General features: G+C 70.5%; 47 protein-coding genes (2 of these 47 running past the window's edge). 23 read left to right on the top strand and 24 right to left on the bottom strand.

Annotated elements, in window-relative coordinates:
• From DFJ67_RS25040 to DFJ67_RS25030, 3 genes are all read right to left on the bottom strand, one after another.
• On the bottom strand, window positions 1-780 hold the 5' portion of the coding sequence (locus DFJ67_RS25040; RefSeq protein WP_116070247.1) for an ABC transporter permease. The gene continues 177 nt to the left of window position 1, outside the view; only the first 780 of its 957 coding nucleotides appear in the window; it begins with the start codon at window positions 778-780; its stop codon lies beyond the left edge, outside the window.
• 6 nt (window positions 781-786) lie between these two features.
• Window positions 787-2,427 carry an ABC transporter substrate-binding protein gene (locus DFJ67_RS25035; protein ID WP_116070246.1) on the bottom strand — a complete coding sequence of 547 codons (1,641 nt, stop codon included), beginning with the start codon at window positions 2,425-2,427 and terminating at the stop codon, window positions 787-789.
• Window positions 2,428-2,610: 183 nt separating this feature from the next.
• Window positions 2,611-3,927 (bottom strand): GTPase, encoded by a 1,317-nt coding sequence (locus tag DFJ67_RS25030; RefSeq protein ID WP_147315592.1) that lies wholly within the window; start codon window positions 3,925-3,927, stop codon window positions 2,611-2,613.
• Between the two features lie 73 nt (window positions 3,928-4,000).
• Here DFJ67_RS25030 and DFJ67_RS25025 point away from each other — a divergent pair, with 73 nt between their 5' ends.
• Entirely contained in the window at window positions 4,001-5,662 is a 1,662-nt protein-coding gene (locus DFJ67_RS25025; RefSeq protein WP_116070244.1) for a cation:proton antiporter, read from the top strand.
• Window positions 5,663-5,666: 4 nt separating this feature from the next.
• On the opposite strand, the gene DFJ67_RS42850 is transcribed toward DFJ67_RS25025, so the two are convergent.
• Window positions 5,667-5,804, bottom strand: a complete 138-nt coding sequence (locus tag DFJ67_RS42850; RefSeq protein ID WP_170215966.1) for a hypothetical protein — start codon at window positions 5,802-5,804, stop codon at window positions 5,667-5,669.
• Between the two features lie 78 nt (window positions 5,805-5,882).
• Between DFJ67_RS42850 and DFJ67_RS25020 the strand changes: the two genes are divergently transcribed.
• On the top strand, window positions 5,883-6,230 hold the full coding sequence (locus DFJ67_RS25020) for a VOC family protein (protein ID WP_170215965.1): 348 nt from the start codon (window positions 5,883-5,885) through the stop codon (window positions 6,228-6,230).
• A 3-nt stretch (window positions 6,231-6,233) separates the two neighbouring features.
• Here the strand turns inward: DFJ67_RS25020 and DFJ67_RS25015 are convergent, their stop codons facing one another.
• The 4 genes from DFJ67_RS25015 to DFJ67_RS25000 all read right to left on the bottom strand — a co-directional run bounded on the left by DFJ67_RS25015 (window position 6,234) and on the right by DFJ67_RS25000 (window position 14,066).
• Window positions 6,234-6,785, bottom strand: coding sequence for a dihydrofolate reductase family protein (locus DFJ67_RS25015; protein WP_116070242.1), 552 nt, complete (start codon window positions 6,783-6,785; stop codon window positions 6,234-6,236).
• 84 nt (window positions 6,786-6,869) lie between these two features.
• Window positions 6,870-10,427, bottom strand: coding sequence for an NACHT N-terminal Helical domain 1-containing protein (locus tag DFJ67_RS25010; RefSeq protein ID WP_116070241.1), 3,558 nt, complete (start codon window positions 10,425-10,427; stop codon window positions 6,870-6,872).
• 93 nt (window positions 10,428-10,520) lie between these two features.
• Window positions 10,521-11,321 (bottom strand): AfsR/SARP family transcriptional regulator, encoded by an 801-nt coding sequence (locus DFJ67_RS25005; RefSeq protein ID WP_116070240.1) that lies wholly within the window; start codon window positions 11,319-11,321, stop codon window positions 10,521-10,523.
• A gap of 30 nt (window positions 11,322-11,351) precedes the next feature.
• Window positions 11,352-14,066 (bottom strand): helix-turn-helix transcriptional regulator, encoded by a 2,715-nt coding sequence (locus tag DFJ67_RS25000; RefSeq protein WP_116070239.1) that lies wholly within the window; start codon window positions 14,064-14,066, stop codon window positions 11,352-11,354.
• Between the two features lie 71 nt (window positions 14,067-14,137).
• Here DFJ67_RS25000 and DFJ67_RS24995 point away from each other — a divergent pair, with 71 nt between their 5' ends.
• Window positions 14,138-14,920 (top strand): alpha/beta fold hydrolase, encoded by a 783-nt coding sequence (locus DFJ67_RS24995; RefSeq protein ID WP_116070238.1) that lies wholly within the window; start codon window positions 14,138-14,140, stop codon window positions 14,918-14,920.
• Window positions 14,921-14,930: 10 nt separating this feature from the next.
• Here the strand turns inward: DFJ67_RS24995 and DFJ67_RS24990 are convergent, their stop codons facing one another.
• From DFJ67_RS24990 to DFJ67_RS24975, 3 genes are all read right to left on the bottom strand, one after another.
• The gene (locus DFJ67_RS24990) at window positions 14,931-17,294 is read right to left on the bottom strand and encodes a transglycosylase domain-containing protein (protein WP_170215964.1); all 2,364 of its coding nucleotides are present in this window, start codon (window positions 17,292-17,294) and stop codon (window positions 14,931-14,933) included.
• Window positions 17,295-17,839: 545 nt separating this feature from the next.
• Complete coding sequence (locus DFJ67_RS24980) at window positions 17,840-18,514, bottom strand: response regulator (protein WP_203783197.1); 675 nt, start codon at window positions 18,512-18,514, stop codon at window positions 17,840-17,842.
• Complete coding sequence (locus tag DFJ67_RS24975) at window positions 18,511-19,770, bottom strand: sensor histidine kinase (protein ID WP_203783199.1); 1,260 nt, start codon at window positions 19,768-19,770, stop codon at window positions 18,511-18,513. Before DFJ67_RS24975 ends, DFJ67_RS24980 begins: the two co-directional genes overlap by 4 nt.
• A gap of 106 nt (window positions 19,771-19,876) precedes the next feature.
• On the opposite strand from DFJ67_RS24975, the gene DFJ67_RS24970 reads away from it, so the two are divergent.
• Entirely contained in the window at window positions 19,877-22,975 is a 3,099-nt protein-coding gene (locus DFJ67_RS24970) for an ATP-binding protein (protein ID WP_116070236.1), read from the top strand.
• Here the strand turns inward: DFJ67_RS24970 and DFJ67_RS24965 are convergent.
• Complete coding sequence (locus DFJ67_RS24965) at window positions 22,942-23,376, bottom strand: hypothetical protein (RefSeq protein WP_116070235.1); 435 nt, start codon at window positions 23,374-23,376, stop codon at window positions 22,942-22,944. The two genes, DFJ67_RS24970 and DFJ67_RS24965, sit on opposite strands and share 34 nt — an antisense overlap.
• 60 nt (window positions 23,377-23,436) lie before the next feature.
• Window positions 23,437-24,654 (bottom strand): alcohol dehydrogenase catalytic domain-containing protein, encoded by a 1,218-nt coding sequence (locus tag DFJ67_RS24960; RefSeq protein WP_116070234.1) that lies wholly within the window; start codon window positions 24,652-24,654, stop codon window positions 23,437-23,439.
• Between the two features lie 112 nt (window positions 24,655-24,766).
• Here DFJ67_RS24960 and DFJ67_RS24955 point away from each other — a divergent pair, with 112 nt between their 5' ends.
• Both DFJ67_RS24955 and DFJ67_RS24945 read left to right on the top strand, forming a co-directional pair.
• Entirely contained in the window at window positions 24,767-25,246 is a 480-nt protein-coding gene (locus tag DFJ67_RS24955) for a SigE family RNA polymerase sigma factor (RefSeq protein ID WP_116070233.1), read from the top strand.
• Window positions 25,243-26,508 carry a hypothetical protein gene (locus DFJ67_RS24945; protein WP_170215963.1) on the top strand — a complete coding sequence of 422 codons (1,266 nt, stop codon included), beginning with the start codon at window positions 25,243-25,245 and terminating at the stop codon, window positions 26,506-26,508. The genes DFJ67_RS24955 and DFJ67_RS24945 overlap by 4 nt, the downstream gene beginning before the upstream one ends.
• Here DFJ67_RS24945 and DFJ67_RS24940 read toward each other — a convergent pair.
• Window positions 26,505-27,377, bottom strand: a complete 873-nt coding sequence (locus tag DFJ67_RS24940; protein WP_170215962.1) for a LysR family transcriptional regulator — start codon at window positions 27,375-27,377, stop codon at window positions 26,505-26,507. The two genes, DFJ67_RS24945 and DFJ67_RS24940, sit on opposite strands and share 4 nt — an antisense overlap.
• A gap of 91 nt (window positions 27,378-27,468) precedes the next feature.
• Here DFJ67_RS24940 and DFJ67_RS24935 point away from each other — a divergent pair, with 91 nt between their 5' ends.
• The 3 genes from DFJ67_RS24935 to DFJ67_RS24925 are packed head-to-tail and all read left to right on the top strand — an operon-like array spanning window position 27,469 to window position 30,269.
• Window positions 27,469-28,668 carry an MFS transporter gene (locus DFJ67_RS24935; RefSeq protein ID WP_203783201.1) on the top strand — a complete coding sequence of 400 codons (1,200 nt, stop codon included), beginning with the start codon at window positions 27,469-27,471 and terminating at the stop codon, window positions 28,666-28,668.
• Entirely contained in the window at window positions 28,665-29,522 is an 858-nt protein-coding gene (locus tag DFJ67_RS24930) for a nuclear transport factor 2-like protein (protein ID WP_116070229.1), read from the top strand. Before DFJ67_RS24935 ends, DFJ67_RS24930 begins: the two co-directional genes overlap by 4 nt.
• Window positions 29,523-29,531: 9 nt before the next feature.
• On the top strand, window positions 29,532-30,269 hold the full coding sequence (locus tag DFJ67_RS24925; protein WP_116070228.1) for an SDR family NAD(P)-dependent oxidoreductase: 738 nt from the start codon (window positions 29,532-29,534) through the stop codon (window positions 30,267-30,269).
• A 4-nt stretch (window positions 30,270-30,273) separates the two neighbouring features.
• Here the strand turns inward: DFJ67_RS24925 and DFJ67_RS24920 are convergent, their stop codons facing one another.
• Window positions 30,274-32,136 (bottom strand): ABC transporter ATP-binding protein, encoded by a 1,863-nt coding sequence (locus tag DFJ67_RS24920; protein ID WP_116070227.1) that lies wholly within the window; start codon window positions 32,134-32,136, stop codon window positions 30,274-30,276.
• Between the two features lie 503 nt (window positions 32,137-32,639).
• Here DFJ67_RS24920 and DFJ67_RS24915 point away from each other — a divergent pair.
• Window positions 32,640-34,085, top strand: a complete 1,446-nt coding sequence (locus tag DFJ67_RS24915; protein ID WP_116070226.1) for an alkaline phosphatase PhoX — start codon at window positions 32,640-32,642, stop codon at window positions 34,083-34,085.
• Between the two features lie 30 nt (window positions 34,086-34,115).
• Here DFJ67_RS24915 and DFJ67_RS24910 read toward each other — a convergent pair whose 3' ends face one another.
• Together DFJ67_RS24910 and DFJ67_RS24905 are read right to left on the bottom strand one after the other, a co-directional pair.
• On the bottom strand, window positions 34,116-35,303 hold the full coding sequence (locus DFJ67_RS24910; RefSeq protein WP_244940465.1) for a prolyl oligopeptidase family serine peptidase: 1,188 nt from the start codon (window positions 35,301-35,303) through the stop codon (window positions 34,116-34,118).
• The gene (locus DFJ67_RS24905) at window positions 35,221-36,300 is read right to left on the bottom strand and encodes a sigma-70 family RNA polymerase sigma factor (protein ID WP_244940439.1); all 1,080 of its coding nucleotides are present in this window, start codon (window positions 36,298-36,300) and stop codon (window positions 35,221-35,223) included. The genes DFJ67_RS24910 and DFJ67_RS24905 overlap by 83 nt, the downstream gene beginning before the upstream one ends.
• 76 nt (window positions 36,301-36,376) lie before the next feature.
• On the opposite strand from DFJ67_RS24905, the gene DFJ67_RS24900 reads away from it, so the two are divergent.
• Genes DFJ67_RS24900 through katG form a run of 5 tightly spaced genes read left to right on the top strand, consistent with a single transcriptional unit; the run spans window position 36,377 to window position 43,443 of the window.
• Window positions 36,377-37,075, top strand: a complete 699-nt coding sequence (locus DFJ67_RS24900; RefSeq protein ID WP_116070224.1) for a DUF899 family protein — start codon at window positions 36,377-36,379, stop codon at window positions 37,073-37,075.
• Between the two features lie 10 nt (window positions 37,076-37,085).
• Window positions 37,086-39,530 carry an excinuclease ABC subunit UvrA gene (locus DFJ67_RS24895; RefSeq protein WP_116070223.1) on the top strand — a complete coding sequence of 815 codons (2,445 nt, stop codon included), beginning with the start codon at window positions 37,086-37,088 and terminating at the stop codon, window positions 39,528-39,530.
• 9 nt (window positions 39,531-39,539) lie between these two features.
• On the top strand, window positions 39,540-40,718 hold the full coding sequence (locus DFJ67_RS24890) for a serine hydrolase domain-containing protein (RefSeq protein ID WP_116070222.1): 1,179 nt from the start codon (window positions 39,540-39,542) through the stop codon (window positions 40,716-40,718).
• Window positions 40,719-40,750: 32 nt separating this feature from the next.
• Entirely contained in the window at window positions 40,751-41,179 is a 429-nt protein-coding gene (locus tag DFJ67_RS24885) for a Fur family transcriptional regulator (RefSeq protein ID WP_116070221.1), read from the top strand.
• Window positions 41,180-41,202: 23 nt separating this feature from the next.
• A complete protein-coding gene (gene katG / locus DFJ67_RS24880; protein ID WP_116076627.1) occupies window positions 41,203-43,443 on the top strand; it encodes a catalase/peroxidase HPI in 2,241 nt (746 codons plus the stop codon).
• Here katG and DFJ67_RS24875 read toward each other — a convergent pair.
• Window positions 43,412-44,143 (bottom strand): DUF4184 family protein, encoded by a 732-nt coding sequence (locus DFJ67_RS24875; protein WP_116070220.1) that lies wholly within the window; start codon window positions 44,141-44,143, stop codon window positions 43,412-43,414. The genes katG and DFJ67_RS24875 overlap by 32 nt on opposite strands.
• A gap of 81 nt (window positions 44,144-44,224) precedes the next feature.
• The gene (locus tag DFJ67_RS24870) at window positions 44,225-46,447 is read right to left on the bottom strand and encodes a discoidin domain-containing protein (RefSeq protein ID WP_116070219.1); all 2,223 of its coding nucleotides are present in this window, start codon (window positions 46,445-46,447) and stop codon (window positions 44,225-44,227) included.
• 313 nt (window positions 46,448-46,760) lie between these two features.
• Here DFJ67_RS24870 and DFJ67_RS24865 point away from each other — a divergent pair, with 313 nt between their 5' ends.
• Window positions 46,761-47,615, top strand: coding sequence for a DUF1996 domain-containing protein (locus tag DFJ67_RS24865; protein ID WP_116070218.1), 855 nt, complete (start codon window positions 46,761-46,763; stop codon window positions 47,613-47,615).
• 49 nt (window positions 47,616-47,664) lie between these two features.
• Here the strand turns inward: DFJ67_RS24865 and DFJ67_RS24860 are convergent, their stop codons facing one another.
• From DFJ67_RS24860 to DFJ67_RS24840, 5 genes are all read right to left on the bottom strand, one after another.
• On the bottom strand, window positions 47,665-48,057 hold the full coding sequence (locus tag DFJ67_RS24860) for a DUF427 domain-containing protein (RefSeq protein ID WP_116070217.1): 393 nt from the start codon (window positions 48,055-48,057) through the stop codon (window positions 47,665-47,667).
• A gap of 70 nt (window positions 48,058-48,127) precedes the next feature.
• The gene (locus DFJ67_RS24855) at window positions 48,128-49,708 is read right to left on the bottom strand and encodes a Na+/H+ antiporter (protein ID WP_116070216.1); all 1,581 of its coding nucleotides are present in this window, start codon (window positions 49,706-49,708) and stop codon (window positions 48,128-48,130) included.
• Window positions 49,709-49,765: 57 nt separating this feature from the next.
• Window positions 49,766-50,155, bottom strand: a complete 390-nt coding sequence (locus DFJ67_RS24850; protein WP_116076625.1) for a VOC family protein — start codon at window positions 50,153-50,155, stop codon at window positions 49,766-49,768.
• Between the two features lie 5 nt (window positions 50,156-50,160).
• Entirely contained in the window at window positions 50,161-50,436 is a 276-nt protein-coding gene (locus DFJ67_RS24845) for an ArsR/SmtB family transcription factor (protein ID WP_116070215.1), read from the bottom strand.
• A 32-nt stretch (window positions 50,437-50,468) separates the two neighbouring features.
• Window positions 50,469-51,149 carry a GntR family transcriptional regulator gene (locus DFJ67_RS24840; protein WP_116070214.1) on the bottom strand — a complete coding sequence of 227 codons (681 nt, stop codon included), beginning with the start codon at window positions 51,147-51,149 and terminating at the stop codon, window positions 50,469-50,471.
• Window positions 51,150-51,196: 47 nt separating this feature from the next.
• Here DFJ67_RS24840 and DFJ67_RS24835 point away from each other — a divergent pair, with 47 nt between their 5' ends.
• The 7 genes in view from DFJ67_RS24835 to DFJ67_RS24805 are tightly spaced (at most 16 nt apart) and all read left to right on the top strand, a layout consistent with a single transcriptional unit that may run on beyond the window.
• Window positions 51,197-51,988 (top strand): FAD binding domain-containing protein, encoded by a 792-nt coding sequence (locus DFJ67_RS24835; protein WP_116070213.1) that lies wholly within the window; start codon window positions 51,197-51,199, stop codon window positions 51,986-51,988.
• A gap of 16 nt (window positions 51,989-52,004) precedes the next feature.
• Window positions 52,005-52,505, top strand: a complete 501-nt coding sequence (locus DFJ67_RS24830; RefSeq protein WP_116070212.1) for a (2Fe-2S)-binding protein — start codon at window positions 52,005-52,007, stop codon at window positions 52,503-52,505.
• Window positions 52,505-53,881, top strand: a complete 1,377-nt coding sequence (locus tag DFJ67_RS24825; RefSeq protein WP_116070211.1) for a xanthine dehydrogenase family protein molybdopterin-binding subunit — start codon at window positions 52,505-52,507, stop codon at window positions 53,879-53,881. Before DFJ67_RS24830 ends, DFJ67_RS24825 begins: the two co-directional genes overlap by 1 nt.
• Window positions 53,878-54,876 carry a xanthine dehydrogenase family protein molybdopterin-binding subunit gene (locus DFJ67_RS24820; RefSeq protein ID WP_116070210.1) on the top strand — a complete coding sequence of 333 codons (999 nt, stop codon included), beginning with the start codon at window positions 53,878-53,880 and terminating at the stop codon, window positions 54,874-54,876. Before DFJ67_RS24825 ends, DFJ67_RS24820 begins: the two co-directional genes overlap by 4 nt.
• Entirely contained in the window at window positions 54,876-55,742 is an 867-nt protein-coding gene (locus DFJ67_RS24815) for an AAA family ATPase (protein WP_116070209.1), read from the top strand. The genes DFJ67_RS24820 and DFJ67_RS24815 overlap by 1 nt, the downstream gene beginning before the upstream one ends.
• Window positions 55,729-56,850: a vWA domain-containing protein gene (locus DFJ67_RS24810; protein WP_116070208.1), complete on the top strand. Its 1,122-nt coding sequence runs from the start codon at window positions 55,729-55,731 to the stop codon at window positions 56,848-56,850. The genes DFJ67_RS24815 and DFJ67_RS24810 overlap by 14 nt, the downstream gene beginning before the upstream one ends.
• Window positions 56,843-57,671, top strand: partial view of an amidohydrolase family protein gene (locus DFJ67_RS24805; protein ID WP_116070207.1) — the 5' portion only. 71 nt of this gene lie beyond the right edge of the window; the window shows 829 of its 900 coding nt (coding positions 1-829); the start codon lies at window positions 56,843-56,845; its stop codon lies off the right edge, out of view. Before DFJ67_RS24810 ends, DFJ67_RS24805 begins: the two co-directional genes overlap by 8 nt.

Genomic DNA, 57,671 nt, shown 5'->3' with positions numbered 1-57,671 from the left:
GATCGACTCGGTCACAACCGCGCCGGAGATGAGGCCGCCGAGCTGCAGGCCGACGATCGTGACGACCACGATGAGGCTGTTGCGCAGCGCGTGCCGGCCGATCACGGCGCGCGGCGACAGGCCCTTGGCCTTCGCCGTGCGCACGTAGTCGGCCGAGAGTGAGTCGAGCATCGCCGACCGGGTCTGCCGCATGATGATCGCCGCCAGGCCGGTGCCGAGGATCACCGCGGGCAGGATGATGTGGTGCAGGTTGCCCACCGGGTCTTCCAGCAGCGGAACGAACCCGGAAGCCGGGAACAGGCCGGTCGCCACGGAAAGATAGAGGATGGCGAGCAGGCCGAGCCAGAAATGCGGCACCGACAACCCGATCAGGGCCAGCGCGTTGGCCACCCACTCGGCCGGGCGGCCCCGGCGCACGGCCGCGACCACCCCGGCACCGATGCCCAGCAGCGCGGCGATGAGGATGGCCAGCACGGATAGCTCGACGGTGACCGGCAGGGCGGTGCGGATCATGTCGGACACCGGGATGCCCGTGCGGATCGAGCTGCCGAAGTCACCCTGGATCGCGCGTTCCACGTAGTGTCCGAACTGGACCGTGACGGGACGGTCCAGTCCGTACTCCGTGCGGATCGCCGCCAGTGCCTCGGGCGAACGGTCCTCCCCCGCCAGCGACAGCGCGGGGTCACCCGGAAGCGCACGGATTCCGAGGAAGACCACCACCGTCGCCAACACCAGGGTCAGCGCCGAGTGCCACGCGCGGGTCAGTAGGTACCGGGCCACGGGAACCTACTTGGCGAATCCGGCGAAGGCCGCGCGGATGACGCCGTCGGGATACACCTGGACGCCCTTGACCTTGTTGGAAAAGGCGGTCAGGTTGGCCTGCCGGTAGAGGTAGATGAGCGGGTTCTGGTCCTGGAGCAGGCCGACCGCCTGTCCGTAGAGCTGCTTGCGCTCGTTGAGGTCGGTCGACTGGCGGGCCTTGTCGAGCACGGCGTCCAGCTCCGGGTTGCTGCTGCCGCCGACGTTCTGGCTGCCGCCCGTACCCACGAAGTTCGTGATGTTGGCGTCGGGGTCGATGCGACCGCTCCAACCCAACTGGAGGATCTCGAAGTTGCCCCGGTCCTGCTCGTCGAGCAGCGAGGAGTATTCGACCGGGCTGATCTTGATGTCGAAGCCGCCGTCCTTGACCATCGACTGAAGCGCCTGGGCGAGCCGCAGCGTGTCGGGAGTGTTCGAGGCCAGCATGTTGATGGTGTAGGGCACCTGCACGCCGGCTTCCTGGAGCAACTGCTTGGCCTTCGCAGGATCGTGCTCGCGGCACTTCTGCGCCGCCTCCGACGAGAACGCGCTCGCCGGCGAGATCGGGCTACAGGCCGGGGTGGAGATGCCGTTGAAGACGGCGTTCACGAGCGCCTTGCGGTCGATCGCGTACTCGAATGCCTGCCGGACCTTGGCTTCCTTCGCGATCGGCCGGTCGATGGGCTTCGGCGGGGTGCCGAGCCCGTCGACGTTGCCGACGTTGATGGTGATCCCCTGATAGCCCAGCGACTGCGACTGCAACACGGTCAGCGACGACTCCTTGCGGAGACTGTCGACATCCTGGGTGGACACGCTGTCGGCGACCTCGGCGTCGCCGGAGCGCAGGTTGGCCGAGCGGATGCTCGCGTCGGTCAGGATCCGCCACGAGATGCCGTCGAGGTGCACCTTGTCGGCGGCGTAGTAGTTGGGGTCCCGCACGACGTCGATCGAGCTCTGCGGCACCCGCTTGCTGAACTTGAACGGACCCACGCAGACGGGGGCCGAGGCGAAGTTGGTGCCCAGCTTCTGGAGGGCGGCCGGGCTCATGATCATGCCAGCGCGGTCGGCCAGCGCGCCGAGGAGCGGTGCGAAGGGCGTCTTCAGGTGTACGACGACCGTCTGCGCGTCAGGCGCATCGACGGTGTCGATGGGCCCGATCTCGCTCTTGCGCGCCGACTCCGGCAGCTTCAAGTTTCGTTCGAGGGTGGTCTTGACCACCGCGGCGTTGAACTCCGTGCCGTCGGCGAACTTGACGCCCTGACGCACGGTGATCGTGACGGTCTTGCCGTCGGGGCTGACGGTCGGAAGGGCGGTGGCCAACTGCGGCACGACCTGCGCCTTCTCGTCGACGTCATACAACTTCTCGCACATCGCCTGGAAGACATAGCGCGAGTAGAGGCTGCGGGACAACGAGGGATCCAGCCGATCGGGCTCCGCGGAAAGAGCGACGGTCAGCTTGCCGCCCTCCTTGACTTCGTCCGGGTTGGCCGGGCTGCCAAAGGAATTTTGGCTCTGCGAAGGCTTATCCGCGGGTGCGGCTTCATCAGCCACCGGTGAGCAGGCCGTGAGCGCACAGACGAGCGCGACCGCTCCGATGGCGGCCCGGCTTGCGCGCGAGAGGTTCGTCATGACGGGCTCCTCGATCGACGATTGCCGAAGCGTATGTTGTATACGAGTGATCTCGCAAGGCATCCGCCCGGGTCGACACGAAGATCCATTGCGGTCGGTCCACACCGGTTCATCCGTCGTGCGGTGCGGCCACGGCCGTCGACCGGCTGGCCGCGACGCCAGCCGGTCCGGAGACACGTGGGCTCAGGTGAGGCCCTCCGGCGGCGCGCTCTTGCGCCGTTGATAGAAGGTGCGGAACAGGTCCAGCAGAGTGGGGTCGTCGACGGTGCGCATGAGCCGGGGACGCGCCAACAAGTATTCGCAGACCCGCATCCACGCATGGGCGGCCGCCGTGGTCAACCCGGCCGCGGACACGGCACCGGCCGTGCCGACGATGACGTTGGCGCCCGGGACATACCTGCCCAGCTGCATGCCGCTCTCCTTCGCCGCCTGCTTGACGGCGACCCGCTCGGCGACCTTGACACCTCCCTTGACGGCCGCACCGTGCATGCCGGTGACTCCGACCACGGCGATCGCGGTCACCTTGAGCAGTTGCTGCTTGCGGATCGGCAACGCGTAGGTGGCACTGATCTTGGCGATCATGGCCGCGAGCGTCACGCCCAGTCCGACGAGGTCTGCGGCGGGGACCGGGAGGACCGCGCCGGCGCCCGCACCGACCGCGACCTTCCGGTAGTTCCGCAGGATCCGGATGGCTTCCTTACGCTGCACCGACAGGTCTAACCGCTGCACCGCGTTGATCGCCGCGGCCGCCGACGGGACGAGTCGGATGGTCGCCTCGAGAAGTTCGTCGAGCCCTTGCGCGGGAAGGGTCGGCCCGCCGAGTTGCGGCATCGCGATCGAGTTCACCATGAACACCCGGCCGTTGGCGGCCAGCGGCAGGCCACGGCCCGCGATGTCGGCCGCCACCTCGGCGACGGCCGGCATCACCGCGTCGCCCAACTTGGCGGCGTGGGTCAGGACGAGCATCACCGGCAGCCCCATCTCGTGGATGGCCGAGATCAGCTCGCCCTGTTCCTTGGTGAATCGGTTGGTGAGCGGGTTGTGCACGAACCAGACGACGTGGATCCACGCTTCCTGCGGGCCGAGCCGCAGGTCCGTGACGATCTTGCGGATGGTGCCGGCGAGTTCCTCCGTGGAGCCGCCGCCGGTCACGAACCCGACGTTGTCGTAGATCGTCAGTGGGTCCTCGGTGGTCCGCCGGTGCCGTTCGAGCTTGACCGTTTGCGCGTCGCCGCGGCCGGTCTTCGCTGTTTCGATACCGAAGATCGCATTGATCAGCTCGCTCTTCCCGACTCCGGTGTCGCCGAAAACCGCGAGATTGAACGTGCCGATCTCCCGAAGCTGCTCTTCGTATGCGAGCCGGGCGGCAGCCATGATTCTGTCGAAGTCGCTATGGTCGCTCGATTCGGCCATGTGCGTCACTTCCCTATTTGTCGGCGTCGGCGGCGTTTGCCCATTGTGATACGGCCCACCCGCGGCGCGGGGTTCACCGATCGACAAGATCCTTTGTGGACCGACGCGGCTGACGGGGCTACGGGTCGACACGAAGATCGACTGGTGCCAGTCTGGGTTCGTGACCGAGCTGCTCGCCGTGACCGTCGCCGGGCTCGTGGTGATCGCCGCCGCTACGGTGTTCGGTCCTCGCCTGGGCGTCGCGGCACCGCTCGTGCTGGTCGCGATCGGCGTCGCCGCGAGCTTTCTGCCGGCCTTCGGCGCGGTGCACATCGAGCCCGAGCTGATCCTCGAAGGCGTGCTGCCGCCGCTGCTCTACTCGTCGGCGGTGTCGATGCCGGCGATGAACTTCCGCCGCGAGTTCGGCGCGATCAGCGGCCTGTCCGTGCTCCTGGTGGTGGGCAGCGCGCTCGCCCTCGGGCTCTTCTTCATGCTGGTCATCCCGGGGCTCGGCTTCGCCTGGGGCGTGGCCCTCGGCGCGATCGTCAGCCCCACCGACGCCGTGGCCACGTCGATCATCAAGCAGACCGCGGTGTCCAAACGCGTCGCGGCGATGCTCGACGGGGAGAGCCTGCTCAACGACGCGACCGCGCTGGTGCTGCTGCGCACCGCGGTCGTCGCGGCCGCCGCGTCGTTCTCGCTGTGGGGCTCGGTCGGGCGGTTCGCGTACTCCGTTGCCATCGCGGTCTTGATCGGTTGGCTCGTCGGCCGGCTCCACCTGATCGTGCGGCGGCGGGTGACCGACCCGACGGTCAACACGGTCATCTCGTTCGCGGTGCCGTTCATCGCGTCAGTGCCCGCCGGGCTGCTCGGCGGCTCCGGCCTGGTCGCGGCCGTCGTCGCCGGGATCGTGACGGGCATCCGCGCACCGCGCGAACTGTCGCCGCAGAACCGCCTCTCCGACTCGCAGAACTGGCGCACCGTCGAACTCGTGCTCGAGGGCGCGGTGTTCCTGACGATGGGCGTGCAGCTCACCTCGATCGTGTCAGCCGTCGACGTCGGCGTCGGGACGACCGTGCTCGTCGCCGTCGGTGCGCTCGCGCTGACGATTCTGGTGCGGGCCGCCTACATCGCGCCGCTGCTGCGCGTCCTGCACGGGCTGTCCCGGCGCACCGACCGGTTGCAGACCCGCCTCCTCGACATGCGGGAACGGATGAGCACCTCGGAGGGGAAGCAGGAGACGCTGGACGAGCTCAACGCGCGGCCGCTGTTCAAGGTCTCGGAGCGCGACCTCGAACGCTTCACCGTGCGGATCACGCGCGGGCTCGCCGACATCGAATACTTCCGGCGCGAGCCGTTGCAGTGGCGCGAAGGGCTCGTGGTCGTGTGGGCCGGCATGCGCGGAGCGGTGACCGTCGCGGCCGCGCAGACGCTCCCCGCCGACACTCCGCAACGGTCGGTGCTGGTGCTCGTCGCCTTCGCGGTCGCGGTGCTGTCACTGCTCGTGCAGGGCGGCACGATCGGGCCGCTGGTGCGATCGATCACCGCCGACGTCGACCGGGCCGCGCTCGACGAGCAGGGCAAGCAGGAGCGCGACCGGCTCTTCGACCTGCTGAAGACGAGCGCGGAGAGCGTGCCGGACGCCTACGCCGGCCGCGATCCGACGCCAGAGGGTTTCGAGGCGGCGAAGCGGACGCGGCTCGCGGTGCTGGCGGCGCAGCGGTCGGCGCTGCTCGACGCCCGCGACAACGGCACCTTCGACGCGGACGTGCTGGAAACCGCCTTGGCCAACCTCGATGCCTCCGAAATCACCATCGAGATGCGCGGCCGGCTCGCCGGCTAGGTTTTCAGCGGCCGCTGGGCGGAATCTTCGAGTTGTGGTCGGCGCGGTCACCGGCCTTGAGTTTCTTCGCGGCGCGCTTTTCCTTCAGCGACCTTTCCGCCGGTTTCTTAGCGTCGCCCTTTTGTTTCGACTTCTCAGCCATGATCGCCCCTTCACGTGCGGTCGGTAGCGCGCCCATCACTGTAGTCGGCAACGTCGGGCCGTGGGCTACTGTGCCCCGGTGGACCGTCCCCGCCTGACCCACGTGCGGGTCAATGTGCGCGACCTTGATGCGGCCATCGTCTGGTATGAGGACCTCCTGGGCGTTCCCGCCAAGGGTCATTGGCCTCCGGAGAACCCGACCTACGCGCATTTCGACGTGGGTGCCGCACAATTCGCCGTCGGCCGCTACGAACCGGTGCCGGCCGGCGCGCGGTTCAACTTCGAGGTCGACGACGTCGACGCGTGGTGGGCCCGGCTGGGCCCTTCCGCCGACGTCGTCGAGCCGCTCTTCGACACGCCTTACGGGTCGCGCAAGTTCACGATCCGCGACCCCGACGGCAACGAGCTGGGCTTCGTGCAGGCATAGGCGTCAAGGCTTCCGCACGGCGTAGCGCAGGTGGGTCACCGCGCCGGTGACGGGCGGGCCCTCCTGGATCAGCTCGGCGCGCGCGCCGGCGAACAGCGACGTGCCCTGCCCCAGCAGCAGGGGTACGAGGTGGAGGCGGACCTCGTCGAGGAGCCCCGCCCCGAGCAACGCCCCGGCGACGTGCGCACCGAGCACCAGCACGTCTTTGCCCCGCGCGGCGTCTTTCGCCCGCCGCGCCGCGGCCTCCAGTCCGTCGAAGGCGAACACCCCGCCGTTGTCGCCGACCAGGTCTTCGCGGGTGCGGTGGGTGACCACGAAGCTGGGGACGCCGGGAAAGGGTGTGCCACCCCAATGGGGCAAGCCGAGGTCGAAGGTGCGCCGGCTGATGATCGTCGCGCCCGCCGACGCGGAGACCTCACGATGCGTGTCGACGTCGACGGCCATCCATTCGTGCAACCCTTCGCCGCCGTCGCCCATGGGCTCCGCCTCCCGGACGTTGGGTCCGGCCGTGAACCCGTCCAGGGACATCGACACGTCCCACACGATCTTGCTCATCGCTCCGCTCCCCTATGTCTGCGGCGTCCCGTTCGGGCGCCCTCACCAGGAACGTCGGAGTCGACCGCGCCGATTCGACAGGACCTAGCCGGTGTCGTAATCCGACGGGTCGTAGGGGCGGTCGTAGAGGTCGGGGAACGGGTCGTGGTCGACCGACAGCGGTGCTGCCGCCGCCTGGCGCAGACGCAGGACCGCGTCGTCGGAGACGCCCTGCACGCCGCCGGTCATGCTGACGTGTTCGAGCTTCGGCAGGCCGTGGAGGCCCGAGATGTCTCTGAGGGACGTGCACCGGTCGAGGGTGACCCGCCGCAGTTCCCGCATTCCTTCCAGGAAGTCGAGGTTCCAGATGCCGGCGCCGCTCAGGTCGAGGACCTCGATCGAGCGGCATTCCCGCAGCCCGGCCGCCGTCTGCAACTTGGTGGCGCCGGTGACGCACAGCTCGACAAGACCGGGGAGGCCGCCGACGGCGGCGATCGAGTCGAGGGCCGCCGCGCCGTAGACGGCCAGGTGCCTCAGGTCGGGCAGCGACGCCAGCCGGGTGAACGCCTCCGCGGTGGTCTGGCCCGACAGGCGGACCGAGGTCAGCGACGGCGGCAGTTTCGGCAGCGCGGCGCCGTCTGCCAGCCGCAGTTCGAGGCGGCGCAACTCGCCGCACGCGCCGATCGCCTCGACGTCGCTGACGCCCTTGGCGGTGCGGGCCCGCAGCGTGCGCAACTGGGGCAGGCCGGCGCAGACGTCGAGCGAGCCGAGGTCGCAGTCGGTGACCGACAAGGTGGTCAGCGCCGACAGCCCGGCGATGACGGAGAAGTCGGTGACACCGACCGCGCCGTCGACGCAGAGGACCCGCAGGCCGCGCGGGCCGCCGATCGCGGTGAGGTCGACGATTTCCGGGCACTCGTTGAGGTAGAGGTCGCGCAGCGCGTGCAGGTCGGCGATCGCGGAGATGTCGGCGAGGTGCGGGCAACGGCTGAGGTTGAGCCGCCGGAGGCGGGTCAGCGACCCGACGCCGGCAGCGGAGCGCAGGTTGGGCAGTTGCTGTGCGTCGAGGTCGCGCAGTTCGCGCAGCGGCGCGACGAACGTGAGGTCGGGCCGGCCGAGGTCGGTCTCCACCCGCGCGGAGACCAGCGTGGGGATGGTGGCGGCCGCCGTGAGCTGGTCGGCCGTGCGCAACGGCACCAACCGCTGGCGAAGATCGACATTGCGCAGAACCTTCATCGCGTACGCCGACGCGTCGAAGAAGCCCCAACTGTCGACGAACACCTTGGCGACCTCGTGCCCCAGCGCCGACTGGCTGTGTCGCCCGATTGTGGTCAGCGCCGCCGGGCCGCCCACCCTCGCCGCCGCCGCGACGCAGGCCTCGATGACCGCCGCCGACATGCCGTCGCGGACCTCGAGCCAGGGCAGCAGCGCCTCGCCAAGGCCGGGCAGCAGGTCGGCCTCGGCCACCGAACGGGGCGGCAGCACGACCGACACCGCCGTGCGCGCCGCCTCCGCGACCTCGGGGTCGACCTGCCCGGCCGCGGTCACGCACTCGGCGGCCAGCAGCAGGATGTCGCGGTAGGAGCCGACCGCGGGCCTCGCCGTCGCCAGCAGCCGGCGCACGAGCCGCGTCGCGAAGTCGCGCTGGCCCGCGGTGCCCGCGGCGAACGCGACCACCCGCCGCCACTCCTGGGAGTCGACCTTGCGCAGCAGGCCCTCGACGTCGCCGCGGTAGCCGAACGCGCGGCCGGTCAGGAACTCCTGGATCGACCGGTGCACGAAATGGCCCTGGTTGTCGCCGATGCGCTGGAACACCACGCTGCGGTCGAGGAAGTGGTCGAGCACCTCGAGGCCCGACATCCGGACCGCGACCATGCCCTTCAGCTCCGAGTCGAGCACCTCCAGGGCGGTCGGCTCGGTGATGTTGCCGACGATCCGCGCGTCGAACTCGGCGACCGCGCCGAGCGCGACCAACCGGGACAGCGGCCGGAGCCGGATCGTCGCCTTCGACTGCACGCTCATGAACGCCGCCAGCGACTGGAGGAGCAGCAGCTTCTCCCGCGGTGCGAGCTGGAACTCGCCGAGCGGGACCTTCTTGCCCCGCTCCCGGAGATCGACCAGGGTGGTGACGACCCGGTCGTAGAGGTCGACCCGGCTGTCGGGCGCCGCGCCGGAGAGCCGGTTGGCGTAGAGGGCGCTCAGCATCGCGCACAACAGCGGGGTCTTGCTGAGGTCGATGACGTTGCGGTTGGTCCGCAGGTCGACCAGGAGCTGGTCGCGGCGCTCGACATACTTGCCCCGGTCGTCGGCCGCGCTGGCACTGATCAGCGCCTTGAACCATCGACGGACGCACTCCTGTGCCTCGGCCGGCGTCGTGTCGAGCAGGCTGAGCTGCTGGAAGCCGTGCGTCGCGAACCGCCGGTAGTCGATGTTGTCGGGCCGCGAGGTGACGACGTAGTGCGCCGCGGGGTGGGCGGCGATGACCTTCTCGATCCACTTGGTGGTCGCGGTCACGTCGTGTGGCGCCAGCTCGTCGAGGCCGTCGAAGATGACGACGGCGCGGCCGGCGTCGAGCTTCTTCTCGATCCAGCCGACCAGCTCCGGGTTGGCGCGGTGCGCCGAGGCCCGGACCATGCTGGCGTAGGACGGGATGGCGCCCCCGTTGTGCACGTGGCGCAGTTGCACGACGACCGGCACGCAATCTTGCAGGTGCGACAGCGTCGCGGGAACCCGCTGCTCGGCCAGCGTGATGGCGAGCCACTGGGTGATCGTCGTCTTGCCCGATCCGGCCGTGCCGGTGAGCAGGATGCGGACGCCGTCGCTGCCGCGTTTGGCCGCCGCTTTGACCGCGCGGCCCAACGTCGCGTCGACCTGTAGGGCATCCCGGTCGACGACCTCGCCGCCGCCGTGGGCCTGGGCCGGCACCCGCGGTGACGTCGAGCGCAGCCGCATGTAGGCGACCCGCACCGGCTGCCGGCGCAGCTCGGCCGGGAGATCGAGACCGATGAGCTCGGCGTGTTTGTATTCCGTGACGATGTCGGTGCGGTAGGCGGCCTCCAGCCGGCTCTCCGCAGGCAACGCGTCGGCGCGATATTGCGGCAGGACGACATTCCCGATCGCCGCCTCGAGCATGACGTCGAGCGTGTGCGTGGCGATGTAGGTCTCCCAGACCACCTCGCTGTCGAACCCCGGCAGGTCGCGGACCATGCCGACGACATAGGCGCAGGCCTCCCGGAGGAAGATGCCGCCGTAGCGGACCGCGGCGTCGCCGAGGTCGGCCCGCTGCCACGCCTTGCGCGCCTCGGGGCGCAACTGTTCGTAGATGGTCTCCTCGGTCACCGCGTCGCGCACGAAGCTCTCGACGGTGGGGTCGACGGCCTTCAGCGCCGCCACGACGCCCTCCACCGCCAGGTCACGTGCGTCTTCGTCGAGGTCGGGGAACTCGACGGCATCGATCCGCTCGAGCCGCAGCGCGATGTGGTCGGCCGCCTCCTCCAGCCGCCGCGGCAGGGCCCGGGCCGCCCGACTGTTCTTGTCGAGACCCGTAATGGCGGAACTGATGTCGCGGATCGAGTCGATGCGATCGGCGGAGCTGGGGAAAAGGAGCTTGAACGCGGAGAAGACAATCGTTTTCGCGAGACTCTCGTGGCGCGGTTTGCTCACTCAGCTCCCCCTCGGGAAAGGGACTTCTCCGTTCTATCCGAAGAAAGCTAAGTGGACAATCGGATGATCGTTCGCGGAATGAAATCAGTCGAACTAATCACCGCGAGGGCAGCCCCGAATGCACGCGACTCGACACGCGCCCATCACCCGGCGGTAGGCGTCCTCCAAGTGCGGTCCCGGTTCGATGTCCAGTTCCTCGACGAGCCGCTCACAGGCCGACCGGTAGGCCGCCAGCGCCCGGGCCCGGTAACCGGCGGCCGCCAGCGTCGTCACCAGGCTCGCCTGGACGATCTCGTTGAGCGGGTCCAGGTCCGCCGCGCGCCGCAGCGGCTCGACGAGCAGCGCCGGGCGGCCGACCTGGCCGGCGATGTCGGCGGCGGCGAGCACCGCGTCGAGGAACTCTCCGTCGAGGCGGGCGAACGCGGCCCGGGCCGCCGGCGTATCGGCCAGGCCCTCGCCGGCGGGGCCGCGGACGAGCCGCAACGCGCTGTCGTAGCGGTCCAGGGCCGCGCCGAGTTCGTCCTGACCCGCGTGCGCCTTCGCCTCCGCGACCAGTTGCCGGAACAGGACGAGGTCGAGGGTTTGCGGTCCGGCGGTGAAGCGGTATCCGTTGCGGTGCCGCGCCAGGAACGCACCCGGAGCCCGCGGCGCCAGGCCGGGTTCGAGGAGCCGGCGCAGCCCACCGACGTATTTCTGGATGATGTTGGCGGCGGTCGCGGGCCGTGCGTGGCCCCAGAGCACCTCGATCAGCTCGTTCATGCCGACCGCGTGCCCTTCGCGGGCCAGCAGAAACGCCAGCAGACACCGTTGCTGTGGTGGCCCGGCGTCCATTTCGGTATCCGCGCGCCACACCCGCAACGGGCCGAGAATCTGGAGCCGCACCGGGTCGGTCATGCCGTCGACGCTAGGCGGCCGGTAGCCGGCTCAGACTACGTCGGATGACGTAATCCTCCGGGCCAGTTCCGCGCGCGAGCTGACGTAGATTTTCGGATAGATCCGGTAGAGGTGGGTGCTGACCGTCCGCGGCGACAGGAACAGCCGCTCGCCGATCTCGCGGTTGCTCAGACCCTCCGCGGCCAACCGGGCGATCTGCTGCTCCTGCGGGGTGAGCGCGGCGAGGGCGTCCATCGGCTTGCGCCGCGTCTCCCCCGTCGCGCGCAACTCGGCGCGGGCCCGGTCGGCCCACGGCGTGGTGCCGAGCGCGTCGAAGGTGCCCGCGGCGGCCCGGAGCAGCGGCCGGCTCTCCGTGACGCGGTAGGACCGGCGCAGCGCGGCGCCGTAGGTGAGCTGGAGCCGGGCCCGCTCGAACGGCCAACCGGTCAGGTCGACGGCCAGCGCGCCGGCGTAGTCACCGCTGAGCGCCGCACGGGCGTAACCGAGCGCGACCCGCAGCGCGGGCGAGTGACTCCGCTCGACGACCGCCTCGAGGTCCGACACCACCGGCCGCAACTCCTCCTGGAAGCCGCCGAGGACGGCCGCTTCGGTGAGGTCCGAGAGCGCGTGCAGGTGATAGTTCGGGAAGTAGGCGCTGTCGGCCGGGTCGAAGATCCGGAACAGTTGCCGGAACGCGTCGTCGGCGTGGCCCTCGGCGAGTGCGGCGAGGCCCCGCGCCCGCTGCACCAAGGCCAACATGGGTAGCCGGTGCGCGGCGAGGAGCACCTGCTCGGCGGCGTCGGCCCGGTGCCGGGCCGCGGCGACGTCGCCGCGCAGCGCCTCCGCGCGCGCCAGGATGAGCCTGCCGCCCAGCACCCACGTCGGCTGTGCCGTCTCCTCGGCCAGTGCCACGCCCTCCGCGGCCAGCGGCAGGGCCGCCCGGACGTCGCCCAACTCCAGGGAGGCGGATGCGGCAGTGTTGAGCGTCGAGGCGAGCGTGCCGATCCGGCCCTGGGCGCGCAGGTCCGCGGCCGCGGACAGCGCCAGCGACCGACCGATGCCGAATGCGCCGACCGCGAACGTGGCGACAGCCAGGTCAAAGCGCTGGGTCGCCGGCAGGTCGACCCGGTGCACGAACTCGCTCAGCCGGCGCAGCCCGGTGGCGCCGTGCTCGACCGGGTCGAACAGCAGCAACAGGGAGGTCAGCCGCGGATCGTCGGCGGCGAGACCGCAGGCGAGCGTGACCTCCGTGAACCGCTCGCGGACCGGACCGGACGCACTGGAGTAGAAGATCCGCAGCCCGAGTTCGGTCAGCGCCGCGACGGCGTCGCCGACCTCGCCGTCGCGACGCATCGTGTCTACCGCGTTCGCGTAGGTCAGCAGCCGGTCGTCTCCCGACCACGCGCTCTGGAACACCGCTTCGCGTAGCCAGGTCAGCCGCGCCTGGTCGGCCGGTCGCAGCGCGTTCAGGTCGATCTCGTTCATCAGCCGCCGGACCGTATGCGAGTCGCCCTGGTCATAGGCCAGTTGGGCGGCGACGCCCTGTCGCCTGGCCCGAGCGGCGGGGTCCTGGCTGAGTTGGACCGCCCGGTTGATCGCGGCGAGCGCGAACGCCACCGCCTGCCGCTCCCCGCCACCGACCGCGGCTTCGGTCAGCTCCCGGGCCAGCGCCTCGTCGGGCCCCGGCACGGCCGACGCCCGGTGCCACAGCAGGCGTGCCGGGCTGTCGGCGAGCACCTCAACGAGGGCGGCGTGCACCCGGCGGCGGTTTCCCGGCGCGGCCTGCTGGCGGAGTGCCGATCGCAGCAGCGGGTGCCGGAAGCGCAGTTCGTATTGTTCGTCGACGCTGACCAGGCGCGCCGCCACCGCCGGCTGGATCGCGTCCGTCGGCACCTCGCCACCGGTCAGGATCGCCGCGGCAGCCAGGATCTCGTCGAGGTTGCCGCCGTCGTCCAACGCCGCGATCAGCAGCAGCTCACGGGTCAGCGGCGGCAGTTCCGCGACCAGGCCGCCGAAGGTCTGCTCCACCCGCGTGCTCAGCGGCAGCGACGATGGCAGCAGAGCGGAACTGCCCGAACGCGCGACCGCGCCACCGAGTTCGACCAGCCCCAGCGGATTGCCGGCCGCCTCCGCCAGCACCCGCGACCGCAGCGCCGGGGTCAGCCCCGGAGCGGTCCGGTCCAGCAACGTCCCGGCGTCGGCCGGAAGCAACGGCTCCAGCCGCAGTTCCGGAATCCCGGCCGCCGCCAGCCGCCGGTCGATGTCCTCACCCTCGCGCACCGCCATGACCACGGCGATCCGGTCGGACTCGACCCGCCGGCACAGGAACGTCAGCGTTTCCCAACTGGCGGAGTCGAGCCAGTGCGCGTCTTCGATCGCGAGCAGCACCGGAAGGTCGGCGTCGCCGAGCAGTTCCAGAACCTCGACCGCCATCCGGTACGGCGAACCGGTGCTCTCCAACGCCCTCCTAAGTGGACGGAGCAGATGGTCGAGCCCGGCGTAGGGAAACTGCACCTCGGCCTGCACCCCGGTCACACTCAGCACCCGCATGCCGCGTTCGTGGCCGGCGTCGACGGCGTGCTCGAGCAGCGCGGACTTGCCGATCCCGGCCTCACCGCGCAGCACCAGCGCCGCGCCGCGGCCGTCGACCGCGTGGTCGAGCAGGGTCTCGAGCGTGCCGATCTCGCCGCCCCGCCCGATCATCCGTGCCACCCGCCAATACTGCAACATGATCAGCCGGCCGCGGGCTCCACGGAACGGCTTCATTCAGTGCTCGTCAAGTGCCCATTCCTACGCTGACCCCGACTCGTAACAGATGCGTGAAGGGGACCAATTCCATGACGACAACCCGCCGTACGCTGCTGGCCGGCACCGCCGCCGCCGCAACCGGCGCACTGTTCGCAACGCCGGCGCAGGCACACTCGCGACCCAAGCCGACCATCGTGCTCGTGCACGGCGCGTTCGCCGACGCTTCGGGCTGGAACGACGTCGCGGCCAAGCTCATCCGCGACGGCTACCCGGTCATCGCACCGGCCAACCCGCTGCGCAGTGTGTCCACCGACTCCGCCTACCTGGCCAGCATCCTGGCCACCATCAGCGGCCCGGTCGTGCTCGCCGCACACTCCTACGGCGGGATCGTCATCACCAACGCGGCAACCGGCAACCCCAACGTGCGGGCGCTGGTCTACGTGGCGGCGTTCGCCCCCGACCAGGGCGAGACGCTGCTGGGCATGCAGACGATGTTCCCGGGCAGCAAGCTCAACGAGGCGGCGCTCGACTTCCGCCCCTACGACACCGGCCTGGTCGACGGGTATATCAAGAAGGAGTTCTTCCGCGGCGTCTTCGCGGGCGACCTCCCGCGGTCGACCACCGACCTGATGTGGGCCGGCCAGCGGCCCGCCGACGCGCGCACGCTCGGCGAACCGTCCGGCGCACCCGCCTGGAAGACCATCCCGTCGTGGTATCTCGTGGCCCGCGACGACAGCGTGCTCCCCGCCGCGGCCCAGCGCTTCATGGCGCACCGGGCCGGTGCGGAGATCCGCGAGGTCGGCGCTTCACACGTCGCGATGATCTCGCAGCCGGCAGCGGCCGCCGACCTCATCAAGCGCGCCGCCCGCTAGCGGACGGGGCTCAGCCGGGCCCGCCGGGCCCGCCGTTGCCACCGCCGCCGTTGTTGCCACCGTTGTTTCCGCCGCCGCCGTTGTTGCCGCCGCCGTTGTTGTTGCCGCCGCCGTTGTTGCCGTTGAGGAGGCACAGCAGGTTTTGCGGATCGGGGCAGGTCGGCGGCTGACCGGGCTGCACCGGCGGCGGCGGGGGCGGCGCCTCGCCGTTGCCGGAGTTGGGGTCACCGATCTGCTGCACGCCGCTCGGGAACTTCATCTCCGGCTTGCCCTTGAGCGCCGTGTTCATGAACCGCTCGAAGATCTCGCCCGGCAGGCCGGAACCGCTGATGCTCGTGCCGCCCTTCGTTCGCAACGGCTTCGCGTCAGCCTTGTTGCCCACCCAGACCGCGGTGGCGAGTTGCGGTGTGTAGCCGACCATCCACGCGTCGCCGTTCTCGGAGCTCTTCGAGTTGAGCTCCCAGGTGCCGGTCTTCTCGGCGGACGGCCGCCCGTCCGCGAGCACGTGGTGGACCGTCGCCGGGTAGTCGCGCAGCACCAGGCTGACGTTGTCGGCGACCTCCTGGCTGATGGTCTGCTTCGGGTCGAGCTTCTCGCCGCCGACGGACACCCACTGGCCCTGCTGGTTCTGGGACACCGAGGTCACGAAGTGTGCCTTGTTGTAGATGCCGCGCTGCGCCATGGTCGCCATGCCGTTGGCGTGGTCGAGCACCGTGATCGGGTATTGGCCGTAGCCGGTGATGCCGCTGAAGAAGGGCGAGGGCGTGAGGTCGGCCGCGGGTTTCGCCGCCAGGTTGACGGCTTCCTGATGGTCGGTGGCCCACATCGTGGAGATGCCGGCCCGGTGCGCCATGTCGATGACCTTGTCAGTGCCGATCTTCATGGTCATGTAATAGAACGGGACGTTGTACGACTGGAGCGTCGCGGTCTTCAACGAGACGTTGTTTCCGGGCGTACGACCGGCGTTCTGGACGTGGATCTGGGTCCCTTCGATCGTGAAGGGGTTGCCCTTCCAGTGCGAGTCCAGCGAGACCCCGGCGTTGAGGCCCGCGGCCAGCGTGTAGACCTTGAAGGTCGAGCCTGGCGGGTGGCCACCGGTGATGTTGCCGGCGGCGTCGGTGTTCTTGCCGGCATAGTCGGTGCCCGTGCCGTTGTCACCGCCGTAGTAGGCCAGCACCCGCCCGGTCGGCGGATCGATCGCCACCACCGCGGCCTGCAGGTTGGCCGGCTGCCCGTTGATCTCCGAACCCTTCTTCGAGCGCTGTGCCACCGCCTCGGCTGCCGCCTGCATCTTCGGGTCGATGGTCGTCTTGATCCGGTAGCCGCCGCTCTGCAGCGCGTCGGAGCAGCTCTGCTTCGTCGAAGCGGGATCCTTCTTCAGGTCGCAGAGCTTCATGGCCGCCATCTCCTCCTTGACGTAGTTGATGACGTTGCCCTCCGGTGTGTTCACCCCGCAGTCGATGGTGCAGGCCTTGTCGTTGGGCTTGAGGAACTTGGGGTATGCCGTCGGGCGGTCCGCCGGCTTGAGCCAGCCCTGTTCGACCATCCCGTCGAGGACGTAGTTCCAGCGGGCCTGGGCGTCGGCCGGGTTGACCGCCGGGTCGTAGCCCTTGTGACCGGTGACGGCGTCCGGGTCGGGCTGCTTGATCACACCGGCGAGCACGGCGCCCTCGGCCACGTTGAGCTTGTCGACGTCTTTGCCGAAGTAGGCCCGGGACGCCGCCTGGATCCCCCACGCGCCGCGGCCGAAGTAGATGATGTTGAGATAGCGCGACATGATCGTCGGCGCGTCGAACTGCTTGGCCAGCTTCGAGGCGAGGACCGCCTCCTTGACCTTCCGGGTGTAGCTGTCGGCGGTCAGGTTGCCGTAGGACTGCTGCCCGTCGTAGGCCTTGCGGGCGTATTGCTGGGTGATCGTCGAGGCACCCTGCTTGTCGCCGCCTTTGACGTTGTTGAGCGCCGCGCGCACGATGCCGGCGTAGTCGACGCCGCCCTTGCGGGAGAAGAACCCGCGATCCTCCGCCGAGGCCACTTCCTTCTGGAGGAAATCCGGGATCTTGTTGGCGGCGACGAGCTCCCGGTTGGCCGAGCCGAGCTTGGCGATGGTGGAGCCGTCGGCGGCGAGGATCGTGGTGGCCGACGGCGGGATGATGCTCTCCGGCGTGGGCACCTTCGTCGAATACCAGGTGAAGGTCACAACACCGGCGCCGGCGAGCATGACGACGACCGCGATCGGGATGATGATCCAGTTGATCCGCTTTCGCCGTTTCGCCCGGGCTAGTGCCTCGGGGCCGTCTTTGTCGCGGCGGCTGCGCGGACCCTTCGGGCCCGTGGGCGGCGAACCGGGACCGCCGGGCGCGCCCGGCGAGACCACCGCCCGCCCGACGGTCGCACGACCAGCGGCACCGCCGGCCGGAGCACCGGGCGCCGGAACAGTGGCCCGCCCGACCCGAGCCGAGCCAACCGAAGCCGAACCGACGGAAGCCGAACCGACGGAAGCCGAACCGACCGAGGCGGAACCAACCGGCGCGGAACCAACCGACGCCGAACCCACAGAGGCGGACCCGACCGACGCCGAACCCACAGAGGCCGACCCGACCGACGCCGAACCCACAGAGGCCGAGCCCACCGAAGCCGAGCCCACCGGCGCCGAGCCCGCCCGCGGACCGGGTGGTTGTGCGGGCACGCGGGCGCTGCCCACCGACGCGCGCCCGCTCGGCGCCGTTCCCCGAGGGCCACGCCGGTCGGAATCCTGACCAGAACGCCGATCAGGGTCGTCCGGGGCAGTCGTTCGGTCCATTATGGATAGTTCCCTTGGTCGGGGCGGAACGTGATCGGCCTCGACGCTAGGAAGCGCGGCGGCCGATCTCGTCACCCCGAGCGGGGATGAAGCCTCCCCCGCTCGGGGGACACCGCCGGTCAGTCGGTATCCGGGCGAGCCAGACCGTGACGATATGCATACAGTGCGGCATGCACGCGGTCGCGGAGGCCAAGCTTTGCCAGGATCCGGGACACGTGCGTCTTCACGGTCTCGTCGCCGACGTAGAGCCTAGCCCCGATCTCGGCATTGGTGTGACCGGCGGCAACCAGCAACAGCACCTCGCGCTCACGCACCGTCAGCCGGTCAATGCCGGGCGCTACATCGGGGTTGCGCACGGCCGGCGCGAGCGCCGCGGCGAACCGGGCCGCCAGCCGCCGGGTGACCGACGGGTCGACCACCGCGTCACCCCGCGCGGCCACCCGGATCGCGCTCACCATCTCCTCCGGCGGCAGGCTCTTGAGCAGGAAACCGCTGGCGCCGGCGGTCAGTGCGCGATAGACGTACTCGTCGCTGTCATAGGTGGTCAGCATCAGCACGCGGGTGCTGTTCGCCGGCTCGGCCAGGATCGTTTCCGCTGCACTGAGGCCGTCGAGCTTCGGCATCCGCACGTCGAGGATGGCCAGGTCGGGCTGCAACCGGGCGGTCTCGGTGACGGCGGCCCGCCCGTCGGCGACCTCGGCGACGCAGTCCAGATCCGGCTGGGTTTCCAGCACGGCCCGCAGCCCCGAACGGAACATCGCGTGGTCGTCGGCGAGCAGGATGCGCAGGGTCACGAGGCACCTTCCAAGGATCCGGTCGACACCGTGACGCTTGTCTCCCATCTTTTTCGGGACTCGTCCGGGCCGTAGTTGACGCTGCCGTCGAACATCGCCGCCCGGGTGCGGATGCCGGCCAGCCCGCGACCGTCACTGGCCAGCGCCGCGACCCGCGCGCCCCGACCGATCCCGTTGCGCGCCGCCACCGTGACCGCGTCGGTGCGGTAGCGGATCTCCAGGTCGACCGTGGTGCCGTCGCCGTGCCGCAGCGCGTTGGTCAGCATCTCCTGCGCGACACGGTAGAGCGCCACGTCGAGCGATCCGGGCAACGGGCGCGAGCCACCGTGCACGGTCAGGCGAACGGCGGGACCCGCGGGGCGTACACCGGTGACCAGTTCGTCTAGGTTTGCCAGCCCCGGCTGGTTTGCGCCGTCGGAGGTGCCGTGCAGCACGTCGAGCAGTTTGCGCAGGTCGACCATCGCGGCCCGGCTGGCCGCCTCCACCGCCGACAGCGAGCCGGTCACCCGGTCACCGGTGCCGCGGGCGGTCAACCCCAGGCGGGCCGCGCCGGCGTGCATGCCGATGGCGCTGACGTGGTGGGAGATCACGTCGTGCAGGTCGCGGGCGATCGCGCTGCGCTCCCGGGAGACGGCCGCCTCGACCGCGGCCTCGGCGTCGCGCCGTTCGTTTTCGCTGCGGTGCTGCAACTCGTCGATGTAGGCGCGGCGACCCGTGGTGTAGCGGCCGACCAGCCAGGGCAGCAGGGCGTTGGTGGCCGCCACCATGACCACCGACAGCACGCTCGCGCCGGGGTGGAAGCAGCGACTGGCGGCCATGCCGACGACCAGCGCGCCCAACGACAGCAGCGAGGGCCAGCGGCGCAACCACGCCCCGGCGCGGTATCCGGCGACCAGCGCGCCGACGTGGCTCTCCCCGACCGAGATCTGGTGGCCACCGGTGCCGTGCAGGTTGACGGTGATCCGCACGACCACGGCGGTGACGACGACGGCCGCCGCGTGCGCGGTCGCCACCCAGCCGGACAGCCGGACCGGCAGCGCGAGAGCCGCGTCGACCACGACGACGAGCACGGCGAGGGCCGCTCCGGCGGGCCAGTGCACCGGCAGGCCGGTCATCGCCGCGCCCGCGCCGTCGACCGCCATGCAGACGACCGCGATCAAGATCGATTGCCCGGCGAGGGTACGCCCGATCACGCTCCCGCCGGCCGTCGGCGATGCGCCGGCGACCCGGTCGAGGACGCTCCGCAGCCTGCCCACCCGCCCGATTATCCGGACGAACCCCGCGGCCGAATCCCCCGAGCGGGGGAGGCCAGGCCCCCCGCCCGGAGCAGCCCTGCCTGTCCCGCATGGCAGGATCTGCCGGGTGCAGATCGGGATGCTCGGACCGTTCGAGGTGCGCACGGACGACGGCGTCGTGGCCGACGTGCCGGGCGCACGGCTGCGTGGGCTGCTGATCGCCCTCGCGCTCGAGCCGGGTCGCACGGTCCCGAACGCGACGCTGGTCGACTGGATCTGGGGCGAGCGGCCGCCCGCCGACGCGGGAAACGCCCTGCAACGCCTGGTTTCCCGGCTGCGCAAGGCCCTGCCGCAGGGAGTGGTCGAGGCGCAACCCGGCGGTTACCGGCTGGCGGTCGAACCCGACGCCGTCGACGCCGTGCGGTTCGAACGCCTCATCGGCCAGGCCCGCACCGACCAGGATCCCGGGCTGCTCCGCGCCGCCCTCGCCCTGTGGCGCGGCGCGGCCATGCAGGGCGTCGACCTCGACGACAGCGGTGCGTTCGCGGCGGCGGCCACCCGGCTCGAAGGGCTGCGCCTGGCCGCCCTGGAGGATCGCTTCGACGCCGAGGTCAACGCCGGCCACGGAGCGGCGCTGGTCACCGAACTGACCGATCTCGTGGCCGCCCACCCGATGCGGGAACGGCTCGCCGCCGCGCTGATGCGGGCCCTGGCCGCCGCCGGCCGGGCCAGCGAGGCGCTCCAGGTCTACCAGCAGACGAAGGAAGCGCTGGCCGACGCGCTGGGCGTCGACCCCGCACCGGAACTGTCGGCGTTGCACGTCGCGCTGCTGCGCGGCGAGGTCGGCCCGCGCGAGGAGACCAGGAAGACCAACCTGCGGGCCGAACTGACCAGCTACGTCGGCAAGGACGCGGACATCGAGGCGGTCCGCGAACTCGTCACCGACCATCGGCTCACCACCCTGATCGGCCCCGGCGGTTCGGGAAAGACCCGGCTGGCCACCGAGACCGCCCGCACGCTGCTCGGCGGCCTGCCGGACGGCGCCTGGCTGGTCGAACTGGCCGCCATCGGCGCCGATGGTGACGTGGCGCAGGCGACGCTCGCCGGTCTGGGCCTGCGCGACACGCTGCTCGGCGACGCGACCAACGCGGAGCCGGCCGACCGCCTGATCACCGCGATCCGCGACCGCGACATGCTGCTGGTCCTCGACAACTGCGAGCACGTGATCGAGGCCGCGGCGGCGCTCGCCCATCGCCTGCTCGGGGAGTGCCGGCGGCTGCGGATCCTGGCGACCAGCCGGGAACCGCTCGGCATCACCGGTGAGGCGCTCTGGCTCGTCGAACCGCTGGCCGGCGGCCACGAGTCGGCTCCCGCCGTGCAACTGCTCCGTGACCGCGCGGTCGCGGTGCGCAAGGATCTCGTGCTCGACGCACACACGGTGGCGACGATGATGCGGGTCTGCCGGGCCCTCGACGGGATGCCGCTGGCGATCGAACTGGCCGCCGCCCGGCTGCGCACCATGTCACTCGACCAGCTCGCCAACCGGCTCGACGACCGGTTCCGGCTGCTCACCGGCGGCAGCCGCACCGCGCTGCCCCGGCACCGCACCCTGCGCGCGGTCGTCGACTGGAGCTGGGACCTGCTCACCGACCCCGAGCGGCAGGTCCTGCGCCGGCTGTCGGTGTTCTCCGCCGGTGCGAGCCTGGAAGCGGCCGAACGGGTCTGCGCCGGCGATTCGGTCGAGCCGGAAGACGTGCTCGAGCTGCTCACCTCGCTGGCCGAGAAGTCGCTGCTGGTCACCGACGGCGAGCGCTACCGGATGCTGGGCACGATCAAGGAGTACGCCGGCGACCGGCTCGCCGAGGCCGGGGAAGCCGAGCTGGCCCGCCGGGCGCACCTCGCCTACTTCACCGAACTGGCCGTGACGGCGGATCCCTACCTACGCCGCGCGGAACAACTGCACTGGCTCGCCATCCTCAACGCCGAGCACGACAACATCGGCGCGGCGATGCGCGCCGCCCTCGCGGCCGGCGACGGGCCCGGTGCGATGCGGCTCGCCGCGGGCGCCGGCTGGTATTGGTGGCTCAGCGGGCACAAGACCGAGGGTCTCGAGCTGATCGTCGCGGCCACCGAAGCGCCCGGCGAGGTGATCGACGACATCCGGGCCGTCGTCTACGGCCTCGTCGTGCACTTCGCGGCCTCGGGTCGGTCCGACGAGCACCAGGTGGCCGAGTGGATCCACCGGGCCTACCAGTCGAGCCTGCGCGTCACGGAACGGCACCCGCTGCTGGGTTTCGTCGTCCCGCTGGAACGCATGCTGGAGGCGCCGGACGCGTTCCTGCCCGCCTGGGAAGAGCTGCTGGAAGACCCCGACCCGTGGGTGCGCGCGCTGGCCCGGCTCCAGCTCGGCAAGATGCGGATCCTGCTCGGCGACGGCAGCCGGGAGGCGGACGCCGGCCTGGAGTTGGCGCTGGTCGAGTTCCGGGCCATCGGCGAACGGTTCGGGATCTCCTTCGCCCTGACCGAGCTGGCGGACCGGATGACCATGCGTGGCGAGTTCGCCGCCGCCTGCGCCCACTACGAGCAGGCGATCGAGGTGGTCGCACCGATCGGTGCCGTCGAAGACGTCATCCGGATGCTGGCCCAGCGGGCCCGGTTGTTCTGGCGACTGGGCGACCAGGAGTCGAGCGCGGCGACGATCGCGGAGGCGCAGGCCCACGCCGAACGGGTCACCTGGCCGCACGCGCTGGCCGAGTTGGCCTTCGCGAAGGCCGACCTCGCGCACTGGGCCGGCGACGCCGGCGAGGCCCGCCGGCAGATCGGCGTCGCGACGACCTTGCTGGGCGACGACGCGAACCTGTCGAACGTCCGGGCCGGAATCGACGACCTGCTCGGCTACGTCGCCGACGATCTCGACGAGGCGCGCACCCGCCGTGCGGCGGCCGTAGCGGCCGCGTCCGAGGCGGGGCACGCGCCGCTGATCGCCGGGATCCTGGTCGGTGTCGCCGACGTCGCGCTCCGCCGCGACCAGCCGGAGCAGGCCGCGCGCCTGCTGGGTGCCAGCGCCGCCGTGCGCGGACTGCCGGATCTCTCCCACCCGGACGCGGCCCGGATCGAGCAGGCAGCGCGCAGCCGCCTCGGCGACGGGGCGTTCGCGCAGGCGGCCGCGGAGGGCGCGCAGGCAGACTGGCATCAGCTCGTCGAGGTCGCGCTCACCGCCGACTGACCGATCCAGACCTGCCCACCGGCGACGTTGGCCCGCAGGGTGGCGATCCGGTCGAGACGGACCCGACCCGACGACATGTGCACCTCGCACTCGCCGTAGACACCGTCGGCGTGGACGTCGGACTGGGACAGGTAGGACACGAGGCCGGAACCGGTGGGCAGGTCGATGGTGATGACGACCGAGCCGCCGCTGTCTCCCGACGTCGTCGTCTTGACCGACAGCCGACCGGCGGCGAAATCGACCCTGGTCCGGGCAGCCACCTTCACGTGCCTGGGGTTGGTGGGATCAACGGGTTCGACGCGCACGGCGGTGTCGCTGCGGTCGCTGGCGGTGACCCGCACCCGGGCGCCCGCGACGACGACGGTGGCGAGGATCGGGCCGGGGGTGGCGAAGGTGGGCATGCCGGCAACGATCGGCGGCCGCCCTGACACCGACCTGACATGCCACTGACACGCCGGCTGTCAGGTCGTGGCGGGCTCCAACGCGACCTTGAGCCAGCCGGGGCTGCGCAGGTCGAACTCGCGGTAGGCGGCGAGTGCGTCGTCGAGCGGTTCCTGCTGTGTCAGGACCTCTTCCGGGTTCACCACGCCGGACTCCACCATGGACAGCAGCTTCGGGATGTATCTGGGGTGGTTGCCGTTCCCGGCCTTGACGGTGAGATTGCGGCCCAGCACCGTGCCGATCGGGAAGAACCGGTCGGCCATCGGGTAGACGCCGACGATGCCGAGGGTGCCCATCTTGGCCAAGCTCTCGATCGCCCACGACTGGGCCTGGCTCGGTGCGTCGCCGGGCTTCCAGTGGCCGTCCTGCTCGTTGCTCTTGCGGGCGATCTCCCGCACCTCGTCGCGGTGCATCTTGTCCTGGCCGCGGGCCTGCTTGGCGGCCGGGCCGGACTTCGCGCTCTCCGAGTCGACACCGACCGCGTCGATCGCGCAGTCGGCGCCGATCCCGAGGGTCAGATCCATGATCGCGTCGACCGGGTCGACCTCGTTGAAGTTGATCACTTCGGCGCCGGCGGCCTGGGCGTACTCCAGCCGGTCGGCGTGGCCGTCCACTGCGATCACCCGGGCGGCGCCGCGTTCGAAGGCCGAGCGGATGGCGAACTGACCCACCGGTCCGCAGCCCCAGACCGTCGCGACCTTGCCATCGGAGACGTCGGCGATGACCGCACCGAAGTAGCCCGTCGGGTAGATGTCGGCCAGCGGGATCGCCTGTGCGTCGGAAACCGAGTCCGGCAACCGGAACAGGTTGGTGTGCGCGCTCGGCACGCGGGCGTACTCCGCCTGGAGCCCGTTGAACGGCCCCTGCTGCTCCGGCGAGCCCGGCGAGCCCGTGCCCGACCGCGGGCCGTACGGGTTGATGTTGTCGCACTGGGCGAAGTGGCCCTCGCGGCAGAAGGAACAGGACCCGCAGCCGAGCACCGCCGAAATGACCACCCGGTCGCCGGGAGCGAGGTTGTGCACCTGGGAGCCGACCTCTTCGACCACGCCGACACCCTCGTGCCCCAGAATCTTGCCCGGCTTCATGCCGGGAACGGTGCCCCGGATGAAATGCAGATCGGTGCCGCAGATCGCGGCGGTGGTGATCCGGACGATGGCGTCCGCCGGCTCCTCGATCACCGGTTCGGCGACCTCGTCGAGCCCAATGTCGCCCAAACCGTGAAACACCACCGCTTTCATCGGAGCACTCCCCCTCTGGCCCGTTGATCTCGACCGCCTACCCGCGACCGGGCGCGGCAAACAATCAACCTTTGTGCCCGTCCCCGCGTCGAATCTGGTGAGAGGGGGCGGGATGACCACAGACTTCGCGGACTTCGTCAGGCTGCGCTACAGCGAGCTGTTGCGTTCGGCATATCTGCTGACCGGTTCGACGCACGCGGCGGAGGACCTGCTCCAGACCGCCCTGCTGAAGGCGATGGGCCGGTGGTCGACGATCGACGAACCGCTGCCCTACATCCGCCGGTCCATGGTCAACCTGCACGTGAGCGTGTGGCGGCGTTACGGCGCGCGGGAGATCCTGCACGCCGTGCTGCCCGAACGCGGTGTTCGCGACGGCGTCCACCAGGTCGAGCAGCGGCACGCGATCGTCGACGCGCTGCGCGCGTTGCCGCCGCGCACCCGGGCCGTCGTGGTGCTGCGCTACTGGGACGACCTGTCCGAGGCCGACACCGCCGCCGCGCTGAACTGCTCCATCGGAACCGTGAAGAGCCAGGCGTCGCGCGGGCTGGCCCGCCTTCGCGTGGTGCTGGGGGAAAGGACGATGACGCCGTGACGCTGGAACACGAGGTGCGGGAGGCGATGGCCGCGGCGGTCGAGCACGTCCGCCCGGCGCCGGATCCATTGGCCCGCCTCCTGTCACGCAAGCGGGATAGCCGGCGGTGGGGTTGGACCGCCGCCGCCGTCGTGGCCGCCATCGGCGCCGCGTTCGCCTTTGGCGGGGTCACCTCGACCGCCGATCACGTGGACCCGCCGCCGCCGGCCTCACGGGCCGACTGGATCCAGCGGCTGCTCGCGTCGCCGCCGCGCGGCAGCCTGGCAGGCGACCAGAGCTTCACCACGGAACTGCGTGCCGAGGTCGGGCAGGGCGCCCAGGTGCTGCTGGCCGACGAGGTCGGCGACCACCGGATCGTGGTCGTGTCGAAATCGGCTGAGCTGCGGCTCCTGGCCGGTCCGCGCGGCGCCACAGTCGCCGCGCTGACGGCCGCGTCAACTGTCGTGGGTGGGCCCCTCGAGAACCCCTTCGTCCATGCCTCGACATCGGGAGTCCGGGTCGGCCTGGCCCCCGCCGGATGTGAGATCGACACGGCCGCGCTGCCCGAGGCGACCACCTGGCAGCCGGCGCCGACCGGCTCCTACGTGGTCCGGATCGAGCCGCAGCCGGCCGAGTGGTGGCGGGCGACCTGCGCCGGCGTGGTGCGCTACGCGGCACCGGCGCGAGGCGTCGAGCAGGTGAAGTCGAGCGCCGAGCCGCTGGCGACGGCCCTGGAGGCGGAAACCGCGGATGCGACGCGCGGCGCGCGCGGATCGGTCGATCCGAACCTCCTCGCCATCGCCTACCGGTCGTTCACCGACCAGATGGGCGACCGCCTACTCCGGTCGCCGCGGGTGATCTGGGGTGGGCCGCTCGACGGCGCTGAAGCGGCGGTGCTGGCCGCGCCCGCGGTGGGCGGCGGATGGTGGGTGTGCCTGGCGCGCGCGGTCGACGCCGGCGTGTCCCTGAACCCCTTCCACACGATGAGCGACCCCTTCGCCGGTGCTCCGGTCACGGCCGCCCGCGACATCGACGGCGCGGTGGTCGTGGTCGCACCCGGGAACACGGCGACTGCCCGGATCACGCTCGACGGACGCACCATCGTGGACGGTCCGCTGCCCGACGGGATCGGCATCATCGCGGTCGATCTGACCAGCCTGCCGATGGAGGACGGGTTCCGGGCACGGATCGACGCGCTCGACGCCGCCGGCACGGTGGTCGCCAGCGGTCCGCTCGATGACGGCCCTCCGCCGCGCGACGTGATCGACCGTTGGGGCGCCTAGCGGCTTTCGAGCACGGCGAGGAAACGTCGGGTGGCGGGGCTCGCGGCGGGCCCCGCTGGATAGACGAAATCCAAACGGCGTTCCAGGTGTGCGTCGGCCAGCGGGATCAATCGCGGCGACGGCAGGCGGGCGAAGTTGAGTCCTTCCGGGATCAGTGCCACGCCCACGCCCGCCGCGACGAGGTCGACGACCGTCGTCCAGTCGGTGACCTCGCAGGCGATCCGCCGGCTCAGGCCGGCGGCGTCGAACGTCTCGTCGATCAGGGCCCGGATCGCCCAGCCCGGCGGTGTCTCGACGAAGCGTTCGCCGTCGAGGTCGGCCAGCCGGACCGTGCGTTTGCGGGCCAAGGGATGGCCGGGCGCGCACGCGAGGACGATCGGCTCGGAGATCAGCGGGAGGACGGTCAGGCCGGCGTCGCGGGTCGCGGGCAACAGGGCGCAGTCGAGTTCGCCGCCGGCCACCAGTTCGGCCATCCGCAACGCGGGCTGCTGCGTGACGACGATCTCCAGGCCCGGGTGCGCGAGAGCGAACTCGGCCAGCCAGGCCGAGAACGGCAGGGTGTGCCCGATGCTGTCCATCGTGCCGATCGTGAATCGGCCGGACAGCACGCCCTCGACCTGCTGCACCGCCTGGCGTGCAGCGTCGGCCGCGGCCAGTGTCCGGCGAGCCTCCGGCAGCAGCGCGTCGCCGGCCGCGGTCAGCCGGACCGGCCGGGTGCCGCGGATGAAGAGCAGTCCCCCGACGTCTTTCTCCAGCGAACGGATCGACGTCGACAGGCCGGACTGCACGATCAACTCGCGCGCGGCGGCCCGGGTGAAGCTCCGCTCCTCCGCGAGCGCGACGAAGTGCCGAAGGTTTCGCAGCTCCATGCCGCCAGTATCTCTCGCGGAGATGGAAACCATCTCGAACATGTGTGCTGGAGCTGAATAGGTTCGGCCCCGACCGTCGGTTGTCCAGGTCGTGACAACACTTTCGCGCCCCGGGCACGCGACCGGGTTCTGGTTCGTCGCCCTGGCGTTCGCCAGCCTGATGGCCTTCGGCACGCTACCGACCCCGCTCTGGCCGCTCTACCAGGCCCGCGACCACTTCGGGCCGACCCAGGTGACCATCGCGTTCGCGGTGATGGTGGCCGGCGCCGCGATCAGCTTCGGCGCGCTCGGGCACCTCTCGGACCGGTTCGGCCGGCGCCGGATCATCGCGCCCGCGCTCGTAGTCGGCATCGGCGCCGCACTCGTCCTCGCCGCCTGGCCGACGCTGCCCGGGCTGATCGTCGGCCGGGTGCTGACCGGCATCGCCGTAGGACTGATGGCTTCGACGGCGACCGCCTACCTGACCGACCTGCACCGCGCGGCCCATCCGGACCGCGCGGGCTCCGGCGTGCCGATGCTGACCTCGACGGTGGCCAACCTCGGCGGCCTGGCCCTCGGCCCGCTGCTGGCCGGCATCCTGGCCCAGTGGCTGCCGGCGCCGCTGGTCACCTCGTACGTCCTGCTCGCCGGGGTGATGGCCGGGCTGTTGGTCCTCGTCCTGTCGACCCCGGAGACCGTCGACCGGCTGGGCGGCGCCGGTGCGGCGCGACCGAGCCGGTTCGCGCTGCGGCCCGGCGCGGCCCGCCTGTTCGGCGCCGCTGCCGCCGTGGGCTTCTTCGCCTTCGCGCTGATGGGCTTCTTCTCGTCGCTCGGCGCGATCGTCGTGCGCGGCCAGCTCGGCATCACCTCGACCTTCGTCGTGGGCCTGGCACCGTTCACCGCGTTCGCCGCGTCCGCGGCCGCCCAGATCCTGCTCGGCAAGGCCCCGCAGCGACGCCTGCTGGTGGCCGGCAGCGGGCTCTTCCCGGTCGGGCTGGCGGTCACCGCCGCCGCGCTCTACCACCCGACCCTCGGCTGGTTTCTGACCGGGGCGGCGCTGGCCGGTGCGGGCGCCGGGCTGCTGTTCAAGGCGGCGGCGACGCAGACCGTGCTGGCCGCCGACCCCGCGTCGCGCGCCGGGGTGCTCGCCGTCTTCTTCATCATCGCGTACGCCGGGATGGGTCTGCCGTCGATCGCGTTCAGCATCGTCATCCGCTACGCGGCGCTGGCACCGACGATGGTCGGTTTCGGCGCCGTGCTCGCCCTCGGCACCATCGCCGCGGTCGTCACCACCATAAGGAGAATCCGATGAGTTCCACAGCAGAGATCCTCGGCCACGACGTCGACGTCAGCCGCGCCTCAGACGATCTGGTGCGCTTCTGCCGGTCCTACTTCGAGGCGAAGTCCGGCACCGACGTCGACGTGCTGATGGCGCACTTCGCGCGCGAGTCGGTCACCTACGGCGACGCCACGGTCGGCTGGGTCTTCCGCGACTGGAAGACGCTCTACGACCAGTTCGCCGAGCTGTTGGCCGCCTGGCCCGCGGAGGCCGTCGCCTACCCAACCCGGATCGTCGGCGACGGCGACAGCGGCGTGGTGTTCTTCACCGACTCGCCGGAGATGTTCGGCCGGGAGGTGCGGGCGATCGGCACGGTCAACCTCCGCGACGGCAAGGCGGTGCGCTGGGTCGACCACTGGGACGGCCGCTCCCTCACCGTGGCCGGCGTCGAGAAGCTCCGCGTACCGCTCGACCAGTTCCCGGGCGACTTCGGCGAGGAGGCGTTCGGCGAGCCATCGGTACTCCGGAAGCTCGCCGCCGCGCTGAGCGCGGGCGACGCCGACCGGGTGGCGGCGCTGCTCGGGCCCAACGTGGTCGTCGAGGACCTCGCCCTGCACACCCTCGTCACCGGGCGGATCGCCGCCCACTCGTTCCTGCGCCGAACGACGCTTCCCTACGGGGCGGGCCTCACCGTGCGGCACACCGTGGGCAACGCCCAGGGAGGCGCGTTCGAGTGGGCCAGCGCGGACGTGCCGCGCGGCGTCACCGCCGTCGAGCTCGACCGGCAGGGCCTCGCCACCCGCATCACCTCCACATGGGACAGCTCATTGTGGACCGAGCACGACCTCACCACCGCCCAGCGCGCCACTGCTCTGGGCGCGGAATAGGAGATCCTCATGTCAACTCACCCGGACCGGGTCGCGATCGTCACCGGCGCCGCCCGCGGCATCGGCCAGGCCATCGCCCGCCGCTTCGGCGAACGCGGCCTCACTGTCGTCGCGGTAGACCTCGAGAGCCCCGACGAGACCCTGGCGCTGCTCGACCAGACCAAGGCGATCGGCCTGACCGCCGACGTGTCCGACCCGGCCCAGACGGCGGAGGTCGGCGCCGAGGTCATCCGCCGGTTCGGCCGGATCGACATCCTGGTCAACAACGCCGGCATCTTCCCGTTCAGTGATATCGCCGACCTCGACTACGCGACCTGGCGGCGGGTCCTGGCCGTCAACCTCGACTCGCAGTTCCTCATGGCCAAGATGGTGTTGCCGGCGATGAAGGACGGTGGCTGGGGCCGGATCGTCAACCTGACGTCCAACTCGATCGTGACGGTGACCCCCGGCCTGTCGCACTACTTCGCGAGCAAGATGGGCATCATCGGCTTCACCCGCGGGCTGGCCAACGACCTGGCTCCCTTCGGCATCACCGTCAACGCGGTCGGCCCGACCCTCACCCGCACCCCCGGTGTGCTGGCGCACCGGGGCGGGAAGGAACTCGAGGAGGCCGCGCACGCCCAGGCCATCAAGCGCCCCGGTGAGGTCGACGACGTGGTGGGCGTCATCGCGTTCCTCGCGAGTGACGACGCCGGCTTTGTGACGGGCCAGACCATCATGGCCGACGGTGGTTTGGCCCGCCTCTGACGGGTCAGCTCGGACCGGCGTGCGCCCGGTCCTGCTCGGTCGCCGTGGCCAGGAAGCCGCCGGACTGGCGCGACCACAGGTCGGCGTAGAGACCGCCCTGGGCGAGCAGCTCGGCGTGGGTGCCCTGCTCGGCGATCCGGCCCGCGTCCAGGACCACGATCCGGTCCAGGTGGGCGATCGTGGACAGCCGGTGGGCGATCGCGATCACGGTGCGGCCGGTCATCACTTCGCCGAGTGTCTCGTGGATGGCGGCCTCCGCCTCGGAGTCGAGCGCGGAGGTCGCCTCGTCCAGGACCAGGATCGGGGCGTCGCGGTAGAACGCCCGGGCCAGCGCGATCCGCTGCCGCTGGCCGCCGGACAGCCGCACGCCGCGCTCGCCGACGTGGGCGTCCAGCCCCGTGCGGCCGTCGGTGTCGCGGAGCGTCGCGACGAACCCGTCGGCGGCGGCCCGGCGCAGCGCCGCCTCGACCGACAGGTCGTCGTCGGCGCCGCTGGGGCCGGCGACGTTCTCCCGGACCGACCGGTGCAGCAGGGTGGCCTCCTGCGCGACCATGGCGATCTGGGCGCGCAGGCTCTCCTGGGTCACGTCGGTGATGTCGGTGCCGTCGATCGTGATCGTGCCGGCCTCCGCGTCGTGGAACCGGAGCAGCAGACCCACCAATGTGGACTTTCCCGCGCCGGACCGGCCGACGATGCCGACCCGCTCACCCGCCGCGACGTCGAGGCTCAGCCGGTCCAGCCCGCCGGCGCCCCGGCCGTAGTGGTGGCTGACCTGCGCGAAGCTGATGGCTCCACCGCGTACGCGCAGATCGGTCGCACCTGGTTTGTCGGCGACGGCCAGCGGTTGCGCGACGGTCCGCAGGGCGCGGCGCAGCGCACCGACCGAGCCGAACAGGGCCGACACCGCGTCGAGCAGCCATTCGCCCATCGAGGTGATCCGGAAGCTGAGTGCCAGCGCGGCGGCGACCAGGCCCAACGGCGCGGCATCCAGGCGCCAGAGCGCGATCCCGTAACCGACGAGGCCGACCAACAGGGCGCCGCCGAGCGCCATCATGCTGCTGTTCATGGTGACTTCGACCCGTTGCAGATCCAGGTGCGCGCGCCGGGCCCGGGCGAACACCAGGCGGTCGTGCTCGGTGCGGGCGCCGGGCCCGCCGAGCAACGCGAGCGTGTCGACGTTGGCGTAGGAGTCGACCAGCAGGCCGGTCAGCTCCGACTCGGCGTCCTGCAGCCGCTCGGACGCCCGCCGGTAGCGCGGGACCGCCCAGCGCATCAGCAGCGCGTAGGCGAGAATCCAGGTGCCCAGCGGGAGCAGCAGGCGCACGTCGACCGACCACATCAGCCACACCGAACCGGCGATGTAGGCGACCACGAACACGAGCGTGTGGATGACGCTGTAGGCGGCGGTGCTGGCGGCATCGCCGCCGTCGCGGACCCAGGTGGCGATCCGCCCCGCCAGGTCGTCGCGGAACCAGCCGACCGACTGCCGGGACACGTGCCGGTGTGCCCGCCAGCGGGCCAGCGGGCGCGCGTTGGCCCGGAACGAGATGTCGTCGAGCGCTTCGCCGACGAGGTTCAGCAGCGGCCGGCCGAGCAGCACGAACGCGCCGACGGTGAGCAACCCGGTGCCGTGGTCGGCCCAGAACGTGTCCGGGCTGCCGGCGGCGAGGGTGTCGACCAGCCGGCCGGCGTAGCCGATGAGCCACACCTCGATGGCGGCGCACAGGATCGTGATGGCGACGGCGACCGCGACGACTGGGCGCAGTGGGCGGAGGGTGGTCAGCAGGAACCGCCCGACGGTGCGGGCCGGGGTGCTGTTGTCGGTCGTCGGGAAGGGGTCAACCGGGCTTTCGAACAGTGCGAACACGACGTGCCGATCTCAAGGTAGGAGGCGGTGGGCTCGGCTGATCCAGTCGGCCGCGAGGTGGGGGTCGTCGTTGGCGAGGGGCTCGATGATGGCGATCGCTTCGCGGACGCTCTGGTGGCTCTGGGCGGCCCGGCCGAGGTCGCGGAGGGCCTCGCCCCGGGGTGAGGAGCACCGCGGCCAGGGCGATGCCGTCGATCCGGAGTTGGCGGTGGAGCGCGGCTGACTCGTCGGCGACCGGCACCGCCCGCTCGGGCTGGCCGGCGGCGAGCAGGCCGACCGGTGACAGCGCCGGCGCCGGCTGGTCGAAGATCGCGGTCATGCCAGCTCGCCCTCCCCCGAGGCATCCACGCCTGTCAGCGTTGCCGAGTCACCACGTTGCCGCAACCAGCGCAGGGCAACGCAGCGACCACAGTTAACTCCAAGGTCGCTGCCGCATCACCTGGATTTCGGGGCGCCGGGGTTGGCTCATGGCTCCTGCTCTCATTCTGAATAGGAGCACCCTCGTGCCTTCATCTCGTCGCGCCCTGCTCGGCGCCGGCGCTGCCGGGGTCGGCCTCGCCGTCGCCGGTGCCGTTCCTTCGCTGGCCCAGGCCAACCCCGGCCGGCCGCGCCCGTCTTCGAATCACACGCCGTTCCCGCCGCTCGTCGACGACCCCGCCGGCATCCTCGCGCTGCCCAAGGGATTCAGCTACGCGATCGTGACCCGGACCGGTGTCACCAAGCTCGATCGGGGCCAGGGCCGCACGCCGTCGGACCACGACGGCATGGCGGTCTTCGACGCCGGCCACGGCCGTTACACCATCATCCAGAACCACGAGTGTGACCCGGGCGCCGACCACGGCGTACCCCATGTCAAGGGCACCGTCTATGACCCCAGCGCGGTCGACGCCGGTGGCTGCACGGTGATCACGACCGACCGCTCGGGTCGCAACCTCGGCGAGTTCGTCGCCATCTCCGGCACCGTGTCCAACTGCGCCGGCGGTCCGACCCCGTGGCGGACGTGGCTGACCTGCGAGGAGACCGAAGACCGCGCCGGCGATACGTGGGAGGAGGGCGACCGGTCCGGCGTCTTCCTGAAGGACCACGGCTATGTCTTCGAGGTCACGGCCGACGGCAAGGCCGACCCGCGGCCGATCAAGTGCCTGGGCCGCTACGCCCACGAGGCGGTGGCGATCGGCGACGACCGCACCAGCGTCTACCTCTCCGAAGACGCCGACGGCCCCAACGGCCTGTTCTACCGGTGGACCGCGCCGCGCGGCGTGAAGCTCGGCCCGGGCGTGCTCACCCGCCTCGCGCCGAACGCCGGCACCCTGGCCGCCATGGCGATCATCCTGGACGACGGCTCGGTGCTGCCGGACGTCGCTTACCTGACCTCGGCCCAGCTCGGCCGCCCGTTCCCGGTGCGCTGGGTCGAGGTGCCCGAGCGCGACGCCCAGTCGAAGAACGTGCGTGAGCAGTTCGCCGACAACCAGGTGACGCGCGGCAAGAAGTTCGAGGGCGTGTGGGGCACCGACGAGGGCGTGTATGTCGTCAACTCGTATGCCTGGGACGAGGGTGAACTCCCGACCGACGCGACACCGCACGACGGCATGGTGTGGTTCTACCACTACCGCAACCAGACCATTCAGCTCGTCACCTACTTCCCGCACCAGCCGACGGCGGAGGACGGGTCGGCGGCGAAGTATGGCGACCTGACCTTCGACGGCCCCGACAACGTCACCGTCACCCCGTGGGGCAGCCTCGTGCTCGCCGAGGACGGCGCGGGTGCGTCGCACGTGCTCAGCTCGTTCCCCGGCGGCCCGACCTACGCGATCGCCCGCAACCAGCTCAACGACTCCGAGTTCTGCGGCCCGACGTTCACGGCCGACGGCAAGGTGCTCTTCGTCAACATGCAGGACCCCGGCCTGACCCTGGCCATCACCGGCGCGTGGGAGAAATACCTCGGCTGACCCGGTGGGGCCGGGCGCTCCGCCCGGCCCCTACCGTCGTTGCCGCCCCATCCACTGCCAGATGTGGGTGCCGTGGTCGCTCGGGTCGTTGCGGGCGACGTAGATCCAGGACCAGTGGCCGGGGAACTGGTGGCCGTTCCAGATGACGTGGTCGTAGAGCGACAGCACCGAACCTGGGATCAGCTCGTGCGCGTGCACGGTGTTGGCCTCCGGCGGCACGGTGTCGTCGTCGCGCGAGGCGACCAACCAGGTCGGGGTGGTGATGGCCGCCAGCTCGGCGTCGGTGATCATCACGGGGCCGCCCGGGTCGAGCGACTCGACGACACCGCAGATCGGCACCGACGCGGCGAACACCCGGGGGTAGGTCGTGGTCATCTTCAGGCTCATGTAGCCGCCGTTGCTGCAACCGGCCACGTAGATCCGGTCGCGGTCAATGTCGTGGCGGCGCGCGAGGTCATTGACGATCTCGAGGATGAGCGGCGCGAAGCGGGGGCCGTCTTCGAGCCAGAACGACGTGCTCTGCGGCGCCACCACGTAGGCGCCGTGGAAGATCCGCTGGGCTTCGGCCGTGGCGAAGCCCAGCGCACCGCGGTTGGCGCGCAACGTGGTCTCGTTGTCGTAGTAGTTGTCGGGCAACGAGGCGCCCTCTCCCCCGCCGTGCAGCCAGATGACCAGCGGGCGCTTGCCGCCGCGGTGGTCGGGTGAGAACAGCCGGTATTTCATGCCCGAGCCGGAGGTGTGGTAGCTGAACGCGTCGACCTCGGGGTTGACCAGCCGGCCCTGGGTGAAGCGCTCGATGGTCAGCGGGCGGCCGTGCACGACCAGCGGTGCGTTCTGGGTGATCGTGTAGACCAGATCGAGCTGGACATTGCGGCCCCGGCTCAGGATGTAGCCGAGCGTGCCGCCGCCGACCTGACCCTCGGCGAAGCTCAGATCGAGCACGATGTCGCCGCGCCGGTCGAGCCGGACTGCGGTCACCGGGCGGTCGAGGTCATATTCGCTGAAGATCTGGTCGCCGGCGGCGATCGGGATCGGGCTGGTGGCCTTCGCGTGCACGCTGAAGGTGCCGGGCGTCAGGCTGGCCGGGTCGATCCGGCCGAGCCGCCCGGTGTCGAGGGTGACCGAGGTGACCTGCTCACCGCCGTCGAGCACGGTCGCGTTGAGGGTGAATCCGACGCGGGTGCGCGAGCCGGCCTGCGCGACGCCCGGCACCGCCAGCCCGGCGACGGCACCCGCGCCAGCGGTCAGGATGGTGCGGCGATTGATCGGCGTACCCATGCGTTGCCCCCTCGTTTCGACGTTCGTCGTAACGAAGTTGGTCTATCACAGGTGTGCCGCCGGGTCGAGGGAGGCGGGCATCCCGAACGCCGCGACGTGTGCCGCCCCGACGAAGGCGTTGATCTCCGCGATGCGCCCGTCGACGATCCGCAAAAACGTCGACCACCAGGCCCTCGTAGCGCGCGCCGCCGGGCTCGCGCAGGTAGTTGACCTGGGCGGGCCGGCCATTGGCGCGGGCCGGGAACGTGCGCCAATCCAGCGGCCGGGCGAGGAACGCGGTCACCGCGTCGATGCCCACGACCGGCGGGTCGGGCGGCATGGTGATCCGCACGTCGTCGGCGAGCAGGATGCGGATCGACTCGGCGTCGGACGCGTCCGCGTAGCGGCGCAGGATCGCCTCGTCTTCGGCGGTCAGCTCCGGGCGACGCCAGTCTCGAGGATCGGCGGGCGCGTGCAGCCGCACGGTGTGACGGGCGCGCTGGATCAGGCTGTTGGCGGCGGGGACGGCCACGCCGAGGGCGTCGGCGACCTCCGCGGGCGTCCAGCCGCTGATGTCGCGCAACACGAACGCGGCCCGCTGCCGCGGCGGCAGATGCATCAGGGCGGCGATCAGCGCGAGCTCGACCAACTCGCCGGCCGCGACGCCCGAGGCGACGTCGGGGTAGGGCCCGATTCTGGTGCTCCACTCGAGGATGTCGCCCACCGGTGCCGTGCGCCGCTCGGCGGCCTTGCGGCTGTCGAGGAAGACGTTGGTGGCGATCCGGTAGAGCCAGGTGCGCACCGAGGCGCGCCCCTCGAACCGGTCGCGGGCCCGCCACGCGCGCAGGAAGGTCTCCTGCGTCAACTCGTCGGCGTCGGCCACGTTGCCGGCGAGCCGGTAGCAGTGCGCGCGCAACTCCTGCCGATGGTCGTCGAAGGCCGCCGCGAGCCAGGTCACCGCGACAGGCTACCGATGACATCTGACAGGTTGCCTCGTCGGTAACGGAAACGACCGCAATACCGAGGAGGAACCAATGACACCGCAGGTTGTCGACCGCGCGACCTGGTTGCAGGAACGGGCCGCCCTGCTGGTCCGGGAGAAGGCGCACACCCGCGCGGGCGACGCGATCGCCGCCGCGCGGCGCAGGCTGCCGATGGTCGAGGTGGACCCGACCGTCGAACTGATCGGCGCGAACGGCCCGACCCCGTTGCACGACATCTTCGAGGGCCGCGACCAGCTTCTGGTCTGCAAGCACATGTGGCACCGCGGCCAGGGTTTCGCCGGCCAGTGCCGGGGCTGCACCGCGACGGTGTGGAACTTCCAGGACGCCACCTACCTCGAGGGCCGGGGCGTGACGTTCGCCGTCTGGTGCCAGGGGCCCTATGCCGAGTTCGCGCCCTACCGGGAGTTCATGGGCTATCGCGTGCCCTGGTATTCCGTCGACGGCATCGACGTGCCGGGCATCTCCGACGGCTGGATCACGACCTACCTGCGGGTCGGGGACCGGATCTTCCAGACGTACGAGACCGATGGGCGCGGTTGTGAGGTGATGATGCCCGCGCTCCAGTTGCTCGACCTGACCGTCTACGGCCGGCAGGAGGAATGGGAGGACTCGCCCGAAGGGTGGCCGCAGGACGAGACCCAGAGCTGGTTCGTCCGGGACGGGCGGCCGATCCCCCAGTGGACCCGGCTAATGTCCGGTTCGGCTGAGGTCGGCGCCGATTGCGGCTAGACCGGTAAGTATGAAGATCGCACCCCCGCCGGACACGCTGCCCCGGGCCATCCAGGCCCGGGGCGTTCGGCACAACACCCTTCGCGACCTCGATGTCGACGTCCCGCTCTGGCGTACCGTCGTGATCGCCGGGGTGTCCGGTTCGGGCAAGACGTCGCTCGCCATGGGCACGCTCTACGCCGAGGGCCTGCACCGGTTCCTGGAGGGCCTGAGCACCTACAGCCGGCGCCGGCTCACCCAGGCCGAGCGGCCGGATGTCGACCGCATCGACCACCTGCCGCCGGCGCTCGCGTTGCGGCAACGGCCGCCGGTGCCCGGGCCGCGCAGCACGGTCGGCACGATGAGCGAGGTGCTCAACGTGTTGCGGCTGATCATGTCGAGGCTCGGCACCCACCGCTGCCCCAACGGCCACGACGTCAAGCCGTCGATCGCCACGCAGGCGATGGAGATCCAGTGCCCGGTGTGCGGTGCGACGTTCGCACCGCCGAGCGCCGAGTCGTTCGCGTTCAACTCGATCGGCGCATGCCCGGGCTGCAACGGCATCGGGACAAGGTTCGACGTCGACACCGACTCGCTGGTCCCGGACCCCGACAAGACGATCGGCGACGGTGCCGTCCTGCCCTGGAACGTGGGCGGGCGCCGGCTCAGCATGTATGCCGCCGGCGAGCTCGGTGTCCGGCTGGACGTGCCCTACCGGAAGCTGACCCGAAAGGAGAAAGACTTCGTGCTGCACGGCAAGCCGGTCAAGCAGCCCGTCGTCGTCTCCGGGCGCAACGGGCGGCAGGTGCAGCTCAACGTCACCTACGACAACGCGATCACCGCGGCCGAGAAGTCGGAGAACAGCAAATATCTCATCTCGCACACCTGCCCCGTCTGCCACGGCACGCGGCTGCGCCCGGAGGCGCTGACCTCGCGGCTCAACGGCCGCAACCTGGCCCAGATCAGCGCGCTCGACCTCGACCACCTGGTCGCCTTCGCCAACGAACTGCCGCCGCTGATGCCGCCGGAGCTGAGCCGGATGACGACCGGGCTGCTCGGTGAGCTGACCGGCGCGATCGGCCCGCTGCTCGACCTCGGGCTGGGCTATCTGGGCCTGGACCGGGCGGGCGCCACCCTGTCGACCGGCGAACGGCAACGGATCGAACTGACCTCGACCGTACGCGCGAACACCACGGGCATGCTCTACGTGCTGGACGAGCCGTCGGTCGGCCTGCATCCGAGCAATGTGGAGGGTCTGCGCAAGACGATCGCCGCGTTGGCCGGGAACGGCAACACCGTCGTGATCGTGGAGCACGACCTCGACCTGATCCGCTCGGCCGACTGGGTGATCGAGTTGGGTCCGGGCGCGGGCCGGCTGGGCGGCCAGATCGTCGCGGAAGGCGCGCCCGACCAGCTCCAGAAGAACCGCAAGTCGATCATCGGGCCGTTCCTCGACGGCAGGCTGGCGGTCGACCGCCCGCCCCGCCCGCTGCCCCGCGAGCGCGCCACCATCGCCGTGCGGCGGCTCTACAACCTGCGCAACGTCACGGTCGGCTTCCCGATCAACCGGCTGACCGCGCTGGCCGGGCCGTCGGGCGCCGGCAAGACCGCGCTCGTGCTGGACAGCCTGATCCCGGCCGCCCGCGCGGTCCTGGCCGGGCAGGAGTTGCCGGCGCACGTGAAGTCGTTGACGCTCGGCTCCATCCGGCAGGTCGTCGAGATCGACGCGACCCCGATCGGGCTCAACGCGCGGTCGACGCCGAGCACCTACTCGGGCGCGTTCGACGCCATCCGGGCGTATTTCGGCGCCGCGTCGGGTCGTTCGCCCGGGCACTTCTCGTTCAACACCAAGGAAGGCCAGTGCCCCACCTGCCGCGGGATCGGCTCCATCGACCTGGACGTGCAGTATCTGCCCGACATCAACGTCGAATGCCCGACCTGTCACGGAGCGAGATTCAACGACGAGACACTCGGGGTACGGGTCGACGGGCTCACGATCGCCGACGTGCTCGGGCTGACCGTGCGGGAGGCGGTGGACCGCTACGCGGCGGTGCCCACCATCGTCCGGCCGTTGCGGCCCATGGTCGACGTCGGGCTGGGCTATCTGCGCCTGGGCGAGCCGACGCCGTCACTGTCGGGTGGTGAGTCGCAGCGGCTGCGGATCGCGGCGCGGTTGCGCAACAGCCAACGCAACGTCCTCTATGTACTCGACGAGCCGTCGACGGGGCTGCACCCGGTGGACATCCGTACCCTCGTCGGTGTCTTCGACCGGCTCCTGTCCGACGGGGCGACGATCATCGTGATCGACCACGACCTCGACGTGCTCGCCGCCGGGGACCACGTGTTCGACATGGGGCCAGGCGGCGGACCGGACGGCGGCCGCATCGTCGCCCGCGGCACGCCGGCCGAGGTCGCGGCCGACCCGCACAGCGTCACCGGCCCGTGGTTGGCGGCCCATTTGGGTGGTTTGTCGTAAAGTAGGCAAATGAGACTCCGGGTCCTGCCGGTAGTGCTGGCTGCCGCCCTCGTGGCCACCACCGCCTGGGTCGCGCCGGCCCAGGCTGCCGCACCGACCGCTCGATGTGTCGCGAGCGGGCCGGCGCGCGGCACGGCGGCGCAGATCGTCGGCATCGCCGAATCGGTGCGCCGGGACCTCGGCCTGCGCGCGGCCATCGTCCGGGTGACGGTCGGCGGCCGGGAGGTCGTGACGGCCGCCATCGGCGACTCGATGACCGGGATCCCCGCGACCACGGACATGCGCTTCCGGACCGGGTCGGTCGGCATCGCCTACCTCAACATCCTGTTGCTGCAACTGGTCGACAAGGGCGTCGTGTCGTTGGACCAGCCGATCGCGCGCTGGTTTCCGAACCTGCCCCGGTCAACCAAGGTCACGCTGCGCATGCTGGGCAGCAACACGTCGGGATATCCAGACTTCGAGAGCTACCGGCCGTTCGTCCAGCGGCTCTACGCCGACCCGTTCCAGAACTGGACCGAGCAGGAGGTGATCGACCTCGCCCTGGCCCGGAACCTCTGGTATGAGCCCGGCACGAACTGGAGCTACTCGCACGCCAACTTCGTCATCCTCGGCCGGATTCTCGAGCGGATCACCCGTACCCCGTCGAAGCAGTTGCTGACCCGCGACGTGCTCAACCCGCTGCGCCTCTCCGCGACCGTCATCAACGCCACCGCGGCCATCCCGGATCCGGTCCTGCACGGCTACACCATCGAGCGCGGCGTGTTCGAGGACTCGACCTACTGGAACCCGTCGTGGACCACCGCGCACGGCGCCATCCTGACCCAGAACATCTGCGATCTGGCGACCTCAGCCCGGGCCGTCGGCGCGGGCCGGCTGATCTCGGCCAGGTCGTTGCGCACCCAGATCAATCCGGGCACGGTCGGCCTCGGCGGCCCGACGAAGACCTGCCCGGCGACGATCTGCGTCAAGCAGACCGTCGAGCACCACTACGGGCTCGGCGTCAGCGTCAAGAACGGCTGGATCCAGCAGACCCCGTCGTTCGCCGGGTACTCCGCCGCGCAGAGCTACCTGCCGGGCAAGGACATCGCCGTCGCCGTCGCCACCAGCCGGGGGCGCACCACCACGGAGACGAACTCCGCCCCGATCATCGCGGAGAAGATCGGCGCACTTGTGAGCAGCCAAACTTGAGCAATTCCAGAAAAGTGGCCTAAGGTCGTGCCATGAGGTCCGACTTCGAGGCGCGCCTGCGGGCCGTCTCGTTGCGGGTCACCCGGCCCCGGCTGGCGGTGCTCGCCGCATTGCGCGAGCACCCCCACGTCGATGCCGAGGCGATGACGACCCTGGTGCGGGCCGGCGATCCCACCGTGTCCCGCCAGACCGTCTATGACGTGCTGCACGCGCTCACCGACGCCGGCCTGGTGCGCCGCATCCAGCCGGCCGGTGCGACCGCCCGCTACGAGTCGCGGGTGGCCGACAACCATCACCACGTCGTGTGCCGCTCCTGCGGTGCGATCGCCGACGTCGACTGTGCCGTCGGGCACGCCCCCTGCCTGACCGCCTCCGACAACCACGGCTTCGTGGTCGACGAGGCGGAGGTCGTGTATTGGGGCAGCTGCCCCGACTGCGCGGCCGACCGTTCCCCCCAGTGATCGGCCAGTTCGGAAGGAACCAGATGAGCGACACCCAGGACAACGCGGCGGCCGGCTGCCCCGTCGCGCACGACTCCGCGACCGCACAGGGCAGCGAGAGCGAAAACCCCGCGATCGACGCGCCGACCCCGAAGACCGGCGGTCGCCCGCACACCAACCGCGACTGGTGGCCCAACCAGCTCGACCTTTCGGTGCTGCACGCCCACTCGCCCAAGGGCAACCCGCTGGGCGATGACTTCAGCTACGCCAAGGAGTTCGCGAAGCTCGACGTCGAGGCCCTCAAGCAGGACATCACCGATGTGCTCACCACGTCGCAGGACTGGTGGCCGGCCGACTTCGGCCACTACGGCGGCCTGATGATCCGGATGAGCTGGCACGCCGCGGGCACCTACCGCATCCAGGACGGTCGCGGCGGTGCCGGCGACGGCGGCCAGCGGTTCGCGCCGCTCAACAGCTGGCCCGACAACGCCAACCTCGACAAGGCCCGCCGGCTGCTGTGGCCGGTCAAGCAGAAATACGGCCAGCAGATCTCCTGGGCCGACCTGCTGGTGCTGGCCGGCAACGTCGCCCTGGAGTCGATGGGCTTCGAGACCTTCGGCTTCGGCTTCGGTCGCGTAGACGTCTGGGAGCCCGAGGAGATCTTCTGGGGTCCCGAGGACACCTGGCTGGGCGAGCGCTACGTCTCCGACACGGAGATGGCCGACAACGTCGGCGCCACCGAGATGGGCCTGATCTACGTCAACCCGGAGGGTCCCCGCGGCAACGCGAACCCGGCCGCGGCGGCCCACTTCATCCGCGAGACCTTCGGCCGGATGGCGATGAACGACGAGGAGACCGTCGCCCTGATCGCCGGTGGCCACACCTTCGGCAAGACCCACGGTGCCGGCCCCGCCGACAACCACGTGGCCGCCGAGCCCGAGGGCGCCCCGCTCGAGGCGCAGGGCCTGGGCTGGCTGAGCAGCTACGCCAGCGGCAAGGGCGCCGACACGATCACCAGTGGCCTCGAGGTCACCTGGACCGACGCGCCGACCCGGTGGAGCAACCGCTTCTTCGAGATCCTCTTCGCGTACGAGTGGGAGCTGACCACCAGCCCCGGCGGCGCGAAGCAGTGGGTCGCGAAGGACGCCGAGGCGATCATCCCGGACGCCTACGACCCGGCGAAGAAGCACCGGCCGACGATGCTGACCACCGACCTGTCGCTGCGCGTCGACCCGGCGTACGAGCGGATCTCCCGGCGTTTCCTGGAGCACCCGGAAGAGTTCGCGCTGGCGTTCGCCAAGGCCTGGTACAAGCTGCTGCACCGCGACATGGGTCCGGTCAGCCGCTTCCTCGGCCCGTGGGTCGCCGAGCCCCAGCTCTGGCAGGACCCGGTGCCGGCCGCCGACAGCACGCTCGTCGGTGACGCCGACGTCGCCACCCTGAAGTCGATGGTCCTGGAGTCGGGCCTCACCACCGCCCAGCTGGTGTCGACCGCCTGGGCGTCGGCCGCGAGCTACCGCTCCACCGACAAGCGCGGCGGCGCCAACGGCGCCCGCCTGCGCCTGGAGCCGCAGCGTGGCTGGGAGGTCAACCAGCCCGAGCAGCTCGCGACGGTCCTGACCACCCTCGAAGGCATCCAGCGCAAGTTCAACGACGCCGGCGGTGCCAAGATCTCGCTCGCCGACCTGATCGTGCTGGCCGGCACCGCGGCCGTCGAGAAGGCGGCCCGCGACGCCGGGGTCGAGGTGACCGTGCCGTTCCGCGCGGGCCGCACCGACGCCAGCCAGGAGCAGACCGACGTCGAGTCGTTCGCGGTCCTGGAGCCGCGGGCCGACGGTTTCCGCAACTACCTGCGGGCCGGCGAGAAGACCCAGCCGGAGGTGCTGCTCGTCGACCGGGCCTACATGCTCAACCTGACCGCGCCCGAGATGACCGTCCTGATCGGCGGCCTGCGCTCCCTGGGCGCCAACGTCGGCGGCAGCCAGCACGGCGTGCTCACCGACCGGCCCGGCCTGCTGACCAACGACTACTTCGCCAACCTGCTGTCACCCGGCACCCGCTGGAAGGCCTCGGAGACCGAGGAGCAGGTGTACGAGATCCGCGACGTCACCACCGACGAGGTCAAGTGGACCGCCACCGCGGTCGACCTGATCTTCGGTTCCAACTCGCAACTGCGGGCACTCGCGGAGGTCTACGCCAGCCAGGACGCGCACGACCGGTTCGTGACCGCGTTCGTCGCGGCCTGGACGAAGGTCATGGAGCTCGACCGGTTCGACCTGGCCTGAGTTCGTCGTTTCGCACGGGCCCGGCCGTTCGGCCGGGCCCGTGCGTGCAGACCAGCGCCGCGGCCAGGAGGCCGGCCGCGAGCGCGGTCAACACCCGCACGCCGGTGGTGTGGAAGAGGAACGCCGCCGGGAGGAACGGGCTGACCGCGATGCCGGGCAGGGCCACCACCGCGGTGACTGTCCAGAAGAGTCCGGGACGCCGGACCACCGATGGCGGGTCACCGTGCCAGCGCCGCACCAGGCGGCCGCGCCCGATGACGATGCCGAGGCCGACGATGGCGATCGCGCCCAGCAGGTAGCCCGGCTGTTCCAGGACCGGAAAGCGTTGCTCGACGGCGTCGAGGACCAGATGGCTGGCCGCTCCGACAAGCGCGGACACAACAGTGACCGGCCACGGGTGCCCGGAGAAACGAAGCGCGCCGTAGTCGTCGAAGGCGAACCGCCCACCCGCTGGAAGATGTGCGGCCACGACGGGCGCGGCGCGGCGGACGAGCAGGCAACCGATCAGGGTGATCGGCAGACACCAGCCGACCAGGCCGACGAGTTGGTGCGAGAACGGCCAGACAGGCAGACCGGAACCGTCGACCAGGTAGGCGAGATCCGGCGACATTGACCCGAGCACGAGCGCCATACCGTCCCACCAGCGCGGCCGCCACAGCTTCAGCGGCAGGATGCCCGCCGGATGCGCGGGAAAGGTCATCGGCACGGCCGCATGCTAGCCAGCCCACGCCACCGCCCGCCGCGTTGTCCAGCGGCGGGCGGCTTGTTGAACGGTTCCGCGTCAGGGGAAGCTGACGACGGTGTGCGGGGTGACGCTGCTCGGCAGCGCGGCCGATCCGGTGTCGTTGATGACGTGGGTGATGGATCCCTTGCCGAGCGAGACCGTGAGCACGTCGTGGAACTTGACGTTGGCGTTCACCGGCACCTCGAACGAGTGGTAGGCGGCGATGCTGGGGTCGGTGGTGAAGACGCAGTAGCTGCCCAGGCCCCAGGCCTCGTGTGAGGTGACGGAGTTGGCCACCTTGTAGGCGGCATAGCCGGTGATGCCGTCGTGCGACCATGCGGCAGCGCTCGGCGGGTCGTAGGGCAGTTCGTTCTGGAAGAAGATCGTCTTGCCGCCGTTGCCGTTCCAGAGCACGTTGTATTTCTCGAAATGCTCGACGAACAGGCCGTACGCGGTGACGTTCTGGCCGTTGACGACCAGCCCGGTGTCGGCCGGGTTGGAGGTCCAGCCGGCGCCGCTGCCGTGGTCGGCACGCCACGACCAGATGTGGTCGATGATCGTGTTGTTGTTGTTGACGACCAGGGCGTTGGTGACCTTGGCGGCACCGGCGCCGCCGACCCGCAGGAAGACGTCGGAGATCAGGTTGGGGGCACCCGAGTGGTTGCCGCTGGCGCCGGCCGGGCCGACCTGGAGCAGCGCGGGCGAGTTGACCGTGCCCGCGTCGAAGAGCAGGCCCGCGATCTTGACGCCGTCGACGTCACCGACCTGCATCGGCAGGGCGCCGTTGTCGGCGACGATCGTCGCGTAGCCGAGCCCCAGCACGACGGTGTTGGCCCGGTTGATGTTGACAGTCGAGTTGAGGTGGTAGACGCCGGGGGTGAAGAGCAGATGCAGGCCCTGTGCCACGGCCTGGTTGAGGGTGGCGGCGGAGACGCCGGGCTTGGCGACGTAGAACTGGTTGATCGACAGCGAACTGCCGGCGGTGTTGCCACTGGTCCAGGTGGCACCGCTGGAGTTGGTCCGCAGCGAGGGCACGAACACCCGGTAGCCGTTGGCGTCGGCGTAGAGGTAGGGCTTCTCCTGGGTCACCGGCGAGGTGGCCAACGTGGTGATCGCCGGGCTCGGGAAGCTCTGTGCCGGTGCACCGCGCACACCCGAGAACACCATGTTCCACAGGGCGCCCTTCCAACTGCCGATGGTGCTGTCGCGGGTGAACCACTGCTGCTGGGAACACGGGCTGATCTGCCCGCTGACCCGGCTGTCGGCGATGTAGCCGCCGGAGGCCCAGCCACAGTTCGGTGACGCGAGCGTCATGCCGCCGTGCACGTCGATCCGGCGGAACGGCGCGGCCTGCGCGACCGCCCAACGGTCCACACCGGACACTGGATAGACGGAGAGGTTTTCGGCCGAACGCCAGAAGTTCTGGGTGGCGTTGCCCTGCATCCAGCCGGCGTCGACGGTGATGTCGCCGTGGATCTGCACGTCCTGCGGGTTCTGGCCGAGGCCGTTGATCGACGTGTAGAAGCCGAGCTGGGCGTTGAGGCCGCTGTAGGAACCGGGCTTGAACAGGAACTGGTAGCGCTCGGTGCCGAACTGGTTCTTCTCCTGCTGGGCGAAGATCTGGTCCAGTTTGGATTGGATGGTCGACGACGACTGGCTCGGGTCGAAGACGATGACGTTGGCACCGAGGTCGCCGCCACCGGGCAGGGTGCCACCGGTCGGTGTGACGGTCGGCGACGGCTCGCCGCTCGGCCCGGCGTAGACGCCGAACTCGAAGAGCGAATAGCCGTAGCCCGTCGCACGCACGGTGCCGAGCATGCGGATGAACCGGCCGGTGCCGCTGAGCGCGATCGTCTGCGTGCCACCGGTGCCGGTCGTGGTCGAGTAGAGCGACCGCCAGCCGGTCTGCCCGTCGGCCGAGACGTCGATGCTGAAGGACTTCGCGTAGGAGTTCTGCCACGCGATGACCACCTGGCAGAGGTCCATGGCGCTGCCCAGATCGACCTGGATCCACTGTGGATCCAGGCCCTGGGCGCTCGCCCAGCGGCTGCTGGCGTTGCCGTCGACGGCCTTGTCCGGCGACAGCCGGCTGGCCTCGACCGACGACGCGGTCGCCGGCCGGTTGAGGGCGACGTTGGTGGTGCCACACGCCGCGGCGGCGCTGGTCGGGTGCATGACGACGACCAGCGCCCAGGCGACCAGGGCGGCGGCGACGGCCGCCACGACGAGGATCGGGCGCCGTCGGCGGTGCGCGCCGGTCCTGTCGAATGAGGGTTGCATCGCAACTCCTTGGGGGGATGGAGGCGTGCGCCATCGCCGCGCTGCGTTTCGGGGCGGTGCAGCGCCGATAGCGGCATTGAGTATTCGGCCCCGAATGCGAATCGGGACCGGCAAGTGAAAGGACAGTATGGCGGCCCGGCTGCACGCCACAATCGCTTGCCATCAATGTTGCCAAATGGATCTAGTGGGTCCACTTTAGATCTCGTAATGCGCTGGCAACGCGTTGGCAAACGATTGCCGGTCCCTTTGCGCCGCTGCTAGCTTCGCCAACCATCCATCGTCATCGTTCGATCCGACCCACCAAGGAGCCGACATGAGACTGCGATCCACCGTGTCCGGAATCGCCGGGGTGCTGCTGGCACTCGCCGGCGGTGTGGCGGTCTCGGGGCCGGCCGCCGCGGCCGACGATCCGCCCCGGACGCCCTACCACGAGATGCACGCCAACTGCGCGGTCAACCACACGCTCAACGACGACCCGATCGTCTTCCCCGGCCTGCCGGGGGCCTCGCACAACCATTCGTTCGTCGGCAACCCCACGGTGAACGCGGCCTCGACACCGCAGTCGCTGGTCGGTGGCACCACGTCGTGCGAGGACACGCTGGACGCCTCCGGCTATTGGTTCCCGACCCTGCTCCAGCGCGGCGTGCCGATACAGCCGGACAAGCCGACCGTCTACTACAAGTCAGACGTGACGGACTATCGCACGGTCAAGCCGTTCCCACCCGGCTTCAAGCTGCTCGTCGGCGACGCCCGGGCCCCGGACGTCGCTCATTTCACGGGCAACTGGCAATGCACGGGCTACAAGGGCAGCGACATCCCACCGTCGTGTCCGGCCGGGTCGAGCCTCCAGGTGCGGCTCACCGCACCGAGTTGCTGGGACGGCGTGCACCTGGACACCGCCGACCACAAGTCGCACATGGCGTGGCCGGTCCGCGGTGTCTGCCCGGCCGACCACCCGGTGCCGCTGCCGATGCTCGAGATCAAGCTGCCCTACCCGTTGCGCAACGGTGACACCAGCGGGCTCGCCTATTCGTCGGGTGGCAGTTTCACGTTCCACTACGACTTCATGAACGGCTGGGATCCGGCCCGCCAGGCCTACCTGGTGACCTATTGCATCAATGGCGGTCGCCAGTGCAACGGATTCGGCCTCGACCCGAAGAAGCCGTAGCCGAGAGAGTCAATGGGCCGGCGACCCCTCAGGATCGCCGGCCGCCCGCTCAGGAGGGGTCGCCGTCGGCTTCGATGTCGATGCTGTCGACCCGGTCCGGGTAGAACGCGACGTGGCCCTTGATCTCCGCGACCGGGGCGTAGGGCTGGCGGTATTCCCAGACCGCGTCGACGGCGCTGTCGCCGCCGACCGGGATGGAGTAGTAGCTCGCGTCGCCCTTGTAGGGGCAGTAGCTCTCCGTGTCGGTGCGCTCCAGGGCCGCCGTGTCGACGTCGCTCAGCGGCACGTATTGCACCGGTGGGTAGGACGCTTCCTGCAGGGTCAGCGCGTTGCGGGTGTCCGCGACCACCTTCCCGGCGACGGTCACGACGACCCGGTTGTGGTTCGACGTGATCGTGATCGGGTGGTTGGGCCCGGGCTGAAGAACGGGCTTGTCCGCCATGACGCCTTCTTCCGTGACGAGTGAAACGTGCTCCAAACCGTTACAAGTCGCTGAGCCCAAGATTATTCCGCTAATCCGTGGGCGCGGGTCCCAACAGCCGGACCTCTTCGATGTCCATCGACGCTTGGAGGTCGCGGAGGACAATGTCGTCGATCTCCCGGTCGTCGCGCATCGCCGTCACGGCCCGGCGCTTGCGGTCCAGCACCTCCAGGCGCACCCGCCGCTCGACCTGGTCCTGCCAGGCCGCCACCCCGTGCTCGGCGCCCTCGGAGCGCAACTGGTCGAGGTGACCCTGGTATTCGTCGCGGATCCGGCCGACCACCTCCTCGGGCGCCCCGAAGCGGGCCGCGATCTCCGGCAACGCGGACAGCGCCGTCTCCGTCGCGCGGGTCCGCGCGTGCCGGGTCTCCTCCTCCCGCGCCTGGTCACCGGTCAGGCCGGCCCACTTGACCACCATCGGCAGCGTCAGGCCCTGGACGAGCACGGTCACCACGATGACCACCGACGTGCAGAAGACGATCAGGTCGCGATCCGTGTAGACCGAGCCGTCGTCCAAGGTGCGGGGCACGGCCAGCGCGGCCGCCAGCGAGACCGCGCCGCGGAAGCCGGCCCAGCCGCTGGCCGTGCGGATCTTCCAGTTCACCCGGCGGGTGCGTTGCACCGGTCGCCGGTCGACGAGCCGGATGACGAACGCCGCCACGTGTGACCACGCCAGCCGGACGAAGATCACGGCACCGGCCGTGAGCAGGGCGAGCGCGATGGCACTGCCGGTCGATCGGCTCTCGATGCCGCGGATGGCATTGGGTATCTGGAGGCCGACCAGCACGAACAGGCTGCCGTTGAGCATGAACGTGCCCAGGTCCCAGAACGAGTAGGCCTCCAGCCGCGACCGCGCCCGGATGACCCGCGGGCCGGCCCAGGACAGCACGAGGCCGGAGACCACGACCGCCACCACCCCGCTGGTGTGGATGACCTCGGCGACCAGGAAGGCGACGAACGGGGTGAGGATGCTCAGGCCGCCCTCGCGCTGCGGGTCGTCGAGGTAGCGGCGGACCAGCACGACGCCGTAGCCGACGACGAGCCCGACCACGACCGCGGCGGCCGACGAGTAGATGAGCTCGCCGACCAGCAGGGCCGGGCCGGGCACGTGGTTGTCGACCAGCGCGCCGACGGCCACCGCGAAGAGGACGAGCGCGGTGCCGTCGTTGATCAGGCTTTCGGCGCGCAGCGTGGTCAGCGTGCGCCGCGGCATCCGCTTGGCCAGGCCGGCCACGGCGGCGGCGTCGGTGGGCGCCAGGACCGCGCCGAGGATCCAGGCCGCCGACGCGGCCACGCCGACCGCCTGGAGCGTGTAGGAGACCGACACCATCGTGACGATGACCAGCACGACCGCCGACAGGATGATCACGCGCAGGTTGGATCGGATCTCGCGCAGGCTGGTGTTGAGGCTCTCCCAGTAAAGGATCGCCGGGAGGAAGAGCAACAACACCACATCGGACGGCAGTTGGACGTGCGACAGCCCGGGAATCAACGCCAACAGCACGCCGAACGTGATGAGCAGCACCGGCGGCGCGACGCTGTAGCGCTGGCCGATCGTGGTGCCCACCAGAACGGTCGCACCGAGCACGACGACGAGCAGCAGTCCCTCCATAGGCGCCATGCTGCCCGACGGCGCCGGTCAACGGGTGCCGCCTCACCCGCGCAGCGATCAGGCGTTCAGATGCGCGATCTGGATGAGGTTGCCGCAGGTGTCGTCGAGCACCGCCGTGGTCACCGGGCCCATTTCGGCCGGCTCCTGGGTGAAGTGCACGCCGAGCCCGCGCAGCCGCTCGTATTCCGCGTGCACGTCGACGACGGCGAAGGAGGTGAACGGGATGCCGTCGGCGACCAGCGCGCTCTTGAACGGTTTGACCGCGGGATGCTCGTCGGGTTCGAGGACGAGTTCGGTGCCGTCCGGATCCTCGGGCGACACGACGGTGATCCAGCTGTGCTCGCCCATGGAGACGTTGGTCTTCTCCTTGAAGCCGAGCACCTCGGTGTAGAAGCGCAGCGCCTTGGTCTGGTCGTCAACCAGCACGCTGGCCAGGTTGATCCGCATGCCGATCACTCCTTCCGCTTGAGCCACCGCTCCACGATCGGGGCGAGCGGCGCGGTGTCGATGAAGTGGAACTTGAAGCGGCCCTCGCGCCTGGTCTCGACCAGGCCCGCGGCCTCGAGAACGTCGAGGTGCTGCGAGATCGCCTGCCGCGACGAGCCCAACCCGTGTTTGCCGGCCAGGCGCGCGCAGATCTCGAAGAGCGTCTGGCCGTCACGGTCGGTGAGCTCGTCGAGGATGGCGCGGCGGGTGGGATCGGCCAGAGCCTTGAAGACGTCACCCACGACGCAACGTTATGCAAGCAGCCACTTGCCTGTCAAGCCACCGCACCCGGGAAGCGGACCGTGCGGGCGGTGCCGTGCATGTCGTGCGGCAGGTCGGCGTAGGCCCACTGGTGTGCCCGGGTGTGCAGGCACGCGGCCTCGACGTCGTCCGATTCGAGCGCCTGGAGCAGCTCGGCGTGCTCGTCGGCCACGTCGCGCAGCCGCGGCTTGGTCACCACCAGCGCGATGGCCGTGCGGGCCTCGATCTGGAGCGCCTCCCAGGCCCGTTCGAGCAGGAAGTTGTTGCCGGCCACGATGACCCGGCGGTGGAAGCGGGTGCTGGCCAGACCCATCGCCCGCACGTCGTCGACGGTCGCGCAGCGATACATGTCCGCCACGTCGGCGCGCATCTCGTCGAACGGCAGCCGGCCGCCGAGCAGCGCGAGCCGGGTCGCGGTCTCCTCCAGAGCGGCGCGGACCACATAGGCCTCGCGGATGGTCTGCTCGACGAACGGCAGCACGTGTCGGCCGCGCCGAGGGCGGCTCTCCACCAGACCGAGACCCTCGAGTTCGCGCAACGCCTCGCGCACCGGTGCCTGGCTGGTGCCGAAGTCGGCGGCGATCTTCGTCTCGATCAGCCGCTCGCCGGCCTTGAGCTCCCCCGACACGATCAGCTCCACCAGGCCGTCGCGGATGCTCTCGCTCAGCGTCGGCTTCGTCTTGTTGACCAGCATAGGTAGACCGTATACGTTGATTATCGATATCGATAAAGGGGGCACGGATGCTGACCGAGGTTCATGTCCCCGACGACGTGTCCACCGCGGTCGGCCTGATCGCCGGGGGCGCCACGGCCATGGGCGGCGGCACGAGCCTGATGCCCTGGCTCAACGACTACGCGTCACCGCCCACCGAGCTGGTCAGCCTGCGCCGCACCGGCCTTTCGGGTGTCCACATCGAGGGCTCGACGGTGACCATCGGCGCGGCCACCACCCTCGCCCAACTCGAGCAGGATCAGGACCTGAATCCGGTCGTACGGTCGATCGCCTCGGTCCCGGTCCGCAATCTCGCGACCGTCGGCGGCAACCTGTTCGCCCGCCAGCCGCACGGCGACCTGGCCGTCGCCCTCGTCGCGCTCGACGCCCGGGTCACGCTCCTCGACGACGCCGGCACCCGCGACCTGCCGGTCGAAGACTTCGTGTCGCACGACCGCCCGTCGGTGCTGGTCACCTCCGTCGCGTTCGAGCGGCCCGCGCCAGGCACCTTCAGATACCTCAAGGCCGCCCGGCGCCGCTTCAACTCCATCTCCGTCGTCACGGTCGCGGCCGCCATCACCGAGGCCGGCGGTCTGGTCACCGGCTCGCGGGTCGCCCTCGGTGGCGTGGGCCCCTGGGTCATCCGCGCGCACGCCGTCGAAGCGGCCCTCACCGGCCGACCGCTGACCGAGGCGACCGTGTCGGCCGCCGCACAGGCGGGGCTCGGCGAGATCGCGCCGGCCGACGACGCCTACGCCTCCGCGTGGTATCGCACCCGCGTCTTCCCCGTCCACCTCCGCCGGGCCCTGCTCGGCCACTGATAGGGAACCCAACGCCATGCCGGTCAGGATCGTGAATCTCAAGGTCAATGGCGTCGACCAGGCGTTCATGGCCAAGCCCGAGACCACCCTGCTGCTCGCACTTCGCGAACAGCTCGGCCTAATGGGAACCAAGCGCGGATGCGCGCAGGGCGCCTGCGGATCGTGCACGGTCCTGCTCGACGGCGCACCCGTGGTGTCGTGCCTGGTGCCGGCGGTCACCATCGACGGCGCCGATATCGCGACGGTCGAGGGACTGGCCGACGGGCCGGTGCTCAGCGATGTGCAGCAGGCGTTCCTCGACGGGTTCGCCACCCAGTGCGGGTTCTGCACCCCGGGAATGATCATGTCGGCGGAGGCCCTCCTCGCCCGCAACCCCGATCCCACCAGCGACGAGGTCAACGAGGCGATCAGCGGCAATGTCTGTCGCTGCACCGGGTATGCGCCGATCGTCAGCGCCATCCTCGACGCGGCACAGCGGCGCCGGCGCCGGACCGGTTCCGAGGAGGCCGCGCTCTGATGGCACGCATCGACAACGAATACTTCAAGGACGAGCGCGAGTCCGGCTTCAAGGTCATCGGCACCCCGGTGCAGCGTTCCGACGCGCTCGGCCACGTCACGGGACGCACCGAGTTCTTCGAGGACCGCAACTTCTCCAACCTGGCCCACCTCAAGATCCACCGCTCGACACGCCACCACGCGCTGATCGACGACGTCGACTACTCCGAGGCGCTGCGGGTGCCGGGCGTGCTGCGGGTGATCACCTACAAAGACGTGCCGGAGAACTGGTACGGCGTGCTCCGGCTGATCGGCATCGGCCCCGACGACGAGCCCGTCCTGGCCGAGGATCGGGTCCTCTACGTCGGCGAGCCGATCGTGGCCGTGGTGGCCACCTCGGAGGCGGCCGCGCTCGAGGGCGCCAGCAAGGTGAAGGTCAGCTACACCGAGTTGCCGGCGGTGCTGGATGTCGAAGAGGCGATGACGCCCGACGCGCCGGTCATCAAGCGGGCCGGCACCAACTACTTCGTCTACGAGGGCCACCACGCCCGCCGGATCCGGTTCGGCGACGTCGACGCGGGCTTCGCCGAGGCCGACCACATCTTCGAGTGGCGCTACAGTTCAGCCCCGATCGAGCACGCGCCGACCGAGACCACCGGCTGCATCGTGGTGCCGCAGGCCGGCGGCCGGCTGCTCATCCACAGCAACACCCAGGCCGCCTTCTTCACCCTCGACAACACCGCGCTGACGCTCAAGCGGCCGTTCACCGACCTCCAGGTCAAGGGCGGCACGGTCGGTGGCGGCTTCGGCGGCAAGGTCGACGTGATGGTCGAGCCGCTGGCCTGCATCGCGGCCACGCTCACCAACCGGCCGGTGAAGTTCGTCTACACGCGCGAGGAGGAGATGCAGGTCTCGTCGCCCCGGGCGGCCGAGCGCATCTACATCAAAGACGGCGTCATGAACGACGGGCGGATCATCGCCCGCAAGATCATGCTCTATGTGGACGCCGGCGCCTACGCCCGGCACTCCCCCTACGGCGCCACGAAGGCGGCCGCGCACATGCCCGGCCCCTACACCATTCCCAATGTCTATGTCGATTGTCACTGCGTCTACACCAACCGCACGCCGTCGAGCGCGATGCGCGGCTTCGGTGTCACCATCGCCGACTTCGCCATCGAGTCGCAGATGGACCAGATCGCGCGGGCGCTCGACATCGACCCGCTCCAGTTCCGGCTGCGCAACGCCTACCGCGACGGCGACATGAAGGCCCACCGCAAGGTCGCCTCGGGCACGGCCCTGATCGAGGTCATCCAGCGGGCCGCGGCCCTGGTCGGGCACGAACTGCCACCGGAATACCAGGCGATGTCGTCGACGACCCCGAGAGGAGCCGGCGCATGACCCTGCGCTACGGCCGTGGCTACGCGTCGGTCAACTACCCCACCGGCATGAACCTCGGCGGCGACCCGTCCCAGGCGCTGATCCACGCGACCACCATGGGCGGCTTCGTCGTCAGTCTGTCCTCGGTGGACCTCGGCCAGGGCCTCAAGACGGTGGTCGCGCAGTGCGCCGCGGAGACGCTGGGCATGCCGATGGAGCAGATCATCATCGACACCGCCGACACCGACACCGGCCCGCACTGCATGGGCACGTTCGCGAGCCGCGGCACGCACCGGGTCGGCAACGCCGTCATCATGGCCGCGCGCGAGGCCCGCGAGGTGATGCTCCAGGTGGCGGCCGACGAACTCGAGGTCGACGCGGGTGACCTGGAGACCGACGGCTCGGGCTACGTCCTGCTCAAGGGCAGCCCCGCCACGAAGATCCACATCTCGGACATCGCGCTGGCGGCCCACTTCAAGCAGGGAAAATCGATAGCCGGGCGGGGCATGTTCCTCAAGGAGCGCAGCTATCCGGTGCCGGAGACCGGCGAGATGGACCCCGACTCGTGCCAGGCCCACGCCTGCACGGTCGCGGAGGTCGAGGTCGACGACGAGACCGGCGTGGTGACCGTGCTGAGCCTGCACAACACCTACGAGATCGGCCGCGCGCTCAACCCCGCGATGGCCACCCAACAGGTCGAGGGCGGCGCCTGGATGGGCGTCTCGCACGCCATCTTCGAGTCGACCGAGCCCTACTACCCGCTGTCGCGGGCGCACGGGCCGGTCGACTTCAGCGAATACCTGATGCCCGGTCCCGCCGAGATCCCGGTGCAGACCAGCGTGATCCTCGAACGTCCCGCGTCCAACGGCCCGTTCGGCGCCAAGGGCATTGGCGAGATGACCGCCAACGCACCGATCCCGGCGATCGCCAACGCCATCTTCGACGCCTGCGGCGTGCGGCTCACTACGATGCCGTTCACGCCGGAGTCGGTCCTACGTGGACTCGACGCGCTCTGATGCTGCTCGACCACGCGGCACTGAGCCAGCAGCTGCGCGACCGCAGGTATTTCGCCGACGAAGGACTGCTGACCGCCATCCGGCTCGCGATCGCGCTCGGCCGGCCGTTGCTGCTCGAAGGCGAGCCCGGTGTCGGCAAGACGCAGATCTCGCACGTGCTGGCCGACGCGCTGGGCCGCGAGCTGATCCGCCTCCAGTGCTATGAGGGCATCGACGTCGCGCAGGTGCTCTACGAGTGGGACTATCCCAAGCAGTTGCTGAGCCTGCGCGCGGCCGAGGTCTCCGGCACCCCCGTCGGCGACCTCTACGACGGCGAGTTCCTGTTGGAGCGGCCGTTGCTGCGCGCGCTGCGCAGCCAGGCCGGCGCCGTGCTGCTGATCGACGAGATCGACCGGGCCGACAGCGAGTTCGAGGCGTTCCTGCTCGAGTTCCTCGACGGCTTCCAGATCACCATCCCCGAGCTCAGCACCGTCACCGCCGCCGTGCCACCCGTGGTCGTGCTCACCTCCAACCGCACGCGGGAACTGCACGACGCCCTCAAGCGCCGCTGCCTCTACCACTGGATCCCGTTCCCCGAGCCCGAACGCGAGCGGGCGATCGTCGAGGCGCAGACCCCGGGTCTCAGTGCGCTCGCCGCCGCGCAGCTCGTGCGTTCGGTCAACGTCATCCGGTCGCTGAGCCCGCTGAAGCGGCCCGGCATCGCCGAGGCCATCGCCTGGGCGCAGGGCTCGCTCGCGCTGGCCGACGAGGGCGCCGACTGGACCGAGGCCCTGCGCGCGTCGCTCGGGTTGGTGCTGAAGAACGCCGACGACGGCGCCCTGGTCGCCGCGCACGCAGTCGAGGTCTTCGCCGATGACGAGCGTTGAGGACCATCTCTTCCAGTTCCTGCGCGGGTTGCACCTCGAAGGCGTGCGGGTGCCGGCCAACAAGCAGGGTGAGTTCTTCGCCGGCATCCAGACCCTCGCGCCGTCGACCACCGGGCAGCTCTACTGGGTCGGCGCCGCGACGCTGGTGACCTCGGAACCCGACCTGCGGGCCTACGACGAGGTATTCCGGCGGTTCTTCGGGTCGCCCGCGACGCTTGTCGTCGACGAGCCTTCTGCTGAGGAAAGCGAAACCGAAACGGCCGCCTCGGAGGGCGAGGGCGCGGGCGACGCTCTTGTCGTCGGCCCGCCCGGCGGCTCCGGGCTCGCGGCGGCGCACGCGAGCCAGGACGCGGTCCGGCGCTTCGCCGCCACGACCCCGCGCGCGCACGAACTCATCCGGCAGCTCTGTCGCGAGTTGCCCGCGGCGGTGCCGACGACCCGCTCGCGCCGGCACCGCTCCGGTGGGCGCCGGCAACGCGTGGACCTGCGGGCGATCTACCTCGACTCCCGGCGCACGCACGGCGAGATCATGCGACTGCACTGGCGCCACCGGCCGACGCGCGAACGACGCGTGCTGCTGCTCGTCGACGTGTCCGGTTCGATGAAGCAATACAGCCCGGACTACCTGCGATTCGCGTACGCCGTCGTCGCGACCTGCCCGCAGGCCGAGGTCTTCACCTTCGGCACCCGGCTGACCCGGGTCACCGCCACCCTGCGCGTCCCCGACGTGGACGCCGCCCTCGCCGCGCTGGCCCAGGTGGTGCTCGACGCCGACGGCGGCACCCTGATCGGGCCGAGCCTGCACGCGTTCCTCGACCAGTTCGCATCGATGGCCCGCGGCGCCCTGGTGCTGGTGCTCTCCGACGGGCTCGAACGCGGCGACTGCACGGCGATGGTCGCCGCGGTCCGCCGGCTGTCCCTGCTGGCACACCAGCTCACCTGGTGGTCGCCGCTGGCCTGCGACCCCGACTACCGGCCGCTGACCCGCGGGATGGCGGCGGTGCGCGCCGACCTCGACGCGCTGACCGGGGTCGACGACCTCGCCACGGCGCTGGCGGCGGTGCGCGCACGCTTCGCCCGTACTCCTGGAAAGGGTGTCCATGTCTGAGATCGTCGACGCGCATCATCACGTCTGGCGCCAGGCCGACATGCCGTGGCTGTCGGGCCCGATGGTGCCGCGCATCTTCGGCCCCTACGAGCCCATCCGGCGCGACTACCTGATCGAGGAATACCAGCGCGACGCGGCCGCGGCCGGCATCGGCGCATCGGTTTATGTGCAACCGAACTGGCCGATGGACCGGGTCGTCGACGAGGTGCGCTGGATCGCCGAGTTGCACGAGCGGACCGGCTGGCCGATGGCCATGGTGGGCTGCGCCGACCTGTTCGCACCGGACGCCGTCGAGGTGATGCGCGCCCAGCAGGCGATCAGCCCGCTGGTGGTGGGCACCCGGCTGCAACTGCACTGGCACGAGCGGCCGGAGTTCCGCTTCGCGTCCGGTCCCGACCGGATGAAGGACCCGGTCTTCCGCGCCAACATCGGCGCCCTGAGCGACCTCGGCTGGCTCTTCGAACTCCAGGTCTTCGCGCCGCAGATGCACGACGCCGCGGCCCTGGTCGCGGAGCACCCTTCGGTGACGTTCGTGCTCGTGCACGCGGGCATGCTGACCGACCACACCGACCCGGCCGTGGTCGCCGAGTGGCGTGCGGGCATGCGGGAGCTGGCGGCGCTACCCAACGTCGTGGTCAAGCTGACCGGCCAGGGCACCTTCGTCCACCGGGTCGACGACGAGCTGATCCGGTTCGTCGCCGACGAGGTGCTCGACGGGTTCGGCTCGACCCGGGCGATGTTCGGCACGAACCTCCCGGTCGAGACGCTGTGGACGACCGCGGCCGACCTCACTGCCGCGTGGCGCCGCGCGCTGAGCCACC

It is taken from the genome of Asanoa ferruginea (assembly GCF_003387075.1).
Taxonomy (GTDB): Bacteria; Actinomycetota; Actinomycetes; order Mycobacteriales; family Micromonosporaceae; genus Asanoa; species Asanoa ferruginea.
Note: the sequence above shows the minus strand (reverse complement) of the source record. Positions and strands in the feature narration are given on the sequence as shown.

Excerpts from the sequence above, each read along its gene's own strand:
- DFJ67_RS24810 (WP_116070208.1), top strand. The coding sequence starts at position 55,729 with ATGACGAGCGTTGAGGACCATCTCTTCCAGTTCCTGCGCGGGTTGCAC.
- DFJ67_RS24965 (WP_116070235.1), bottom strand. The coding sequence starts at position 23,376 with ATGCCCACCTTCGCCACCCCCGGCCCGATCCTCGCCACCGTCGTCGTC.
- DFJ67_RS24835 (WP_116070213.1), top strand. The coding sequence starts at position 51,197 with ATGCTGACCGAGGTTCATGTCCCCGACGACGTGTCCACCGCGGTCGGC.
- DFJ67_RS25015 (WP_116070242.1), bottom strand. The coding sequence starts at position 6,785 with ATGAGCAAGATCGTGTGGGACGTGTCGATGTCCCTGGACGGGTTCACG.
- DFJ67_RS24860 (WP_116070217.1), bottom strand. The coding sequence starts at position 48,057 with ATGGCGGACAAGCCCGTTCTTCAGCCCGGGCCCAACCACCCGATCACG.
- DFJ67_RS42850 (WP_170215966.1), bottom strand. The coding sequence starts at position 5,804 with ATGGCTGAGAAGTCGAAACAAAAGGGCGACGCTAAGAAACCGGCGGAA.
- DFJ67_RS24830 (WP_116070212.1), top strand. The coding sequence starts at position 52,005 with ATGCCGGTCAGGATCGTGAATCTCAAGGTCAATGGCGTCGACCAGGCG.
- DFJ67_RS25035 (WP_116070246.1), bottom strand. The coding sequence starts at position 2,427 with ATGACGAACCTCTCGCGCGCAAGCCGGGCCGCCATCGGAGCGGTCGCG.
- DFJ67_RS25005 (WP_116070240.1), bottom strand. The coding sequence starts at position 11,321 with ATGACCGACCCGGTGCGGCTCCAGATTCTCGGCCCGTTGCGGGTGTGG.
- DFJ67_RS24925 (WP_116070228.1), top strand. The coding sequence starts at position 29,532 with ATGTCAACTCACCCGGACCGGGTCGCGATCGTCACCGGCGCCGCCCGC.
- DFJ67_RS24900 (WP_116070224.1), top strand. The coding sequence starts at position 36,377 with ATGACACCGCAGGTTGTCGACCGCGCGACCTGGTTGCAGGAACGGGCC.
- DFJ67_RS24885 (WP_116070221.1), top strand. The coding sequence starts at position 40,751 with ATGAGGTCCGACTTCGAGGCGCGCCTGCGGGCCGTCTCGTTGCGGGTC.
- DFJ67_RS24940 (WP_170215962.1), bottom strand. The coding sequence starts at position 27,377 with ATGGAGCTGCGAAACCTTCGGCACTTCGTCGCGCTCGCGGAGGAGCGG.
- DFJ67_RS24930 (WP_116070229.1), top strand. The coding sequence starts at position 28,665 with ATGAGTTCCACAGCAGAGATCCTCGGCCACGACGTCGACGTCAGCCGC.
- DFJ67_RS24855 (WP_116070216.1), bottom strand. The coding sequence starts at position 49,708 with ATGGAGGGACTGCTGCTCGTCGTCGTGCTCGGTGCGACCGTTCTGGTG.
- DFJ67_RS24870 (WP_116070219.1), bottom strand. The coding sequence starts at position 46,447 with ATGCAACCCTCATTCGACAGGACCGGCGCGCACCGCCGACGGCGCCCG.
- DFJ67_RS24895 (WP_116070223.1), top strand. The coding sequence starts at position 37,086 with ATGAAGATCGCACCCCCGCCGGACACGCTGCCCCGGGCCATCCAGGCC.
- DFJ67_RS24995 (WP_116070238.1), top strand. The coding sequence starts at position 14,138 with ATGACGACAACCCGCCGTACGCTGCTGGCCGGCACCGCCGCCGCCGCA.
- DFJ67_RS24960 (WP_116070234.1), bottom strand. The coding sequence starts at position 24,654 with ATGAAAGCGGTGGTGTTTCACGGTTTGGGCGACATTGGGCTCGACGAG.
- DFJ67_RS24865 (WP_116070218.1), top strand. The coding sequence starts at position 46,761 with ATGAGACTGCGATCCACCGTGTCCGGAATCGCCGGGGTGCTGCTGGCA.
- DFJ67_RS24820 (WP_116070210.1), top strand. The coding sequence starts at position 53,878 with ATGACCCTGCGCTACGGCCGTGGCTACGCGTCGGTCAACTACCCCACC.
- DFJ67_RS24955 (WP_116070233.1), top strand. The coding sequence starts at position 24,767 with ATGACCACAGACTTCGCGGACTTCGTCAGGCTGCGCTACAGCGAGCTG.
- DFJ67_RS24890 (WP_116070222.1), top strand. The coding sequence starts at position 39,540 with ATGAGACTCCGGGTCCTGCCGGTAGTGCTGGCTGCCGCCCTCGTGGCC.
- DFJ67_RS24875 (WP_116070220.1), bottom strand. The coding sequence starts at position 44,143 with ATGACCTTTCCCGCGCATCCGGCGGGCATCCTGCCGCTGAAGCTGTGG.
- DFJ67_RS24815 (WP_116070209.1), top strand. The coding sequence starts at position 54,876 with ATGCTGCTCGACCACGCGGCACTGAGCCAGCAGCTGCGCGACCGCAGG.
- DFJ67_RS24850 (WP_116076625.1), bottom strand. The coding sequence starts at position 50,155 with ATGCGGATCAACCTGGCCAGCGTGCTGGTTGACGACCAGACCAAGGCG.
- DFJ67_RS24825 (WP_116070211.1), top strand. The coding sequence starts at position 52,505 with ATGGCACGCATCGACAACGAATACTTCAAGGACGAGCGCGAGTCCGGC.
- DFJ67_RS24840 (WP_116070214.1), bottom strand. The coding sequence starts at position 51,149 with ATGCTGGTCAACAAGACGAAGCCGACGCTGAGCGAGAGCATCCGCGAC.
- DFJ67_RS25000 (WP_116070239.1), bottom strand. The coding sequence starts at position 14,066 with ATGAAGCCGTTCCGTGGAGCCCGCGGCCGGCTGATCATGTTGCAGTAT.
- katG (WP_116076627.1), top strand. The coding sequence starts at position 41,203 with ATGAGCGACACCCAGGACAACGCGGCGGCCGGCTGCCCCGTCGCGCAC.